38 protein-coding genes and 1 tRNA gene are annotated in these 51,086 nt (G+C 69.3%); 9 read left to right on the top strand and 30 right to left on the bottom strand.

What is annotated here, in order from left to right; translation table 11 throughout:
• From JWP60_RS16485 to JWP60_RS16560, 16 genes are all read right to left on the bottom strand, one after another.
• On the bottom strand, positions 1-431 hold a 431-nt coding region (locus tag JWP60_RS16485), incomplete at its 3' end, for a 2-oxoacid:acceptor oxidoreductase family protein (RefSeq protein WP_299793624.1).
• Positions 428-2,257, bottom strand: a complete 1,830-nt coding sequence (locus JWP60_RS16490) for an FAD-dependent oxidoreductase (RefSeq protein ID WP_299793627.1) — start codon at positions 2,255-2,257, stop codon at positions 428-430. The genes JWP60_RS16485 and JWP60_RS16490, both read right to left, overlap by 4 nt.
• A 124-nt stretch (positions 2,258-2,381) precedes the next feature.
• Entirely contained in the window at positions 2,382-4,256 is a 1,875-nt protein-coding gene (locus JWP60_RS16495) for an EAL domain-containing protein (protein WP_299793631.1), read from the bottom strand.
• Positions 4,257-4,320: 64 nt separating this feature from the next.
• Positions 4,321-6,792, bottom strand: coding sequence for a PAS domain-containing hybrid sensor histidine kinase/response regulator (locus tag JWP60_RS16500; protein ID WP_299793634.1), 2,472 nt, complete (start codon positions 6,790-6,792; stop codon positions 4,321-4,323).
• Complete coding sequence (locus tag JWP60_RS16505; RefSeq protein WP_299793637.1) at positions 6,789-12,824, bottom strand: Ig-like domain-containing protein; 6,036 nt, start codon at positions 12,822-12,824, stop codon at positions 6,789-6,791. The genes JWP60_RS16500 and JWP60_RS16505 overlap by 4 nt, the downstream gene beginning before the upstream one ends.
• A 6-nt stretch (positions 12,825-12,830) precedes the next feature.
• A complete protein-coding gene (locus JWP60_RS16510; RefSeq protein WP_299793640.1) occupies positions 12,831-13,742 on the bottom strand; it encodes an efflux RND transporter periplasmic adaptor subunit in 912 nt (303 codons plus the stop codon).
• Positions 13,739-15,655 carry a hypothetical protein gene (locus JWP60_RS16515; RefSeq protein ID WP_299793643.1) on the bottom strand — a complete coding sequence of 639 codons (1,917 nt, stop codon included), beginning with the start codon at positions 15,653-15,655 and terminating at the stop codon, positions 13,739-13,741. The genes JWP60_RS16510 and JWP60_RS16515 overlap by 4 nt, the downstream gene beginning before the upstream one ends.
• Before the next feature lie 55 nt (positions 15,656-15,710).
• Entirely contained in the window at positions 15,711-17,876 is a 2,166-nt protein-coding gene (locus tag JWP60_RS16520; RefSeq protein WP_299793646.1) for a PqqD family peptide modification chaperone, read from the bottom strand.
• The gene (locus JWP60_RS16525) at positions 17,855-19,243 is read right to left on the bottom strand and encodes an HlyD family efflux transporter periplasmic adaptor subunit (protein ID WP_299793649.1); all 1,389 of its coding nucleotides are present in this window, start codon (positions 19,241-19,243) and stop codon (positions 17,855-17,857) included. The genes JWP60_RS16520 and JWP60_RS16525 overlap by 22 nt, the downstream gene beginning before the upstream one ends.
• Positions 19,244-19,344: 101 nt before the next feature.
• Entirely contained in the window at positions 19,345-19,824 is a 480-nt protein-coding gene (locus tag JWP60_RS16530) for a VOC family protein (RefSeq protein ID WP_299793652.1), read from the bottom strand.
• Between the two features lie 151 nt (positions 19,825-19,975).
• On the bottom strand, positions 19,976-22,024 hold the full coding sequence (locus tag JWP60_RS16535) for an acetyl/propionyl/methylcrotonyl-CoA carboxylase subunit alpha (RefSeq protein WP_299793654.1): 2,049 nt from the start codon (positions 22,022-22,024) through the stop codon (positions 19,976-19,978).
• Between the two features lie 2 nt (positions 22,025-22,026).
• On the bottom strand, positions 22,027-22,869 hold the full coding sequence (locus JWP60_RS16540) for a hypothetical protein (protein ID WP_299793657.1): 843 nt from the start codon (positions 22,867-22,869) through the stop codon (positions 22,027-22,029).
• 8 nt (positions 22,870-22,877) lie between these two features.
• Positions 22,878-24,410, bottom strand: coding sequence for an acyl-CoA carboxylase subunit beta (locus tag JWP60_RS16545; protein ID WP_299793660.1), 1,533 nt, complete (start codon positions 24,408-24,410; stop codon positions 22,878-22,880).
• A gap of 60 nt (positions 24,411-24,470) precedes the next feature.
• On the bottom strand, positions 24,471-25,580 hold the full coding sequence (gene meaB / locus JWP60_RS16550) for a methylmalonyl Co-A mutase-associated GTPase MeaB (protein ID WP_299793663.1): 1,110 nt from the start codon (positions 25,578-25,580) through the stop codon (positions 24,471-24,473).
• Between the two features lie 133 nt (positions 25,581-25,713).
• Positions 25,714-27,876, bottom strand: coding sequence for a methylmalonyl-CoA mutase (scpA, locus tag JWP60_RS16555; RefSeq protein ID WP_299793665.1), 2,163 nt, complete (start codon positions 27,874-27,876; stop codon positions 25,714-25,716).
• 70 nt (positions 27,877-27,946) lie between these two features.
• Positions 27,947-28,489: a 2,4'-dihydroxyacetophenone dioxygenase family protein gene (locus JWP60_RS16560; protein ID WP_299793668.1), complete on the bottom strand. Its 543-nt coding sequence runs from the start codon at positions 28,487-28,489 to the stop codon at positions 27,947-27,949.
• Positions 28,490-28,575: 86 nt separating this feature from the next.
• On the opposite strand from JWP60_RS16560, the gene JWP60_RS16565 reads away from it, so the two are divergent.
• Positions 28,576-29,544 carry a tripartite tricarboxylate transporter substrate binding protein gene (locus tag JWP60_RS16565; protein ID WP_299793671.1) on the top strand — a complete coding sequence of 323 codons (969 nt, stop codon included), beginning with the start codon at positions 28,576-28,578 and terminating at the stop codon, positions 29,542-29,544.
• 22 nt (positions 29,545-29,566) lie between these two features.
• Complete coding sequence (locus JWP60_RS16570) at positions 29,567-30,445, top strand: TauD/TfdA family dioxygenase (RefSeq protein ID WP_299793674.1); 879 nt, start codon at positions 29,567-29,569, stop codon at positions 30,443-30,445.
• 9 nt (positions 30,446-30,454) lie between these two features.
• Here JWP60_RS16570 and JWP60_RS16575 read toward each other — a convergent pair whose 3' ends face one another.
• The 3 genes from JWP60_RS16575 to dusA all read right to left on the bottom strand — a co-directional run bounded on the left by JWP60_RS16575 (position 30,455) and on the right by dusA (position 35,010).
• On the bottom strand, positions 30,455-32,542 hold the full coding sequence (locus JWP60_RS16575; protein WP_299793677.1) for a response regulator: 2,088 nt from the start codon (positions 32,540-32,542) through the stop codon (positions 30,455-30,457).
• Between the two features lie 138 nt (positions 32,543-32,680).
• Complete coding sequence (locus tag JWP60_RS16580; RefSeq protein ID WP_299793680.1) at positions 32,681-33,862, bottom strand: acyl-CoA dehydrogenase; 1,182 nt, start codon at positions 33,860-33,862, stop codon at positions 32,681-32,683.
• A gap of 155 nt (positions 33,863-34,017) precedes the next feature.
• Complete coding sequence (gene dusA / locus JWP60_RS16585; RefSeq protein ID WP_299793683.1) at positions 34,018-35,010, bottom strand: tRNA dihydrouridine(20/20a) synthase DusA; 993 nt, start codon at positions 35,008-35,010, stop codon at positions 34,018-34,020.
• A gap of 146 nt (positions 35,011-35,156) precedes the next feature.
• Here dusA and JWP60_RS16590 point away from each other — a divergent pair, with 146 nt between their 5' ends.
• Positions 35,157-35,579, top strand: coding sequence for an RNA-binding protein (locus JWP60_RS16590; RefSeq protein WP_299793686.1), 423 nt, complete (start codon positions 35,157-35,159; stop codon positions 35,577-35,579).
• A gap of 173 nt (positions 35,580-35,752) precedes the next feature.
• Here the strand turns inward: JWP60_RS16590 and phbB are convergent, their stop codons facing one another.
• From phbB to phaC, 3 genes are all read right to left on the bottom strand, one after another.
• A complete protein-coding gene (gene phbB, locus JWP60_RS16595; protein ID WP_299793689.1) occupies positions 35,753-36,490 on the bottom strand; it encodes an acetoacetyl-CoA reductase in 738 nt (245 codons plus the stop codon).
• Positions 36,491-36,533: 43 nt separating this feature from the next.
• A complete protein-coding gene (locus JWP60_RS16600; protein WP_299793692.1) occupies positions 36,534-37,715 on the bottom strand; it encodes an acetyl-CoA C-acetyltransferase in 1,182 nt (393 codons plus the stop codon).
• Between the two features lie 86 nt (positions 37,716-37,801).
• A complete protein-coding gene (gene phaC, locus JWP60_RS16605) occupies positions 37,802-39,484 on the bottom strand; it encodes a class I poly(R)-hydroxyalkanoic acid synthase (protein ID WP_299793695.1) in 1,683 nt (560 codons plus the stop codon).
• 76 nt (positions 39,485-39,560) lie between these two features.
• Between phaC and JWP60_RS16610 the strand changes: the two genes are divergently transcribed.
• Positions 39,561-39,827 (top strand): hypothetical protein, encoded by a 267-nt coding sequence (locus JWP60_RS16610; protein WP_299793698.1) that lies wholly within the window; start codon positions 39,561-39,563, stop codon positions 39,825-39,827.
• Here the strand turns inward: JWP60_RS16610 and pgeF are convergent.
• Together pgeF and maiA are read right to left on the bottom strand one after the other, a co-directional pair.
• Positions 39,756-40,508: a peptidoglycan editing factor PgeF gene (gene pgeF / locus JWP60_RS16615; RefSeq protein WP_299793700.1), complete on the bottom strand. Its 753-nt coding sequence runs from the start codon at positions 40,506-40,508 to the stop codon at positions 39,756-39,758. The two genes, JWP60_RS16610 and pgeF, sit on opposite strands and share 72 nt — an antisense overlap.
• A gap of 4 nt (positions 40,509-40,512) precedes the next feature.
• Positions 40,513-41,154 (bottom strand): maleylacetoacetate isomerase, encoded by a 642-nt coding sequence (maiA, locus tag JWP60_RS16620; RefSeq protein WP_299793703.1) that lies wholly within the window; start codon positions 41,152-41,154, stop codon positions 40,513-40,515.
• Positions 41,155-41,219: 65 nt separating this feature from the next.
• Here maiA and JWP60_RS16625 point away from each other — a divergent pair, with 65 nt between their 5' ends.
• On the top strand, positions 41,220-41,522 hold the full coding sequence (locus tag JWP60_RS16625; protein ID WP_299793706.1) for an antibiotic biosynthesis monooxygenase: 303 nt from the start codon (positions 41,220-41,222) through the stop codon (positions 41,520-41,522).
• A gap of 139 nt (positions 41,523-41,661) precedes the next feature.
• On the opposite strand, the gene JWP60_RS16630 is transcribed toward JWP60_RS16625, so the two are convergent.
• Positions 41,662-42,333 (bottom strand): OmpA family protein, encoded by a 672-nt coding sequence (locus tag JWP60_RS16630; RefSeq protein ID WP_299793709.1) that lies wholly within the window; start codon positions 42,331-42,333, stop codon positions 41,662-41,664.
• A gap of 167 nt (positions 42,334-42,500) precedes the next feature.
• On the opposite strand from JWP60_RS16630, the gene JWP60_RS16635 reads away from it, so the two are divergent.
• From JWP60_RS16635 to JWP60_RS16650, 4 genes are read left to right on the top strand one after another with little or no spacing between them, the layout of a single operon-like run.
• Positions 42,501-43,847: an FAD-dependent oxidoreductase gene (locus tag JWP60_RS16635; protein WP_299793712.1), complete on the top strand. Its 1,347-nt coding sequence runs from the start codon at positions 42,501-42,503 to the stop codon at positions 43,845-43,847.
• Between the two features lie 10 nt (positions 43,848-43,857).
• Positions 43,858-44,913 (top strand): gentisate 1,2-dioxygenase, encoded by a 1,056-nt coding sequence (gene gtdA / locus JWP60_RS16640; protein ID WP_299793715.1) that lies wholly within the window; start codon positions 43,858-43,860, stop codon positions 44,911-44,913.
• Positions 44,910-45,605, top strand: coding sequence for a fumarylacetoacetate hydrolase family protein (locus JWP60_RS16645; protein ID WP_299793717.1), 696 nt, complete (start codon positions 44,910-44,912; stop codon positions 45,603-45,605). Before gtdA ends, JWP60_RS16645 begins: the two co-directional genes overlap by 4 nt.
• Positions 45,606-45,613: 8 nt before the next feature.
• Positions 45,614-46,165, top strand: a complete 552-nt coding sequence (locus tag JWP60_RS16650) for an NUDIX hydrolase (RefSeq protein ID WP_299793720.1) — start codon at positions 45,614-45,616, stop codon at positions 46,163-46,165.
• Between the two features lie 43 nt (positions 46,166-46,208).
• On the opposite strand, the gene JWP60_RS16655 is transcribed toward JWP60_RS16650, so the two are convergent.
• The 5 genes from JWP60_RS16655 to JWP60_RS16675 all read right to left on the bottom strand — a co-directional run.
• Entirely contained in the window at positions 46,209-48,326 is a 2,118-nt protein-coding gene (locus JWP60_RS16655; RefSeq protein ID WP_299793723.1) for a serine/threonine-protein kinase, read from the bottom strand.
• A 96-nt stretch (positions 48,327-48,422) separates the two neighbouring features.
• Positions 48,423-49,523, bottom strand: a complete 1,101-nt coding sequence (locus JWP60_RS16660) for a type VI secretion system-associated FHA domain protein (protein WP_299793726.1) — start codon at positions 49,521-49,523, stop codon at positions 48,423-48,425.
• Between the two features lies 1 nt (position 49,524).
• Positions 49,525-50,415, bottom strand: coding sequence for an adenylate/guanylate cyclase domain-containing protein (locus JWP60_RS16665; RefSeq protein WP_299793729.1), 891 nt, complete (start codon positions 50,413-50,415; stop codon positions 49,525-49,527).
• Between the two features lie 124 nt (positions 50,416-50,539).
• A tRNA-Pro gene (locus JWP60_RS16670) sits at positions 50,540-50,616 on the bottom strand.
• A 41-nt stretch (positions 50,617-50,657) separates the two neighbouring features.
• A partial coding sequence (locus JWP60_RS16675; protein ID WP_299793732.1) for a MerR family transcriptional regulator occupies positions 50,658-51,086 on the bottom strand: 429 nt, incomplete at its 5' end.

Here is a 51,086-nt window from a genome sequence, read left to right on the forward strand (position 1 = left end):
ACGTAGACGATGTTCTTGAACAGCTGGCGCTGGCGCGGATCGGCATAGACCGCGTTGCAGATCTCGGTGAGCGGCATGCCGATCACGTGCACGTCGTCGCGGAAGGCCGCGGGAGGCAAAGGCCGCGTGTTGTCGTAGAAGAGATAGCCGCCGGGCGACAGCTCGGCGACGTCCGCGTCCCAGGTCTGCGGATTCATGGCCACCATCAGGTCGACGCCGCCGCGCCGCCCGAGCCAGCCCGCCTCGTTCACGCGCACCTCGTACCAGGTGGGAAGGCCCTGGATGTTGCTTGGAAAGATATTGCGCGGGCTCACCGGCACGCCCATGCGCAGGATGGACTTGGCGAACAGCTCGTTGGCCGAGGCCGAGCCCGAGCCGTTGACGTTGGCGAACTTGACGACGAAGTCGTTGACGGCTTCGATCCTGTTCATGCCGCCACCTGCTGCACCGCCCGGCGGGCCGCGGCGTCGCGGCTCCCCGCCATCGCGCTCTGGAACAGGAACTTCTGCATGTCCCAGGCGCCGGTGGGACAACGTTCGGCGCACAGCCCGCAGTGCAGGCACACGTCCTCGTCCTTCACCATCACGCGGCCGGTCTTGAGGCCGCCGGACACATAGAGGTCTTGCACGAGGTTGAGCGCGGGTGCTTTCAGCCGCTGGCGCAGATCGGGCTCGTCGGCATCCGCGGTGAAGCTGATGCAATCCATCGGGCAGATGTCGACGCAGGCATCGCACTCGATGCAGGTCTCCTGGTTGAACACGGTCTGCACGTCGCAGTTCAGGCAGCGCTGCGCCTCGCGCAATGCGGTGGCGGGATCGAAGCCCAGCTCCACCTCCACGCGGATGCTGGCCAGCGCCTGTTCGGCCTGCGCCCACGGCACCTGGTAGCGCTCGTCCAGCGAGGTGGCGTTGTCGTAGCTCCACTCGTGGATGCCCATCTTTTGCGACATCAGGTTGACGGTCGGCGCGGGCCGCATGCGCGGGTCCTCGCCGTGCAGCAGCCGGTCGATCGAGATCGCCGCCTCGTGCCCGTGCGCCACCGCGGTGATGATGTTCTTCGGCCCCAGCGCCGCATCGCCGCCGAAGAACACGTGCGGCACGGTGGACTGGAAAGTCGTCTTGTGCAGCCGCGGCAGGCCCGCATCGTCGAATGCGATGCCGCTATCGCGCTCGATCCACGGAAAGGCGTTCTCCTGCCCCACGGCGATCAGCACCTCGTCGCACGGGAAGAAGGGATCCGGCTCGCCGGTGGGCACGAGCCGGCGGCGACCTTGCGCGTCGTACTCCGCGCGCACCAGCTCGAAGGTCATCCCGGCAAGCCGGCCGCCTTCGTGCACGAAGGCCTTGGGCACGTGGAAGTCGACGATGGGGATGCCCTCGTGCATGGCATCCTCCTTCTCCCAGGGCGAGGCTTTCATTTCCGCGAAACCGCTGCGCACGACGACCTTGACGTCCTCGCCACCGAGGCGGCGCGCGGAGCGGCAGCAGTCCATCGCCGTGTTGCCGCCGCCCAGGACGATCACGCGTTTACCGATCTGCGTCACGTGCCCGAACGACACCGAGGCCAGCCAGTCGATGCCGATGTGGATGCTGGCCGCCGCCTCCTGCCGCCCCGGCAGGTCGAGGTCGCGCCCGCGCGGCGCGCCGCAGCCGACGAAGATCGCGTCGAAGCCCTGCCCCAGCAGCGCCAGCATCGAGGCGATGCGCTGGCCGGCCGCGAACTCCACGCCCAGGTCCAGCACGTAGCCGGTCTCCTCGTCGATGACTTCCTCGGGCAGGCGAAAGCGCGGAATCTGCGTGCGGATGAAGCCGCCGGCGCGCGCCTCGCCGTCGAAGACGGTGACTTCGTAACCCAGGGGTGCGAGATCGCGCGCGACGGTCAGCGAGGCCGGCCCGGCGCCGACGCAGGCAATGCGCTTGCCATTGCCTGGCACCCGTGACGGCATGCGCTCGCGCACGTCGCCTTTCAGGTCGGCGGCCACGCGCTTCAAGCGGCAGATCGCCACCGGCTCCGGATCGCCCGTGTTGTTCTGCTCCACGCGCCCGCGCCGGCACGCTGGCTCGCACGGCCGGTCGCAGGTGCGCCCGAGGATGCCCGGAAAGACGTTGGACACCCAGTTGACCATGTAGGCATCCCCGTAGCGGCGCTGCGCGATCAGCCGGATGTATTCGGGAACGGGGGTGTGCGCGGGACAGGCCCACTGGCAGTCCACCACCTTGTGAAAGTACGCCGGATCGGCGATGTTCGTCGGCTGCAAGAAGCCCTCCTGAACGGGGTGCCCCTGAGCGGGGCGGCCCAGTCTACGTCCGGGTTGCCGCTGCCGGCTCTCGGTGGATTCCCTGTTCAGTGACGGAATGCTGGTTCTTTACCCGCTGGCCGGATCAGGGAATCTCCACCCGTTGCGGCTTGCCGCTGCGGGTGAGCCACTTGGCCGCGAAGTTCAGGCCGGTGAGCGGTTCGCCCAGCAAGCGGCCCTGCGCCTGGTCCCAGCCCTGCTTCTTGAGAAAGCTCGCCTGCGCCGCTGTGTCGACACCGCAGGCTACGCAGGTCAGGCGCAGCCGGCGCGCGAGGTCGCCGATGCCCAGCAGCATGGCCTGCACCGTGGCGTCCTTTTCCAGGTCGTGCATGAAGGACGCATCGACCTTCACCTCGTCGCAGGCCAGCTTGCGCAGGTGGCCCACCGAGGCGGTGGTGCCGAAGCGGTCCAGCGACAGGCGCACGCCCTTGCGGCGCAGCGTGGCCATGGCCGCCGCTTCGCGTGCGTGCAGGTTGTCGATCGCACCCACCTGCTGCAATTCCAGGCTCAGGGTCCGCGGATCCATGCCGCCGGCGACTATGGCCGCGTCGACCAGGTGGCCCAGGTCGCTCGGGCGCAGGTTGGCCATGGAGATCTTGATGCCGGTGGGCACCGGCTGCAGGCCCGCGCCGCGCCAGGTGCGCACATGGGCGCGCATCTGGTCGAACAGCCAGTCGGTGAGCGCCACGTCCATCTCGGAGCTGCCGGCCAGGTCCATCAGCTCGTCGCCCTCGATGATCCGGCCCGAGGCATGCTTCCAGCGCAGCACGGTGCCGGCGGCGACGACCCGGCCGGTGGCAAGCTCCACCCGCGGCTCGTACAGCAGCGAGATCTCGTCGCGGCCGATCGCGTGGCGCAGTTCGGCGCTCAGGTCGAGACGGCTTTGCGCCATCTCGTTGAAGCGCGGCGAGAAGAACTCGTAGCGGTGCGGACCCGCCTGCTTGGCATGGCGCAGCGCGAGGCCCGCGTTGCGCATCAACAGGTCCGGCTCGAGGCCGTCGGCGGGGAACACCGAAACGCCGATGCTGCAGGTGACGAACAGCTCGGGCGAGCGCTGGCGCTGGAAGCTCACCGTGGTGTCCTCCAGCAGCTTGTTGATGAAGGCGGCGGCACTGGTCACGCCGTCCATGTAGGGCACGATCACCGCGAACTCGTCGCCGTCGAACCGGTACAGCGTGGGGTTGTGGCGCTCGGAGGCCAGCTCGCCGCCCCATTCGGTCTGCACGCAGCTGGCCAGGCGCTTGGCAACGCGCTGCAGCAGCTGGTCGCCCACGGTGCGCCCGAGCGCGTCGTTGATGCGCCCGAGGGCGTCGACGCCCACGTGCAGCAACGCACCCGCGCTGCCCAGGCTCTTGGCCGCGCTGAGCACCGCCGCCACTTCGCTGCGATAGCGCTGCTTGTTCGGCAGGCCGGTCAGCACGTCGTGGTGGCTCAGGTACTCGCGATAGGCGCTGGCAGCCAGCGTGTTGCGGATGCGCAGGCCCAGTTCGCTCGGGTCCACCGGCTTGGAGAGAAAGTCCATCGCCCCCATGGCCAGCGCGCGCAGCTTGACCTGCGGATCGGTGCTGCTGGTGAGCACGATCACCGGCAGGTGGCGCAGCACCGAGTCGTCCCGCAGCGTTGCGAGGATGTCGAGGCCGCTCACCCTGGGCATGCTCAGGTCCAGCAGCAGCACGCCGGGCATGTGCTGGCGCATCATGGCCACGGCCTGCTCGGGCCGGTCGGTCTGCACGAAATGCTTGTAGCCGGCCTCGACCAGGAAGGCCTGCGTCATCTCGATGTTCAGCATCTCGTCGTCGACCATCATGATCAACGCCTCCGAGAGGCCGGACACCGAGCCGTGGCGCCAGAGCATGTCCTGCGGCGAGAGCGCGCGCAGCGCCTGTTCGGACAGCTTGTCTTCGCCCGGTGCAAACACCGTGGGCTGGGTCATGAGCGCATCGCGCTCGGAGTCGCTCATCCCCCGGAGCATCGCACCCCCCGAACCGAAGTCTTTTTCATTCATTTCTCATTGTGCCGTGGGTTCAGCCGATGGCGACCTCGGGCACCTCCAGTTGATCGGCCATTCGGGCCAGGCGTTGCAGGACGGCTGCGGCCAGCGTGCCGTCGCCCGCCTTGGCCGCGGCTTCGAGCTCGCGCGCCGGCTCGGTGAAGGCGTCGTAGCCCACGGTGCCGGCGGCGCCCGCCAGCCAGTGGGCGAGGCGTTCCACCTCCGCCAGGTCGGCGCCGTCGGCCGCGACGCGCGCGTGCCCGAGTTGTTCGTGCAGCCGGCCCGCGAACTTGCGCACGATCGGCACCAGCCTGGCGTTGGCGGCAAAGCGCGAGCGGATCGGCCCGGCGTGCACCATCGTCTGCCCGCCCAGGTCGACGAACACCGAGCTCGCGACGGCATCGGCATCTTCCGCCGAGCCCCCGAGCAGACGCGCCACCTGCTGCAGCAGCGCGTCGATGTCCACCGGCTTGGTGAGGTAGGCCGTGCAGCCGGCCTGCAGCACCTCCTCCTCGTAGCCCTTCATCGCGTTGGCGGTGAGCGCCACCACCGGCACCTGCACGCCGCGGCGGCGCAACTCGCGCGTCGCGGCATAACCATCGAGCACCGGCATCTGCATGTCCATCAGCACCAGGTCGAAACGGCCGGCTGCCATCTTGTCGACGGCGACCTGGCCGTTCTCGGCCTCCTCCACCCACAGGCCATGTTCGGCCAGCACCAGCGACAGCAGTTCGCGGTTCTCGGGGCCGTCGTCCACCACCAGCACGCGCGCCGACGGAATGCGCCAGCGGGTGCGCAACTGCGCCGCTGCCGGTGCGGTCGCCGCCGCCAGTTCGGCCGCGTCGAGCAGGTGCACGCCAGCGAGCGCACCGGGGTCGAAGCTGAAGATCATCGTCGTGCCGACGCCCGGCTGGCTGGTGGCCGTGAGGTCGCCCCCGAGTGCACGCGCCAGCCGCCGACTGATCGCCAGGCCGAGGCCGGTGCCGCCGAAGCGCCGCGTGATCGACGCATCGGCCTGCGTGAAGGGATCGAACATCGTTTCGATCTTTTCCGGCGCGATGCCGATGCCGCTGTCGCTGACCTCCACGGTGTACGCGCTGCCATGGCAGGCGAGCACCACCTCCACCGCCCCCTGCTCCGTGAATTTCACGGCGTTGGACAGCAGGTTGAGCACCACCTGGCGGATGCGCGCCGGATCCGACTGCACGCGCTCGGGAACGGGCGTGAGCAGGCGCAGCGACACGCGCAGGCCCTTCTCCTGCGCCTTCAGAGCGAGTTCGGCCAGCGCCGACTGGATCACCTGGTGCGGGGTGCAGGCGATCTTCTCCACCGTCATCTGTCCCGCCTCCACCTTGGAGAGATCGAGGATGTCGTTGATCAGGCCCAGGAGGTGGCGCCCGCTGTGGTGAATCGTGTCGAGGTAACGCGAGGACTCGCGCTCGTTCTTGCCGAAGCCGCGCCGCAGCAGCTCGGTGAAGCCCAGGATCGCATTCATCGGGGTGCGGATCTCGTGGCTCATGTTGGCCAGGAATTCGCTCTTGGCGCGGTTGGCGGCCTCCGCCTCGTCGCGCGCCGAGCGCAATTCGATGCGGCTTTGTTCCAGCAGCGTGATGTCCTCGAGGCTGATCAAGACGCCGCTGGCCTTGCCGGCGCCGGACAGCACCGGCGAGCAGTTGACGACGAAGCTGCGCAGGCGGCCCTCGGCATCGCGCAGCTTCAGCTGCAGGTTGCGCTGCACGATGCCGCTGGCCAGCGCCGCGCTCCACGGGAAGGAGGCGGGGGCGAGCGCCTCGCCCTGTTCATCGAGCCAGCCGATCTGGCCGACCGGGCGGCCCATCATCTGCTCGTTGCTGCGCGCCAGCAGGCGCGTGAGCGCCTCGTTGGCCAGCACGATCTCCTGCTTCTGGTCGACCACCAGCAGCCCCTCGGTGAGCGCATCGAGCGCCGAGCGCACCCGCGCGGGAATGGCCTGCGCCGGGTCCAGGTGGCGCAGCACGCGATGCAGGTAGAGGTAGAACGAGACCAGGCACACCGTGCCGCAGAACGCGAGCAGCAACACCAGCGGGGCATGGACGATGCCGGCGAGGCCCGCAGGCTGCACGGGATCGAAGCGCATCTCGAGCTGGCCCCAGCTCTGGTCGCCGGCGAACAGCATCACCTCCACCTGGCCCTCGGTGGCGCGGCTGCCATCCACGGCTTGCCAGTTGCGGGCATGCTCGCCCACCGCCAGCACCAGCCGCCCCTCGCGCGTGCGCAGGCCAATCGAGCGCAGGTCAGGGTTGCGCTTCTGGATGAAGCGCAGCACCTCCTCCAGCCGCGTCGGATCGGAGCTGCTCAGGAAGGCGGCGCTGCTGGCGGCCACCGCTTCGGCCAGGGCCAGGCGGCCGGCACGCACGGCGCCATCGCGGTCCGGCACCAGTCCGAGCAGGGATGCCGCCAGCAGCGCCGTGCCGACGATGGACGCCAGCCCGAGGGCGATGTAGGTGCGCGTGTTGAAGATCTTCAAGAGAAGCCTCGCAGGGGGTCGGGGCCGCGGTCGGCGGCGGGCTCGAAGGCTTCGTCGTCCTCGTCCTCATCGTCGCCGGTGCGCGCCAGCACGGGCAAGGGATCCAGCAGCCGCCACGCGGGCAGCGCCGACAGGTAGCTTCCGAGCAGCACGCCACCGCGCACCAGCCACAACACGTACACCACCGAGACGCCCAGCGACAGGCCGGCGACCGTGATGCTGGTGGTCCGGTCGATGTCGAACTCCTCGTGCATCTGCTTGCGCAGCCGGTTCAGTTCGTCGATGAAGGCCCCCGAGCGCAGGGACTGCTGCAACTGGTCGAGCGTGATGCGCTTGAGCGAAGGGTCGACGCGCGCGAAACCGGTGACGGCGAATTCGCCGGCCGCCTGGGGATTGAAGCTCACCAGCTGCAGCTCGCGCGCCGCGTGGCGCGTGAGGTTCAGGCTCTCGGAGTTCTGCACCACCTGCGGCCCCTGGGCGGCAAAGCCATTGCCGGCCGGCAGCAAGGCGGCGGCGACCGGGGCATCGATGCGGGCCTGGTCGGCCACGGCCGGGGCGGCGGCTGCTGGTGCGCCACGCGCTGCAGCGGGCAGCGGCGCAGCGGGGATCGGAGCGCCCGGTGCGAGGGGGCTCGCGGCCGCGGCAGGGGGTTCCGCTTGCGAGCTGGGAGCGGGAGCCGGTTCGGGCAGCGGCGTCGCGGCCGGGGTTGCTGCAGGTGCAGGTGCAGGTGCAGGTGCAGGTGCGGGTGCGGGTGCAGGGGCAGGTGCGGCCGCTGGTGGCGAGACCGTTTGCGCGGGCGGCGCGGCGGCGGCATTCACCGCAATCGTGGCCTCGGCCAGGTCGCTGCTGAAGGCACTGCTGCCGCCGTTGCTTGTGGTGTCCGCGCGCTGCTGGCCGGCATCGTCGCTGCGGTCCCAGGCGCGAAAGGCCAGGCCGGTGGCCTCGCCGCTCCAGCCGGCCGCCGGCAGGAAGCGGATGCGGGTCTGCCCGTCGGCGGCCAGCAATTCGGCGTTGCTCGCGCTCACGTTGTCGAAGCCGTACCAGCTGCCGCCGCCGTCACGGCTGTATTCCCATTCGCCGCCCTGGGTGCCGGCGGAAACCACGGCGATGCCATAGCGTCCCGCCGGGTCGCTCGAATGGCCGGCGATCAGGTCGGCCACCAGCATGCCGTTGCTGCCGGTGCTGTTCTCGTTCACCGCCGGAAGTTCGTTGGCGCCAGCGAGCGTGGGCGCCTCGTTGACGACGCCGATGCGGATGCGCTCGGCCAGCGTCGCGCCGCCGTCGTCGCTGACCGTGAACGCGAACGAGCCGCTGCCGCTGCTCAGGCCGGGTGCCGCGATGAACTCCATCCCGCGCAGTTGCGCCAGCGTGTAGCTGCCACCCAGGACCACGTCGGCGCGGCCGTCCGCCAGCACGATGCGCCCTGCTCCCTGCGGCAACACGCCGACCGTGACCGACAGCGACTGGCCCGCCTCGTCGCTGCCGCCGCCCGGAGCGTACTGGACGGAGCCGAGGCCGAGTGGCGTGGCGCCGCTGCCTTCGCTGACCGTCAGGTCCGCGGCCGCCGGGGTGGTGCGCACCGGCGCGTCGTTGACCGCCGAGACCGCGATATCGAGCGTACTTTCCGCGCCGGTGGAGAGGGTGTAAGTCACCTGCGGCACCGATCCATTCCAGTCCGCCGAGGGCGCATAGGCGTAGTCGCCGTTCGCCGACAGCTTGAAGCTGCCGATGCCGGCGACCGTCACCGTGCTGCCCGCGCCGTACCCGGTGGGATCGCCCGCGAGGCGGAAGCCGGCGACGGTGAGGACGCTGTCGACGTCGCTGTCGTTGGCCAGCACGTTGCCTGTGACGGGGGTGTCTTCCGCAGTGGCGGCGGTGTCCGGGCGCGCGGTCGTGGGATCGTCGACCGGCGTCACCGCGATGGTGATCCGTGCCTGGCTGCTCGCGCCGGCGGCATCCGTCACCTGGAAGACGAAGCCGTCCGAGGAGCCCTCGCTGCCGTCATGCGTGTAGCTGTAGCTGCCGTCGGCGCCGAATACCAGCGTGCCGTGCGCCGGACCACTCAGCACCCTGTAGGTCAGCGTTTCCAAGGGCAGGTCCGCGTCGGTGGCGGTGACGGCACCCCTGATGCTGCCGCCTTCCGCCACCGTGACGGAACCGGCCTGCGCAAGGGGCGCGTCGTTCACCGGCGTGACGGTGATGCCCAGGCTTTGCGCCAGCGTGTCGCTGCCGCCGCCGTTGTCGCGCACCGAGAAGGAGAAGGTGCCGCTGCCGTCGGCGTCGGCGGCGGTCACGAAGCGCATGCCCTGCACGTCTGCCAGCGTATAGCTCCCGGCCCCGGCCGCGGTGCCATCGGCCAGCACGATCCGGCCCAGGCTCGCCGGCGGCAGCGCGGTGATCGTGTAGCCCAGGACTTGTCCGGCCTCATCGCTGCCCCCGCCCGGCGCGTAAGCGAGGCCCGCCAATCCCAGGCTCGTGCTGCCGCTGTCTTCGGCGACGGTGAGGCTGGCGACCGCACCGGCCGTGCGCACCGGCGGATCGTTGACGGCCGCAACGATCAGGGTTGCGGTCGCACTGGCCGAACTGAACGCACTCGTGCCGCCGCCCACGCTCGCGTTGGCGGTGCCGCCGGCGCTGCCGCTGCTGAGGTCCCAGGCGACCAGGCTGATGCCGGTGCTGCCGTTCCAGTCGCCGGCCGGCACGAAGCGCACGCGCGTCAGCGCGTCGGCATCCAGCAAGCGCGCGCTGGTCGCCGACGGCGCGCCGAAGGCGAGCCAGCTGGTGCCGCCGTCGGTGCTGTATTCCCACACGCCATGGCTGTTGTCCACGCCGGTGACGGCGATGCCGTAGGACAGGCCAGCGTCGCTGACATGACCCGCGACCAGGTCGCTGACCAGCGTGCCGTTGCCTCCCACCGTGTCCTCCGCGATCCCCGGCAGCGCATTGGCGCCGGTGAGCACCGGCGCCTGGTTGACGACGCGCAGGCCGACGGACTGCGCCAGGGTGTCGCTGCCGCCATTGGCGCTGCCGCCGCTGTCGATCACGTCGAAGGCGAAGCTGGCGTTGCCTGCGGTCGCGCCGGCCGCCGCGCGGAACTGCATGCCCTGCAACTGCGCCAGGCTGTAGCTCGCGCCCACCGTCACGGCGCTGCCGTCCGCCAGCAGGATGCTGCCGAAGGCCGCTGAGGGCACGGCGGAGATCCTGAACGTCAGCGTCTGCGTCAGTTCGTCGCTGCCGCCGCCCGGGCCCCAGTTCGCGGCGGCCAGGCCAAGGGAGACCGCGGGCGCGCCCTCATTGGCCGTAACCGTTGCCAGCGGGCCTGTGAGCAGCACCGGTGGGTCGTTGACGGCCGTGACGGTGAGCGACGCGGTCGCCGATGCCGCGCTCAGCGCAGACGTTCCCCCGGTGACGCTGGTGTCCATGCCGCCACCCGCGAAGCCGGCCGTGCCGTCCCAGGCACGGAAGCTGATGTCCGCATTGCCGTTCCAGTCGGCGGCCGGGATGAAGCGCAGGCGCGCCTGCGCGTCGGCCGGCAGCAGCAGTGCGTTGCCGGCGCTGGCCGTGAAGTCCGTCCAGGTACGGCCATCCAGCGTGTACTGCCAGGTGCCGTTGCCGCTGGTGGCCGTGATGGCCATGCCCGATGGCGCGCCGGCGACCGAGTCCGTCACCTGGCCGAGGAGCACGTCGGACACCAGGGTGCCGAGGCGCTGCCCGGCGGCGGACCAGGGCGGCGGATTGCCCTGTGGCGTGGGCCCGGAAAAGTCGTAGTCCTCGTACACCGGGTTCAGGGCATTCGCGCCCGCGAGCACGGGCGCCGTGTTGTTGAAGCCGGAGAACACGGCCACCAGGCCATCGCGCCCGCCGGTATAGCCGGGGCGGTAGGCGTCCGGCGTGGTCAGTCCCGCACTGGTCGTCGTGGAGCCGACGAGATAGATGTTGTTGCCGGACCAGGCGACCGCGCCGGTCGTGAGGCCGGAGCCGTAATAGCTGCCGTAGACCAGGTCGCTGCTGCCGCCGGCCTGCGGATCCAGCACGATCAGGAAGCCGCTGCTGCTGCCGGCCGTGCTGGCGATCGCATCGGCGGTCGTCGGGAAATTCGACGTGTCCGTCGTGCCGACGATCGCCACCTTGCCGCCGGACACGGCCACGCCGGTGGGGCTGTCGGTCAGCGTCCCCGAGAGGTTGCCGCCGGCGTCGCGCGAGCCGCCGATGAAGCTGGAGTAGTCCAGCGAGGCCGCGCCCGACACGCTGGTGTCGTAGATGCGCAGGAAGCCGGTCTCGTGCGTATACGCGGTGGTGGCGAACGCGCCCGCGGTGGTCGCGAAGCCGGAACTCGAAGGGTCGGCGGTCCGGCCGATGACGTAGGCGCGGCCGCTGCCGTCCACCGCCACGCCGGTGATGCTGTCCGTGCCGCTGTCGCCGACGTAGGTCGAGTACTGGACGGCGCCCGTGCTGTCGTACCGGACCAGGAAGCCGTCGTCGGCGCCGGGCCGCGTGACCTGGGCGCCGCGCACCATCGAGATGCCGTTGGACGTCGTCTCGCCCACCAGGTAGATGTTGCCGCTGCCGTCCAGCGCGAGCCCGGTGACACCATCGACGCCACTGCCCCCGTATTGCACCTGGAACCCCGCCACGCCACTCGCGCTGTACTTGTTCAGGAAGGCGTTGTCGGTGCCTCCCAGCAGCGGATAGAGCAGCGGGTCGAGGAGGGTGTTGGCCGACACGGTGCCGGCGGCGTAGATGTTGCCGCCGCCATCGACCGCGACGGCCGTGCCGGTGTCGCTGGCGCCGCCGGCTCCGAAGTAGGTGGAGAACACCAGCCCGTTGCCAGCGGCATTGAGCTTGAACAGCACGGCGTCCTGCGAGCCGCTGCGCGTTGCCTGCTCGCCGCTGGCCGCGCCGAAGAAATCGCCCGACTGCGTCCAGCCCGTGACCACGGCATTGCCGCCCGCATCCACCGCGATCGCATTGCCTTCCTCGCTGCCGCTGCCGCCCACCCGGGTGGCATAGAGCAGGCTCGTGAGGTCCGCGTTGAACTTGGCGACGTAGATCTCGCTGTTGTCCGAGCCGCTGGCCAGGCGCGTCGCAAAGGCACCGGAGGTCGATGCGGTCTGGCCGGTGACGTATACCGCGCCGTCGCTGCCCACCGCCACGCCCAGCGCCGTCTCGGCGCCGCCCTCGCCGAAGTAGCTGGCGTGCGACAGCACCGGGTCGACCACCAGCGCGCGGCTGGTGTCGTAGGCGCCGACCACCAGTCGCACCGTGCCGTCGGCCTGCAGCGCGTAGTGGCTCGCCACCGCCTCGTGGCCGCCGGCGCCGTCCTGGTAGCTCACGGGCGCCTGGAAGCGCACCTCGCGGTCGCTGCCCGCGAGCGTCAGGACGAGGTCACCGTTGTCGGCTATGCGCGTGGCGTCGACCCCGTGGAAGCGCAATTGCAGTTGCGAGGCATCGGCGCCCGCCGCCAGCACGAAGTCGTATTCGAGCTGGCTCTGGTTGCCGTGGTAGCGCACGTCGATGCCGTCGTAGACGTTGTGATAGACGACGCTGCCGTAGTTCGCGATGTCGGTGGCCCAGTGCGATGCGTCCGGCCCCACCAGCGAGTTGCTGCGCGTGGCCAGCAGGCCCTCGCCTTGCGCGGTCCCGGCGTTCGCGCCGACCAGTTCCAGCCGCAACGGATCGCTGGCGCCGGCAAACAGCAGTTCGGCCTGGCCGCCGCCACCGAGGCGCACACCGTAGCCCAGGCCGGAAGCCGCGAAGTCGACGCCCTCTCCCAGCTGGCCCTGATCGGGCTCGAACTGCAGCGGTGCGAGGGCGTAGGCGGCACGCACCTGGTCGCTGGTCGGCGCCGCATCGCTGGCCGTGTATTCGAGGTTGGCGGACAACACGCGCGTGTCCGCCACCGGCGCATCCACCACGGCATGCAACAGCGCGCCGGCATCGGCCGAATACAGCAGCCGCGGCTCCAGCCATTCGGCATGCGGCGCGCTGCGGCGCGCCGGCCCTGGTTGCTTGCGTCGCAGCCAGTTGCGCATGGTCGCCTACAGCCGCGGCTGGCTGGGCAAGCGGGGGCTGACCTGCAGGTGGATGTCGGCGGCGCCCGGCTGCTCGCGCTTGATCGCGCGCGGCGGCGTTGCCGGCGTGTCCTGCGTCGCCAGGTCCGCCTTGCAGCGCAGGCCCGCCGGCAGCGCGTTGTTGGCGTTCGGCAGCGACAGGCGCGCGCGGAAGGTGTTGCTGGCGCCTTCGATCACCTGGTCCACCACGGCGACGGTGACGATGCGTGGCAGCGCGCCGGGGAAATCCGGCGTGATCTTCATGGGCACGCCGGCGCGCACGGCGGGATACAGCGCCGCCGGCAGCACCACCTCGACCCGCAGCGGATCGACCACGGCGATGCGGAAGATCGGCTTTTCCTCCACGCGCTCGCCCACCGACATGTAGCGGTCGGCGACCACGCCGTTGCTCGGGCTGCGGATGGTGCGCAGGTTCAATTGCGCGCGCGCCAGTTCCTGCTCGCGGGCGTAGATGTCCCTCTGTTCGCGCGCCTGCATCAGGCGGTTCTCGGCAACCAGTGCTTCGGCGCGCGCCTGCTCCAGCGCCTGCGCGCTGATGAAGCTCTGCCCCGCGAGATCCAGCGCGCGTGCCAGTTTCTGGCGCCCCAGTTCGGCATTGGCCTCGGCCGCCTTGAGTTCGCCCAGCCCCTGCGCCCGGCCCTCGGCCACGTGCATGGACATCCGTTCGACGTCGTTGCGCAGCGTGGCCAGCGGCTGGCCGGCGCGCACCCGGTCGCCCCGCTCCACGTGCATCTGCTCGATCACGCCCACGACGGGGCTGCCAAGGTCCGAGACGCTGAAGGGCTCGATCAGGCATCCCAATGGCTGCAGCGAGGCCGCGTGTAAGGCAGGCGCAAGCACCAGGACAAGGGGCAGCAGCCCGGTACGAATCCAGTTCATCCCAACCCCCAACGGCTGAAATTCAGCTCGCGTTCTTCGTTCTCTGAGTAGCGCGCCAGTGTTACACGTTGTTTCGCCCGCGTCCACGCCTCCAGCGCCTGCGCCAAGCGCAGGCTGCCTGCAACCAACAGTCCCGGAAATGCGAGCTGACGCACCAGCGCCTGCCAGCCTGCGGGCAGCCAGCGTTGCAGCAGCGCGAAGTCCTGCGCCACCATCACCTGGCAGCTGCCTGGCTGGCCTTGGCGACCGGCGCGGCCCAGGAACTGGCGGTCAATGCGGGGCGAGGCATTCAGCTGGCACAGGATCACGTGCAGGCCCCCGGCGGCCAGCACCTGCGGATGCAGCGTGATGTGGGCGCCGCGGCCCGCCATGCTGGTCGCCACGGTCAGGCGCCCCGGCTGGCCGGCGGCCGCGATGATCTCGTTCTCCTCGCGGTCCTGCCGCGCGTTCAGCACCAGGGGCTCCAGTCCGCGGGCCCGCAGCACCGCGGCCAGCGCTTCGGATTGCTGCACGGTCTCGGTCCCGACCAGCACGGCGCGGCCTTGCTGCGCCAGCTGCGCGGCGTTCTCCGCCACGGCCCGCCACAGCGTGGCGCTGTCGGCGAACAGGCGCGCGGGCGCATGCTGCACGCGGCGCGGCGTGCGTGGCGGCACGCGCAGCGTCGCCAGTCCGTACACGGTGCGCAGTTCGCCCCCGGAGCCGCGCAAGGTGCCGCTGATGCCGGCCAGCCGCAGGTAGCGCACGAAAAAGCGCTGGAAGGTGATCTGCGTCACGGTGACGTTGCGCGCCGTGGTCGGCACGCCCTCCTTCAGCTCGACCAACTGATGCAAGCCGCGGCTCCAGGCGCGGCCGGGCGAAGTGCGGCCGGTGTTCTCGTCGACCAGTTGCACCTCGCCCTCGCGCACCACGTAGTCGCGATCGCGCTTGAGCACACGCAGGGCGTTGACTGCCAGCTCCAGCGTTGCCACGCGGTGCTGCGGATGCCCGAGCAGCGGATGCGGATCGGCCGGCCACGCCTGCAGCTGCGCCAGGCCCGCTTCGGTCAGTCGCACGGCGCTGGCGTGCAAGGTGTAGTCGCGTCCCTGCTGCAGGCCTTGCGCGAAGGCGAGTGCGCGCCGCAGGAAGGTCGTCTCTGCCAGCGGTGCCGCCGCCTGCGAGAGCACCAGCGGCACCCGTGCTTCGTCGATCAGGAGAGTGTCGGCCTCGTCGAGCAGGGCCATGCACAGGCCGCGCAGCACCGGCGCGGGCTGGGCCCGGGCGCCGCCCTCGCGCAGGCGCCGCTCCAGCGGCGAGAGGTCGGCCGGCTGCTGCAGGCCATCGCGCAGGTAGTCGAAGGCCAGCTCCTTGGCGGTGCAGTAAGCGACATCGCAGGCGTACGCCGCGCGCCGCTGTTCGATGTCCATCGACTGCGCGACGGCGCCGACGGTGAGCCCCAGGCGGGCATAGAACGCGCGCAGGTCCCCGGCGTCGCGCCCGGCCAGGTAGTCATTGGCCGTGACCACGTGGACGGGCGTGCCGGCGAGCGCCGCGGTCGCAGCGGCCAGTGCGATCGCGACCGTCTTGCCTTCCCCCGTGTCCATCTCCACCAGGCGTTGATCGAGCAGCGCGCGCGCCGCCATCAACTGCTGCCAATAGGCACGCACGCCCCGCGTCTGCTCCATCGCCGCGGCCCCGGCCTGCAGCGCCTGGCGCAGCCAGGCTTCGTCACGGCGGGCGGAGGGCACGGCCCGCAGCGCCTGCAGCGCGGCATCGACATCGAAGTGCGCCGACAGTTGCGCGTGCGACTCACGCGCGCTGGCCACCAGAGCGGCGCGGCCCAGTTGCACGCGGCGACGCTTGTCCTCGATGGGAACGGGCGCCTGCGGATAGGGACCCCAGACCAGGCCCGGAAAAGGCCAGGCCGCTGCGCTCACCGGAGTACCTCCACGCCAAGCATCGCGGTGTTCGCTCTTGCTGGGTGCGGCGGGCTCATGCCCGCCCGGTCGGATTGAACTGCTTCAAAAACAGCTGCTGCAGCTGCGCAAGCCACTGCCAGGCCAGGGGTTGCGGCGGCAGCTGCAGCTTGACCCAGGCGCGGCCGCCGATGCGGGCGGCGTGCAGCGCCGGCACTTCGGCATCGAGCAGGAACACGGGCACGCGCGTGCGCAGGCCCGAGGTATCGGCGGGGTCGACCGGAATGGGCCCGCCGAAGCGATCGCCCAGAGCCGGCGCGGGCAGCTCCATGCTGGCGCCAGGCGCCGCTTCCGCCAGCCGGCCCGTATAGCTGCGGGCGGGCTGATCGGCCAGCCGCACCTCGAGGCCACGCACGCGGCCGCGCGTGCGCAGCCAGTCGCCTTCGAGCAGCGCGATGCGCACGTGCGCCGCGCCGCCCGTCAACACGTGTCCCAGCATCGCGCCGCGCTTGACGTAGCTGCCAGGCAGGTCCTGCGGGCGCGTCCACACGACTTCGCCCGCAAGCTGCGCCTTGACCTCGAGCTGGCCCAGTTGCTCCTCGACGCGCGCCAGTTCGGCGGCATTGCGATCCAGGTCTTCGGCCAGTTCCTGCGCGCGCACCGGATGCGTCAGCAGAGCGGCGTACTGCTGCGACAGCAGGCCGCTGCGCTCGGAGGCGATGCGCTCCTGCGAAGCCACCAGCACCGGGTCTTGCAGCAGCAGCAGCGACTGGCCGGCCTGGGCCGGCGCGCCCTGCGGCAGCGCGAGGCGATCGACAAAGCCCGCGGCACCGGCGCGCAACTGCGCCTGCTCCGGCGGCCAGACGATGCCGCGCGCCACCACCTGCTGCGGCGCCGGCACCACCAGCAGGAGCACGATCGTTGCGGCCACAACGAAGCCGGCCGCACGCAGCGAGCGCCGGCGCGCCAGCGGATCGCCGCCCGCGGCCTCGCCGCTCGCCCAGCGCCACAGCTGGCGCGCCAGCCAGCCGGCCAGCAGGAGCGCGGCCAGCCATCCGAGCAGCCACGATTGGCTGCCGATCCAGAACACCATGGCCAGCAACAGCACCACGCGGTAGATCGCCGCGGCGGGCGCATAAAGGGCCAACCACTTCGCTTCGCCCTGTGCCAGGATGGGCGGCGGACCGCCTTGCGGAGCCCCGATGCGGGAGCGCCACCAGCGCGCCCACCAGGCCTGGCTGCGCTGCGCGAGGTTCGGCAGTTGCAGCGCATCGGACAGCGCGTAGTAGCCGTCGAAGCGCATCAGCGGATTGGCGTTGAACACCACCGTGGAGAGCGAGCAGATCAGCGTTATGACCAGGGCGATGTCTCGCACCAGGCCCGGACTCACCGTCAGCCACACGGCCAGCGCAAGGCAGGCCAGCGCCACCTCCACCAGGATGCCGGCGGCGCTGACCACCAGCCGCTGGCGCGCCTGCGGAAAAGCGTTGGCGGCGCTTGCATCGACATAGGGCGCGGGCGTCAGCAGCATCAGCGAGACGCCGCATTCGTGCACCTGCCCGCCATGGCGGCGCACGGCCAGGCCGTGCCCGAGTTCATGCAGCAGCTTCAGCAGCGGGTAGCACAACCAGGCGATCAGAAAGCTCGATGGCGCGGCGAACAGGCGACTGGCATCGGCCTGCAGCTCGCCGAAGTGCGTGCCGGCGGCGAGCAGCGCGAGCAACACCGCCACGGTCCACGCCACCAGGGTGCCGCGCCGGAACAGCGCTGATCCCAGTGGCGCGAGACGATCGAGCAGCCCTGTCGGGTCGGCCAGCGGCAGGCGCATCATCAGCGGATTCATCATGCCGCGCCGGCGCTGCTGGCCCTCCTGCTCGCGCCGCGCGAACAGCATCGACAGGTGCGGCGCCGCGTCGAAACGCACCATGCCGCCGCCAAACAACTGCGCGAGCAGGCGCAGCACTTCGTCTTGCGTGGCGGCGTCCTCGCGCTGCTGCAGCAGCTGGCGCTGCCAGATCTGCTCCACCGAGGCCTCGCCGTCGAAGCGCGCCACCAGCGCATAGGCCGCGGGATTCAGGCGCAGCTGCCGGCCCGATGCGGGCTCCACCAGCACGTGCCAGACTTGCTCGCGCACCGGCTGGCGCACCAGGCGCAGCCCCGGCACCAGGCTGGGACGCAAGCCGGCCACGCGATGCCACGAGCCGCTGACCAGCGGCTCGCTCACCACGGCGTGATCTTCCACCAGGCCAGGCGCAGCCAGTCGAGGCCGCGATGCGCCAGCAGCCAGCCCAGCGGCCGCCACCCGGCCTGCACCTTGGCCACACCGGAGAGGCCGGGCCGCAATTGCGGCAGGCCCTGCTCCAGCGACGCCTCGACCTCGAAGAAATTGCGGCCGTCGCCGGTGGCGGCGACCGGCACGATGCGGCGGGTGACGAAGGCCAGCGTGCGATCGGGCTGCGCCGCGAGGGCAAGCTCGCCGTGCTGGCCCGCGCGGATCGCGGCGATGTCGGTCTCGTCGACTTCCAGGATCAGGCGGAAGCTGTCGTTGGGCGCCAGCACCATCAGCACCTCGCCGCGCTGCACCGGCGCGCCCAGGTTCTGGCTGGCGTCGCCCTTGATCACGATGCCGTCGAAGGGCGCCTCGATCCGCGCGCGTTCCAGCTGCGCCTCCACCAGCGAAAGCATGGCCTGCGCCTCGGCCGCCTTGGCCTGCAGCGTGACCATCTGCGCGCGATCGGCATGGGCCTGGGCGGCGCGGTAGGCGTTCTCCTGCTGGCGCAGTTCGGACTCGCGGCGGCGGCGCTCCAGTTCCAGGTCCTGCGACGCCAGTTCGGCGAGGATCTGGCCGGCCTTCACGCGGTCGCCCGGGCGCACGTTCGCCTGCTGCAGGAAACCATCGGTGGCCGCGACCACCGCGCGCTGCACCGAACCTTCGAGCCGCGCCGGCGCACTGACCCGCCAGGGCACGGGCACGGCGAGCGCCAGCAGCACCGCGAGCACGGCAGCAGCGACGGCCAGCGCGCGGCGCGAGGGCGTGGCCAGGCGCAAGCGAATCGCCTGCACGAGCCGCCGGCGCCAGGGCTGCGCCAGCTGGCGCTTCAATTCGAAGACGGGACCGGCCAGCCGCGAGAGGTCAGCGAGCAGCGCCAGCTCGCCGGCAGAGAAGGCGGGGGCGGCGCGCTCCAGCGTGAGGGCGCCGACGACTTGCGTTCCGTCCACGAGCGGCACCGAACAGGCAGCCCCCGAAGCGGCCAGCTGGCGTTGCGCGAGGGTGATGCAGTCCTGCTCGTGGGCTGCCGGCCAGGCGATGGTGCGGTGCTGGTCCAGCGCCTCCTGCATCGCATCGAGCAGGCCGGTCGCGGCCGGCTGGCCGGACTCGAGCTCGGTCGGATGGGAGCTGCCGGCCAGGCGCAGTGCGCCCTCTTCCAGCACGCCGACCGAGGCCCGCGCGCAATGCAGAAGTTCGCACAACTCCGCCGCGAAAGCGGCCGCGGCCTCGCCGAGACGCGCCCGCGCCAACGCCGCGGCCAGGGGTCGCAACAGCAAGGCGGGCGTGGTGGGCTCCGGCCGGTTGAACGCCGGGAGAGCGGGGGGGCTGGAAAGGTCCATCGGTTACAGATGAGCACAATTGTCGCTGTCGCCGCTCCCGCAAGCGAGGACAAATTACCGGCCCGTCGCCTCGTGGCGACGCCCTGCCGCCACGCGGTCGCTTACCGGGCGCCGTTGGCGACGGCCGTGAAGGCCTGCACGACCTCGGGCGGCGCCTGCACCAGTTCGATCAGCACGCCCTCGCCGCCGACGGGAAATTCCTCGCTGGCTTTCGGATGCACGAAGCAGATGTCGAAGCCGGCACCGCCGCGGCGGATGCCGCCCGGGGCGAAGCGCACGCCCTGCCCGGTGAGCCACTGCACGGCGGCGGGCAGGTCGTCGATCCAGAGGCCGACGTGGTTCAAGGGCGTCGCATGGACGGCGGGCTTCTGGTCGGGATCGAGCGGCTGCATCAGGTCCACTTCGACCTTCAGCGGGCCCTGGCCGAGCGCGCAGATGTCCTCGTCGACGTTCTCGCGCTCGCTCTTGAAGGTGCCGGTCACCTCGAGACCGAACAGGTCGACCCACAGTTTGCGCAGGCGCAGCTTGTCGGTGCTGCCGATGGCGATCTGCTGGATGCCCAGAATCTTGAATGGCCTCATGATTCGATCTCCTTCCTCACGATCTCATTCGTCCCATGTCATTGCGGGCTTGACCCGCAATCCACTGCGGCGCATGTGCGGGCGCTGCATGGATCCCGGGTCGAGCCCGGGGCGACATCCTTCTCAGCCGCGGCGGCCTCCGCCGAATCCCTCACTCGAACTCGATGATCGGCTGGTCCACCGCCAGCGACTCGCCCTTGCCGGCCAGCACCTTGCCCACCACGCCGTCGGCGGCAGCGAACAGCACGTTCTCCATCTTCATGGCTTCGATCACGGCCAGGCGCTCGCCCGCCTGCACCTTCTGCCCGGGCTGCACGGCAACTTCGACCAGCAGGCCGGGCATGGGCGACAGCAGGAAGCGGCTCATGTCCGGCGGGGCCTTGAAGGGCATCAGCGCATGCAGTTCCGCCGTGCGCGGCGTCAGCACCAGGGCATCCAGGCGGGTGCCGTCGTGCGCGATGCGCAGCGCCAGCGGATTGCCGCCCGCGCCGCGCTCCACCTGCGCGGTGAACGCCTTGCCGTCGACCGTGCCACGGATGCGCGCCGCGCCCAGGTGCCAGTTGCTGGCGATCGTGTACTTCCGTCCGTGGGTCTCCACCACGCTCGCGCCGGCAGCGTCCTCGCCCTCATGCACCTTGGCGGCCTGCTGCCGGTGCCGGCCCGCGGGGTCGAGCTTGACCACGACAAAGTCCTCGCCCACCTTGAACTCGTGCCCGCGCAACTGGCCGCTGATGCCGGCCGAACGTTGCAGCGCCCGGCGATTGGCCCAGGCGGCCAGCGCCACCAGGAAGTCCGGATCGTCGTGCGGCACGTCCTCGGCACGGAAGCCGCCGGCATAGTGCTCGGCGATGAAGCCGGTATTGAAGTTGCCCGCCGCGAAGTCCGGGTGCGCCAGCAGCGCCGCCTGGAACGGGATGTTGCTGGAGACGCCACGGATCACGAAGCCGTTGAGCGCTTCGCGCATCTTGGCAATGGCATCGCGCCGATCGGTGCCGTGCACGATCAGCTTGGCGATCATCGAGTCGTAGTACATGGGGATCTCGCCGCCGTCGTCGACGCCCGTGTCCACCCGCACGCCCTGCAGGTGTTCGGTGTCGCCGGCCCACATGCTGGGCTGCGGCGGCTGGAAGCGAACCAGCCGACCGGTCGACGGCAGGAAATTGCGGAACGGGTCTTCCGCATTGATGCGGCACTCGATGGCCCAGCCACGCCGCTGCACGTCGGCCTGCCGCAAGGGCAGCGGCTCGCCGGCGGCGACGCGGATCATCAGCTCCACCAGGTCCAGGCCGGTGATGCACTCGGTCACCGGGTGCTCCACCTGCAGACGCGTGTTCATCTCCAGGAAGTAGAACGACTGGTCCTTGCCGACCACGAATTCGACGGTGCCGGCGCTCTGGTACTGCACCGCCTGCGCGAGCGCCACGGCCTGCTCGCCCATCGCCTTGCGGGTGGCATCGCTGATGAAGGGCGACGGCGCCTCCTCGATCACCTTCTGGTGGCGCCGCTGGATGGAGCATTCGCGCTCGTTCAGGTAGATCACGTTGCCGTGGGCGTCGCCCAGCACCTGGATCTCGATGTGGCGCGGCTCCTCGACGAACTTCTCGATGAACACGCGGTCGTCGCCGAAGCTGTTGCGCGCCTCGTTGCGGCAGGAGGTGAAGCCCTCGAAGGCCTCCTTGTCGTTGCCGGCCACGCGCAGGCCCTTGCCGCCGCCGCCGGCACTGGCCTTGATCATTACCGGGTAACCGATCTCGCGAGCGATGCCCACCGCCTGTTCCGCGGTGGCGATGGCCTCGTTGTAGCCGGGGATGGTGTTGACCCGGGCCTCTTTGGCCAGCTTCTTCGATGCGATCTTGTCGCCCATCGCCGCGATGGAATGGTGCCTGGGCCCGATGAAGACCAGGCCCTCTTCCTCCACCCGGCGCGCGAACGCCTCGTTCTCGGAGAGGAAGCCGTAGCCGGGGTGGATGGCTTGCGCGCCCGTCTGCTTGCAGGCGGCGATGATCTTGTCGACGGCGAGGTAGCTCTCGCGGGAGGGCGGCGCGCCGATGTGCACCGCTTCGTCGGCGAGCGCCACGTGGCGCGCGTCGCGGTCCGCATCCGAATACACGGCCACGGTCTTGATGCCCATCTTGCGCGCCGTCGCGATCACCCTGCAGGCAATTTCACCTCGATTGGCGATCAGGATCTTGTCGAACATGCTCACTTTCCCGACGAGGCTGCTGCCGAGGCCGGCCTGGCCGCAGTGAGCACGGTGAAGGAGGACATGTTCCCCACGAAACGGTCCGACGCCTGGAGCGCGGCATCCTTGCACTCGGGTGCGGCCAGCGGGCCGCAGGGGAACACCTGGGAGAACTCCAGCAGCGCGCGCTCGCCGGAAACCAGGTAGCGGGTCACGCCCACCGACTGCAGTTTGGCGCCTTCCACCGTGTGCGTCAGGTAGGGGAAGTTGGCGTCGACCATGCGATTGGGGACGATGCGTTCCAGCCCCTCGCCGGCTCCCGTCTTGATGCGATGGAACTCGATGCCGCGCGCCTCCATCTGCTTGCGCTGCTCGGGGCTGCGCGGCTCCCAGGAGCGCAGCACCGTTTCGCGGTCGGTCGGGCGCCCGTTGCCAAGCCGGGTGACGACCACCGCGGAGACCGGCCCCAGGCGTTCGACGCTGGTGCCCTCGGCACCCGGGACAAACATGACATGCGAGGTCTCGACCTCGCCGTTGGCCCGCATGAGCACCACGGCCTCGCGCACCGACACGACCTTTTCGTCGCGCACCTGCGGCAGCTTCATCGTCACACCCGACACCGCCGAGTGGTACCTGCCCTGCTCCCAGTCATACGCCCGGGGCGGCAAGGGCTTGAAGCTGTGGATGGGCTCGCCGGAGGCCTGGCCGGGCGCGCGCGTCACCGCCTCCTGCAGGACGGCACCGAGGGTCGGCTCGGCGGCAGCCTTGGCGGCGGGGGCAGTCGCCGCGGCGGGCGCGGTGGGCGCCGCCGCGACAGTGGCAGCGATCAGCGACAGGGCCAGGCCGGCGAAGAGATGGTGCATGGGGGTCCTCACAGGGGAATGTTGCCGTGCTTGCGCCACGGATTCTCCAGCTTCTTGTCGCGCAGCATCACCAGCGAGCGGCAGATGCGCTTGCGCGTCTCGTGCGGCAGGATGACGTCGTCGATGAAGCCGCGGGCCCCGGCGACGAAGGGATTGGCGAAGCGCGCCTTGTATTCGGACTCGCGCGCGGCCAGCTTCGCGGGGTCGCCCTTGTCTTCCCGGAAGATGATCTCCACCGCACCCTTGGCGCCCATCACCGCGATCTCGGCGTTCGGCCAGGCGAAGTTGACGTCACCGCGCAGGTGCTTGGAACTCATCACGTCATAGGCGCCGCCATAGGCCTTGCGCGTGATCACGGTCACCTTGGGCACCGTGCATTCGGCGTACGCATACAGCAGCTTGGCGCCATGCTTGATGATGCCGCCGTACTCCTGCGCCGTACCGGGCATGAAGCCGGGCACGTCGACGAAGGTGACCACCGGGATGTTGAAGGCGTCGCAAAAGCGCACGAAGCGCGCTGCCTTGATCGCGCTCTTGATGTCGAGGCAGCCCGCCAGCACCAGCGGGTTGTTGGCGACGATCCCCACCGTCTGGCCTTCCATGCGCGCGAAGCCGATGACGATGTTCTTCGCGTAATCGGGCTGCAGCTCGAAGAAGTCACCGTCGTCCACCGTCTTGGCGATCAGCTCCTTCATGTCGTAGGGCTTGTTGGCGTTGTCGGGAATCAGCGTGTCGAGCGAGAAGTCCATGCGGTCGGCCGGATCGTTGCTCGGTCGCACCGGCGGCTTCTCGCGGTTGTTCAGCGGCAGGTAGTTGTACAGGCGTCGCAGCATGATCAGCGCCTCGACGTCGTTGGCGAATGCGAGGTCGGCGACACCGCTGCGCGTCGTGTGGGTGCCGGCGCCACCGAGCTCCTCGGCGCTCACCTCTTCGTGGGTCACCGTCTTCACCACCTCGGGGCCGGTCACGAACATGTAGGAGCTGTCCCTGACCATGAAGATGAAGTCGGTCATGGCCGGCGAATACACGGCGCCGCCGGCGCACGGGCCCATGATCATCGAGATCTGCGGCACCACGCCCGAAGCCATCACGTTGCGCTGGAACACATCGGCGTAGCCACCGAGCGATGCCACGCCTTCCTGGATGCGGGCACCGCCCGAATCGTTCAGGCCGATCACCGGCGCGCCGACCTTCATCGCCTGGTCCATCACCTTGCAGATCTTCTCGGCATGCGCTTCCGAGAGCGCACCGCCGAAGACGGTGAAGTCCTGGCTGAAGACGAACACCAGCCGGCCGTTGATCATGCCGTAGCCGGTGACCACGCCGTCGCCCGGCACCTTGTTGTTCTCCATGCCGAAGTCCGTGCAGCGATGCTCCACGAACATGTCCCATTCCTCGAAGGTGCCCTCGTCCAGCAGCAGCTCGAGGCGCTCGCGCGCGGTGAGCTTGCCCTTCTTGTGCTGGGCCGCGATGCGCCGCTCGCCACCGCCGAGGCGGGCGGCGTCGCGCTTTTGTTCCAGTTGGTCCAGGATGTCGTGCACTTGTTCTGCTCCTCGTTGGTCATCGCGCGCGTGGCCCGCGATGACTTTGGTGTTTGGATGTCATCCCGGGCTCGACCCGGGATCCATGTCTTCGGATGTCTTCGTGGATCCCGGCTCAAGGCCGGGATGACAAGGGGCGGAGGCCGCAGTGGATCCCGGCTCAAGCCCGGGATGACATGCCGACACCGACAGCAGTTGCCGCGCCGCCGTCGACGCCGCCACCCTGCCCTGCTCCACCTCCCGCGTCAGTTGCGGCAGCAACGATCGCACGCCGGGGTGCTCGCGGAAGGCCTGGCGCAAGCCGGACTCGATGCGCTCCCACATCCAGGCCAGCGCCTGGTGGCGACGCCGCGCTGCCAGCCGGCCGCTGGCCTGCTGCAGTTCGCGAAACCGCGTGACGGCCTGCCAGAAGGCCGCCACGCCGTCGCCCGTCAACGCGCTCAGGGCAAGCACCTGCGGATGCCACAGGCTCTCGTCGTGATGCGCATGATCGGGCCGGCCGTGCTGGCCGAGGATGCGTAGCGCGCTGGTAATCTGCGCCTCGGCCCGCATGGCCGCATCGCGGTCGATGTCCACCTTGTTGATCGCCACCAGGTCGGCCAGCTCCATCACGCCTTTCTTGATCGCCTGCAGGTCGTCGCCGGCATTGGGCAGTTGCAGCAGCACGAACATGTCGGTCATCCCCGCGACCGCAATCTCACTCTGGCCCACGCCCACGGTTTCGACGATCACGATGTCGTAGCCGGCCGCCTCGCACACCAGCATGGCCTCGCGCGTGCGGGCCGCGACGCCTCCGAGCGTGCCGCTGGCCGGGCTCGGGCGGATGTAGGCCTGCGGGTGCACCGACAGGTGTTCCATGCGCGTCTTGTCGCCGAGGATGGAGCCGCCCGACAGGGAAGAAGACGGATCGATCGCCAGCACGGCGACGCGATGCCCTTGCGCGATCAGCTTCAGCCCCAGCGCCTCGATGAAGGTGCTCTTGCCGACCCCGGGCACCCCGGAGATGCCGAGCCGAAAGGAGTTGCCGGTGTGGGGCAGCAGCGCGGTCAGGAGATCGTCGGCGCGCGTGCGGTGGTCGGGCCGCGTCGATTCAAGAAGCGTGATGGCCTTGGCGACGGCGCGGCGTTGCGCAGCACCATCGGGTCCCAGGATCGCCTCTGAAAGCTTCACCGCCGCGCGCCCCCACCCCAGCCCTCCCCCGCAGCGGGAGGGAGCAAATCCATTGGGGTCAGGTTCGGATTTTGCCGCCGCTTGCCCTCACCCCAACCCGCTCCCAGAGGGAGAGGGAGAAAAGCGGGAGACATCATTCGCGTGCCATCGCTTGCCGGATCTGCTCCAGCACGTCTTTTGCGCTGGCAGGGATCGGCGTGCCGGGCCCGTAGATGCCCTTCACGCCGGCGTTGTACAGGAACTCGTAGTCCTGCTGCGGAATGACGCCACCCACGAACACGATGATGTCGTCCGCTCCCTGCTTCTCCAGCTCCGCGATGATCGCCGGCACCAGCGTCTTGTGACCCGCCGCCAGCGTGCTGATGCCCACCGCGTGCACGTCGTTCTCGATCGCCTGCCGCGCGCATTCCTCGGGGGTCTGGAACAGCGGTCCCATGTCGACATCGAAGCCGAGATCGGCATACGCCGTGGCCACCACCTTGGCGCCACGGTCGTGGCCGTCCTGCCCCAGCTTGGCGACCATCACGCGCGGCCGGCGGCCGTGCTCCTCGGCGAAGGCCGCGATTTCCTTCTTCAGGTTGTCCCAGCCCTCGGCCGAGTCGTAGGCGGCTGCATACACACCGGTCACCTTCTGCGTGTCGGCGCGATGGCGCCCGTAAATCTTTTCCAGCGCCTCGCTCACCTCGCCCACCGTCGCGCGCAGGCGGCTGGCCTGGATCGCCAGCTCCAGCAGGTTGCCCTTGCCGGTGCGCGCCGCCGTCGTCAGCGCCTCCAGCGCGGCGTGCACTGCCGCGCCGTCGCGCGTCGCGCGGATCTGCTGCAGCCGCACGATCTGCTGCTCGCGCACGCGGACGTTGTCCACCTCCAGGATGTCCAGTGGGTCGTCCTTGCCCGCCTTGTACTTGTTGACGCCGACGATCACATCGCGGCCGGAGTCGATGCGCGCCTGCTTCTGCGCCGCCGCCGCCTCGATCTTCAGCTTGGCCCAGCCCGAGTCCACCGCGCGCGTCATGCCGCCCAGGGCCTCGACCTCCTCGATGATCTTCCAGGCCGCATCGGCCATGTCCTGCGTCAGCTTCTCCATCATGTAGCTGCCGGCCCAGGGGTCGATCACGTTCGGGATGTGCGTCTCTTCCTGCAGGATCAGCTGCGTGTTGCGGGCGACCCGCGCACTGAACTCCGTGGGCAGCGCGATCGCCTCGTCGAAGCTGTTGGTGTGCAGCGACTGCGTGCCGCCGAACACCGCCGCCATCGCCTCGATCGTCGTGCGCACGATGTTGTTGTAGGGGTCCTGCTCGGTCAGCGACCAGCCCGAGGTCTGGCAATGCGTGCGCAGCATCAGGCTCTTGGGATTGCTGGCGCCGAAGCCCTGCATGATGCGGCACCACAGCAGCCGCGCCGCGCGCATCTTGGCGATCTCGAGATAGAAGTTCATCCCGATGGCCCAGAAGAAGGACAGCCGCGGCGCGAACGCGTCCACGTCCAGTCCCTTGGCCAGCGCGGTCTTCACGTACTCCTTGCCGTCGGCCAGCGTGAAGGCCAGCTCCAGCGCCTGGTTGGCCCCCGCCTCCTGCATGTGATAGCCGGAGATCGAGATCGAGTTGAACTTCGGCATGTTCTGCGCCGTGTACTCGATGATGTCGCCCACGATCCGCATCGAAGGCTCGGGCGGATAGATGTAGGTGTTGCGGACCATGAACTCCTTGAGGATGTCGTTCTGGATCGTCCCGGAGAGCTGGTCCTGCTTCACCCCTTGTTCTTCCGCCGCGACCACGTAGCCGGCCAGCACCGGCAGCACGGCGCCGTTCATGGTCATGGACACCGAGACCTGGTCGAGGGGGATGCCGTCGAACAGGATCTTCATGTCCTCCACGGAATCGATGGCCACGCCGGCCTTGCCGACATCGCCGACCACGCGCGGGTGGTCGCTGTCGTAGCCGCGATGGGTCGCCAGGTCGAAGGCGACGCTCACGCCCTGCCCGCCCCCGGCCAGGCCCTTGCGGTAGAACGCGTTGGATTCCTCCGCCGTGGAGAAGCCCGCGTACTGGCGGATCGTCCAGGGCCGCGCCGCGTACATCGTGGCCTGCGGCCCGCGCAGGAAGGGCGCGAATCCCGGCAAGGTGTCGGCGTACGGCAGCCCCTGCAGGTCGGCGGCGGTGTAGAGCGGCTTGACGGCGATGCCGTCCGGCGTGACCCAGTTCAAGGCGTTCAGGTCGCCGCCGGGCGCCGAGCGGGCGGCGGCTTTCTTCCATTCCTCGAGCGAGGGAGGCTTGAATTCGGGCGCGTTCGAGCTCATGGCAAATCCTGTGGGGGCCACGGGTGTGCCCGCGGTCGAGGGATCTTACCGCCGCGCCCGGGGGCAAATCTCAGCGGACCAGCCGCTCCAGGTCCGCCTGCGGCAGGCGGTGTTCCTCGTAGTGTTCGCGGGCGCGCTGCAGCTTGGTGAACACGTCCTCGTAGGCGCTGATGCGGCCGTCCTCGAAGTAGACGTAGCCGGCGCTGACGTGGAACCAGGTGATCATCTCCGGCACGTCGTCGGGGACCACGAGCGTGTGCGTCTCGCCCGGGGCCTCCATCACGAAGGAGCCCTCGGTTGCCACCCAGTCGTGCTCCAGGTAGAACCAGCGGCCCTTCATCACGTGCGCATGCACGGCGCCGAAATGGCGGTGGCAGGACAGCACGCCCGACTTGCGCACGCGCAGCAGGTTGACGTAGTAGCCCTGCGTCACCCCGAAGGTGAGCGGCAGGAAGGCGACGTTCTCGGCCTGCTGCACCCAGCGCTCCTCGGGCACGTCGCCCACGTCCTGCAGGAAGATCTCCGGCCGGGCGCCGGGCGGCACCGGATCGGGCGCGGGCCGGATGGCGCGCGGATTGGCGAAGTTGCGGGTGAGGTTGCGAGCGGGGTTCATGCCGCAAGCGTACCCGCGTGCCAGCGGCTGCGGGCGCTAAGATTCCGGAACGTCGTTCCATGATTCAGAACACAGGAGACAAGACCTTGCGTTGCAGCCAACTCTGCGCCGGCCTGTTCGCGGGCGCCCTGGCGCTGGCCGCGGCCATGCCCGCCGCCGCCCAGGACTATCCCAGGGGCACCGTGAAGATCATCGTGCCCTTCCCGCCGGGCGGCCCGACCGACACGGTGGGCCGGCTGATCGGCATGAAGCTGCAGGAGATGTGGGGGCAACCGGTCATCATTGACTACAAGCCGGGCGCCGGCACGGTGATCGGCGCCGACTACGTGGCCAAGTCCGCGCCCGACGGCCTGACCATCGGCATGGTGAACTCCTCGCTGGCGGTCAACCCGACGCTGCGCAAGAAGCTGCCCTACGACACGCTCAAGGACCTCACCGGCGTCACCCAGCTGTTCAACATGCAGCTGGCCATCGTCGCCCGGCCCGATGCGCCCTTCAACAACGTGAAGGAACTGATCGCCTATGCCAAGGCGCACCCGGGCCAGCTCAATTACGGCACGCCAGGCGCCGGCAGCACCACCCACCTGGGCGCGGAGCTTCTCAAGCGCGAGGCCGGCTTCGACATGCAGCACATCGCCATGAAGGGCAGCGCCCCGGCCCACACGGAGCTGATGGGTGGCCGCCTCGACCTGGTGGTCGATCCGCTGCTGTCGGTGCTGCCCTTCGTGCAGGCCGGCAAGATGAAGCTGATCGCCACCATGGGCGACAAGCGCGTGCCGGGCGTCAACGCCCCCACCGTGGCCGAAGTCCTTCCCGGCTTCAACGTCGGCGCCTTGCTCGGCTTCGTCGTGCCCGCGGGCACGCCCCCGGCCGTGATCCACAAGCTCCAGGCCGACACCGCCAAGGTGCTGGCCATGCCCGAACTGAAGAAGCGCGCGGAGGAATACGGCATGGAGATCGTGGCCAGCAAGCCCGAGCAGTTCAATGCCTTCCTCGCCAGCGAAGTGCGCAAGTGGGCCCGCGTGGTCACCGACGCGCACATCGAAGCCGATTGATCCCCAAGGACGCACAGCCACCATGAGCCTGCATTTGAAACCCCTGCATTCCGTGTTCGTCGCCGAGGCGAGCGGCATCGACCTCACCCAGCCGCTGGCGGACCGGGACGTGCGCGCGATCAACGCCGCCATGAACGAACACGCCGTGCTCGTGTGGCGCGGCCAACCGATGACGGCGCAGCAGCAGATCGGCTTCGCCAAGTCGTTCGGCCCGCTGGACATCGGCTTGAAGCGCGTGTTCAAGCGCCCCGAGCGGCTGGAAGACGAACGCCTGATCGACATCTCCAACGTCGACGCCCAGGGCAACGTGGCCAGGCGCGACTCGCCCAGGAACCTGTCGAACTTCGCCAACCAGCTGTGGCATTCCGACAGCTCCTTCATGGATCCGCGCGCGGCCTATTCGATGCTCCATTGCGTGATCAAGCCAAGCTGGGGCGGCAACACCGAGTTCGCCGACCTGCGCGCGGCCTACGACACGCTCGACGAGCGCAGCAAGGCGCAGATCCAGGACCTGAAGGCGGAGCACTTCGCGCTGCACACGCGCATCCTGCTGGGCGACGACGCGTACACCGACGATCAGAAGAAGGAGATCCCGCCGGCCGTCTGGCCGCTGGTGCAGACGCATGCGGGGTCCGGCCGCAAGCTGCTGTTCGTCGGCGTGCACGCGCGCCAGATCCTCGGCTGGCCGACGGCGGAGAGCCGCATGTTCCTGCAGGATCTGCTGGAGCACGCGACCCAGCGGGAGCGCGTCTACGCGCACCAGTGGCAGGTGGGCGACCTGGTGATGTGGGACAACCGCAGCACCGTGCACCGCGGCCGCCGCTACGACGTGAGCGAACGGCGCGAGCTGCGCCGCACCACCGTCAACGACACGCCGCAGGCCATGCTGCTGGCGGCCTGATCCGCCCCGTCAACTTGCGACCGGCCGCGCCACCGGCTCGGCCCGCGCGAGCAGGTCGACCAGCGCCGCGCAGCGCTCGAGCAGTTCGCCAGGCTGTTCGCTGGCGGCCGCCTGTTCCAGTGCACGGCTGGCGCGGCTGGCCTCCTTGAAGCCGTACATGGCCAGGCTGCCGGCCAGCTTGTGCGCCGTGGCGCGAATGGTCTCGCGATCGCCCTGCGCCGCGGCCGCCGAGAGCTCCTCGGCGAGCTCCCGCCGCGACGACAGGAATGCCGGCATCAGCGGCATCAAGCCGGGCTCGATCCACACGCGGCGGTCACCCGGCGACCCGGCAAGCGCGGCCGGCGTTGCGGCCTGCACCGGGTCCTGCCCGCGCAACACGGCAAACACCTCCTCGCGGCTGGCGGGCTTGGCGAGGTACAGGTCGAATCCCGCCCCCAGGCATTGCCGGCGCGTGGCGTCGTCGTCGTGCGCCGAGAAGGCGGCGATCAGGCTGGGCGACTCGCCGTGTTCGCGTTGCCAGCCGCGGATCTCGTGCGCCGCCTCGATGCCGCCCATGACGGGCATCTCGATGTCCAGGAAGATCACGTCCGGCCGCTGCTCGCGCACCAGTTGCAGCGCCGCGCGCCCGTTCACGGCCGTGCGCACCACGAGCGGCGGGCTTGGCAGCAGGCTTTTCAGCACCACGATGTTGTATTCGTCGTCGTCCACCAGCAGCACGGACAGCTCCGGCAAGGCTTGCTGCTGCGCCGGCCCGATGTCGGGCACCCTGCCGGGCGCGACCTGCACCGGCGGCGCCGCATGCCACAGCGGCAGCCGCAAGGCGAGCGTCGTGCCCTCGGGCCCCGAGGTCATGCGCAGCGACCCGCGCTGCACCCGCGCCATCAGGCGCGCCGAATACGCGCCCAGGCCGGTGCCGCCCCGCTTGCCGTGGGTGGCGTATTTCTCGAAGAAGCGCTCGCGCACGGACTCGGGCATCTCGCCCGCGTTGGCTATGTCCAGGGCCACCGCATCGCCGTTGTCGTCGCTCACGCGCCGCAGCGTGACGCGCACGTCGGCATCGTCGGGCGACGCCTCGAGCGCGTTCTTCAGGAGGTTGGCGATGGTGGAATAGCAAAGCAGATCCTCGCCCTGCGCGTACACCGGCTCGGGCGGCAGGTCCGCCACCATGCGCACGTTCTTGGAACGCGCGTGCGCCTGCAGCTCGCGCACCACCGTGTTCACGTGCGCGGCCAGATCCACGGCCTGCGCGCGCAGGCGATAGCTGCCCTCCTCCATGCGGAACAGGTCGAGCGACAGGTTCACCATGCTCAGGACGCGCAGCGCGGCACGTTCGACCGTGCCCAGGAGTTCGTCCTCCACCGGATCGGGCGGATGGCGCTCGCGCAGCAGCCGCGGCACCGAGGCGATGCTGGCCAGCGGCGTCTTCAGGTCGTGGCGGGCGATGCGCTCCACTTCCTCGCGCATGCGGAAGGCTTCGCGCAGGGCCTTGTTCTGGTCTTCCAGCTGGCGCACCAGCGCGTCGAGGTGTTCGCGCTGCTCCGCCTCCTTGGCCTGCTGCGTGTCGGCAATGTGCGAGAAGATGTTGGTGAAGACCACCAGCAGCACCATCGTCACGCCGACGCGCGCGGCCATGGGCGCGCCCAGGTGCATCCAGGCCAGCGGGATCGCCAGCATCACCAGGCTGAGGTTCAGGATGTTGGCCGTGCGCCGCGGCAGCATGAAGTGGAACAGCAGCAGGCCGGGGTAGACCCACAGGATCCCGATCAGCCCGTTGTTGTACATCGCGGTGCCCAGCCCGATGGCGGAGGCCACGAAGATCGCGCCCGCCGGCACCACGGGCAAGCGCCCCAGGCCGATGGCAACCGTGTTGGCCAGCAGGCACACCAGGAAGGCGCAGGTGGCGACGCCGAGGATCAGCCGGCCCTGGAAGAAGTTGTTGACGGCAAACGGGCCGAGCAGCAAGGTGCCGGCGACCGAGAGCCCGAGGAAGATCTTCTGGCGGTGGGCTTCGATGAAGCCGGGAGCCAGGGCACGTGCAGCTTGCTCCTCGGGACCGGCGGGCGGCCCGGGGAATTGCGGTTCCTCGTACAAGGCCACTTTCGGCTTACTCCTCCGTATGGCGCGCCGATTATGGAGGCGGCAGGCGCGCCCGCCTAGCGCTGAACAGTGGAGAACCGCACAGTGTTGCAAATCGCCCCAAGGATGCATTGCGGTCAAGCCGCAATGCATCCGGGTTCAGAACGCCGCGATGCCCGTCTGCGCGCGCCCGAGAATCAGCGCGTGAATGTCGTGCGTGCCCTCGTAGGTATTCACGACCTCCAGGTTCACCAGGTGGCGCGCCACGCCGAATTCGTCGCTGATGCCGTTGCCGCCCATCATGTCGCGCGCGACGCGGGCGATGTCCAGGGCCTTGCCGCAGGAGTTGCGCTTCATGATCGAGGTGATCTCCACCGAGGCGGTGCCCTCGTCCTTCATGCGGCCCAGGCGCAGGCAGCCTTGCAGGCCCAGCGTGATCTCGGTCTGCATGTCGGCCAGCTTCTTCTGCACCAACTGGTTGGCCGCCAGCGGCTTGCCGAACTGCTTGCGATCCAGCACGTACTGGCGGGCGCGGAACCAGCAGTCCTCCGCCGCACCGAGCGCGCCCCAGGCGATGCCGTAACGCGCCGAATTGAGGCAGGTGAACGGACCCTTCAGGCCACGCACTTCGGGGAAGGCGTTTTCCTCAGGGCAGAACACGTCCTGCATCACGACCTCGCCCGTGATCGACGAACGCAGGCCCACCTTGCCATGGATGGCCGGCGCGGACAGCCCCTTGAAGCCCTTTTCCAGCACGAAGCCGCGGATGGAGCCCTCGTCGTCCTTCGCCCAGACCACGAACACGTCGGCGATCGGCGAGTTGGTGATCCACATCTTGCTGCCGGTCAGCTTGTAGCCGCCGTCCACCTTGCGGGCGCGCGTGATCATGCTGGCCGGGTCGGAGCCGTGATCGGGCTCGGTCAGGCCGAAGCAGCCGATCCACTCGCCGGTGGCGAGCTTGGGCAGGTACTTCTGCTTGGTCGCTTCATTGCCGAACTCGAAGATCGGCACCATCACCAGCGAGGACTGCACGGACATCATCGAGCGATAGCCCGAGTCGATGCGCTCCACCTCGCGGGCCACCAGGCCGTAGCAGATGTAGTTGAGGCTGGCCCCGCCGTACTGCTCGGGAATCGTCGGGCCCAGCAGGCCCAGGGCGCCCATCTCGCGGAAGATGGACGCGTCGGTCTGCTCGTGACGGAAGGCCTGCAGCACGCGCGGGGCCAGCCTCTCCTGGCAGTAGTTGTGGGCGGCGTCGCGCACGGCGCGCTCGTCGTCGCTGATCTGCGCGTCCAGCAGCAGCGGGTCGGCCCAGTTGAAAACGGCTTTGGCTCTGGCCATGAAGGAACTCCGGTCGCGGCGAGGAAGGGGACTCAGGACGGCAGCAGCGCCGTCGCTTCGGTCATGCGAACGATATTGTCGCCGCTCGCGCCGGCGCCTTCAGAACGGGCGCGACATCCGGGCAAAGCTGGGGTGCGGCTGCGCCGCAACCCAGCCTAGGAAAGTGCGTCGGCGACGGCGAATCCCTCGCGGGCCCTGCGCATCACCTCACGCGGCGTCTCGCCCTTCACGCGGTGGTCGCTCCAGACCTGGCGCCAGCGGCGCGCCCCCGGCACGCCGTTGTAGAGGCCCATCATGTGCCGTGCGATCGAATGCCAGCCCGTGCCGCGCCGGGCCTGCTCGCGCTCCATGTACGCGACCATCTTTTCCTCGACGTCGCCGCGCGTGAGCGGCTCGGCCTCCTCGCCGTAGAACTGCGTGTCCCAGCGCGCCAGCCACCAGGGATGGTGGTAGGCCTCGCGGCCGATCATCACTCCGTCGACGACGCGCAATTGCTCCTGCACCACCTCGTCCTGCGTGATGCCGCCGTTGAGGACGATCACCAACTGCGGAAAATCCCGCTTGAGCCGGTCCACCAGTTCGTAGCGCAGCGGCGGCACCTCGCGGTTCTCCTTGGGCGACAGGCCCTTGAGCCAGGCATTGCGGGCGTGGACGATGAACACGCCGCAGCCTGCCTCGGCGACCGTGCCGACGAAGTCGCGCACGAAGGCGTAACTCTCCACCTTGTCGATGCCGATGCGGTGCTTCACGGTCACCGGCAGGTCGACCGCATCGGCCATGGCCTTGACGCAGTCCGCCACCAGCGCCGGCTCGGCCATCAGGCAGGCGCCAAAGGAGCCGCGCTGCACCCGCTCGCTGGGACAGCCGCAGTTGAGATTGACCTCGTCGTAGCCCCACTGCTGCGCGAGTTGCGCGCACCGCGCCAGGTCGGCCGGCTCGCTGCCTCCCAGCTGCAGCGCGAGCGGGTGCTCCGTCTCGTCAAAATCCAGGTGGCGCGGAACATCGCCGTGCAGCAGCGCGCCCGTGGTCACCATCTCGGTATAGAGCCGCGCTCGCCGGCTCAGCAGGCGGTGGAAATAGCGACAGTGCCTATCGGTCCAGTCCATCATCGGCGCCACGCTCAGGCGCCATCCGTCTTTCTCTTGCATCACGCCGGCAAATGTACGCGCAGCCGACGCGGCACCGCGCCACCCGGGCATTGCGCGGCTGCGCCCATCGCGGCCAAAGGGTCTTCGCCTATCGCTGCCGCGGGCGCATGCCTATGCTGGGGTACCGGATTGCCAAGGAGTTGCAGATGAAGACCTTCAGTCTCGCTGCCGGCATGACCAACATGCGCGGCGTCTTCTATCCCACGGGCCACATGGTGCTGATGTTCCCGACCGAGCGGGACGCACGCTACGCCTGCGAACTGCTGCGCAAGGACGGTGTCCCGGACGACGACCTCTGCCTGTGCGGCCCCGCGGAGTTCGAGCGCCAGATCACGGGCGCGACCGACGAGGACGACGACGTGCTGCTGCCCTCGGTGGGAACCGAGTCCGACACCGCGCGGCGCTTTCGCCAACTGGCGCACCAGGGGCACCACGCCCTGATGGTGCATGCCTCGGCGGGCACGACCTCCGAACACGTCCTCGAGTTGCTGCGCGATTCGCGCATCTCGTACGGGCAGCGCTATCGGCCGCTGGTGATCGAGGATCTGGTGGACGGCAGCGCCCACTGAAGCACGCCCAAGGCTGAAAGGATGTCATCCCGGGCTTGACCCGGGAACCATGCTGCGCCGGAACATGCGCCGTGGTGGATTGCGGGTCAAGCCCGCAATGACATCCCTCGATTCCGGGTCAAGCCGCAATGCATCCCCGATTGCGGGACAGGCCCGCGACGCCATCCGAAACCTCACCCCATGTGCAAACCGCCATTGACCGAGAAGTCCGCCCCGGTCGTGTAGCCGCTCTCCTCGCCCGCGAGCCAGGCGATGATCGATGCGATCTCGCTCGGTTCGCCCAGGCGCTTGACAGGGATGGTGGCCACGATCTTGTCCAGCACGTCCGTGCGGATCGACCGGACCATGTCGGTGCCGATGTAGCCCGGGCTCACGGTGTTGACCGTCACGCCCTTGTTGGCCAGTTCCTGCGCCAGCGCCATCGAGAAGCCGTGCATGCCGGCCTTGGCGGCGGAGTAGTTGGTCTGGCCCGCCTGGCCCTTCTCGCCGTTGACCGACGAGATGTTGACGATGCGGCCCCAGCCCTTTTCCACCATGTCGCCGACGACCTGCTTGGTCACGTTGAACATCGAATTCAGGTTGGTCTCGATCACCGCGTCCCAGTCCTCGCGCGTCATCTTCAGGAACATGCGGTCGCGCGTGATGCCGGCGTTGTTCACCAGCACGTCGATGCTGCCGTGCTCCGCTTTCGCCTTGCTGAAGGCGGCGACGGTGGAATCCCAGTCGCCGACATTGCCGACCGAGGCGTGGAAGGTGTAGCCCTCTTCCTTCTGGTGTGCGAGCCACTTGCCGAAGTCGCGGGTCGGGCCGCAGCCGGCGATGACCCGGAAGCCTTCCTTGTGCAGCCGCTGGCAGATCGCCGTGCCGATGCCACCCATGCCGCCGGTCACGTACGCCACTTTCTGAGCCATGTTGTTTCCCCTTGCTGTTGCTGTTGCTGTTTGATCTGCGCGCTCAGCCGCGTTCCACGGCCAGGGACACGCCCATGCCGCCGCCGATGCACAGGGCCGCGATGCCCTTGCGCGCCTCGCGCCGCTGCATCTCGTGCAACAGCGTCACCAGGATGCGGCAGCCGGACGCGCCGATCGGATGGCCGATGGCGATCGCGCCGCCGTTCACGTTGACCTTGGCCGGATCCAGGTCCAGTTCCTTGTTGACGGCGCAGGCCTGGGCCGCGAACGCTTCGTTCAGCTCGAACAGGTTCACGTCCTGCGCGCTCCAGCCGGCGCGCTGCAGGGCCTTGCGGGTGGCCGACACCGGGCCCATGCCCATCGTGGCGGGATCGAGGCCGGTCGTGCCGAAGCCAGCGATGCGCGCCAGCGGCTTGAGGCCCAGTTGCGCGGCCTTCTTGGCACTCATCACCACCACGGCAGCGGCGCCGTCGTTCAGGCCCGAGGCATTGCCCGCGGTCACCGTGCCCGCCTTGTCGAAGGCCGGACGCAGGCCCGCCAGCGCCTCGGCGCTGGTCTTCTTGTTGATGAATTCGTCGGCGTCGAAGCGCAGCGGGTCGCCCTTGCGCTGCGGGATGCTCACGGGAACGATCTCGTCCTTGAAGCGGCCCGCTTCCTGCGCCGCGGATGCCTTCTGCTGGCTGGCCAGGGCCAGCGCGTCCTGCGCGGCGCGGTCGATCGAATAGGCCTTGGCCACGTTCTCCGCCGTGATGCCCATGTGGTACTGGTTGTAGACGTCCCACAGGCCGTCGACGATCATCGAGTCGATCATCTTCCAGTCGCCCATGCGCTGGCCGTCGCGCGAATTCAGCAGCACGTGCGGCGAGGCGCTCATGTTCTCCTGGCCGCCGGCGACCACGATCTCGCTGTCGCCCCAGGCGATGGCCTGCGCCGCCAGCATCACGGCCTTCAGGCCCGAGCCGCACACCGCGTTGATGGTCAGGCCCGGAATTTCCTTGGGCAGGCCCGCTTTCAGCAGCGCCTGGCGCGCCGGATTCTGGCCGGCGCCCGCGGCCAGCACCTGGCCCATGATCACTTCGCCCACCAGCGCGGGATCAAGCTTCGCGCGCTCCAGCACCTCCTTGATCACGATGGAGCCCAGCTCCGTGGCGGGGATCTTGGCGAGCGATCCGCCGAACTTGCCGACGGCGGTGCGGGCGGCCGAAACGATGACGATGTCTTCCATGGGGCTCCTTCAGCGGGATAGTGGGTTGGTTTCTTGTCTCTGTTTTCCTCCCCCTCTCGGGGAGGGCCGGGGCCGCGAGCGCAGGTTTATGCCCTTGCCTTCACGTACCGCCCCGGCGCGGGCTCGATGGCCTTGTACCTGGTGCCTTTGCCATAGCTCTTGGGTGCCGCAATCTGCTTGCCGGCATGCGCCTTGAGCCAGTTGGCCCAATCGGGCCACCAGCTGCCGGCGTGCTCGGTCGCGCCCTGCTGCCAAGCATCGACCGTGCCGGGCAGCTTGTCGTTGGTCCAGTAGGACCGCTTGTTCTTCGCGGGCGGGTTGATCACCCCCGCGATGTGGCCGGAGGCGCCCATCACGAAGCGCTTCTTGCCGGGCAGGTGCTGCACCGAAGCGTAGGCGCCGGCGATCGGGACGATGTGGTCCTCGCGCGAGCCGTAGATGTAGACCGGGAGATCGACCTTGCGCAAGTCGATCTGTTCGCCGCAGACCGTGACCTTGCCCGGTTTGACCAGGTTGTTTTCCAGGTAGGTGTTGCGCAGGTACCAGGCGTACATCGGCCCGGGCAGGTTGGTCGAGTCGCTGTTCCAGTACAGCAGGTCGAAGGGCGGCGGCGTCTCGCCCTTGAGATAGTTGCCCACGACGTAGTTCCAGACCAGGTCGTTGGGGCGCAGGAAGCTGAAGGTGGTGGCCAGGTCCTGCCCCTTCATCAGGCCCTTCTGCCCGAGCTGCAGCTCCCGCAGCTTCACCGCGTCCTCGTCGATGAACAGATCGAGCACGCCCGTGTCGCTGAAGTCCAGGAAGGTGGTGAGGAAGGTGGCCGACGCCACCGGCTTCTCGCCCTTGGCGGCCAGCACCGCCAGCGCGGTGCCGAGGATCGTGCCGCCAACGCAGAAGCCCAGCGCGTTGATCTGCTTGGCGCCCGAGATCTGCTGCACGACGGAGATCGCCTTCAGGGCCGCGTCCGCGATGTAGTCGTCCCAGCCCAGGTTCTCCATCGAGGGGTCCGGGTTGCGCCAGCTCACCACGAAGGTGCGATGGCCCTGCTCCACGAGGTAGCGGAGCAGCGAGTTCTCCGGCTGCAGGTCGAGGATGTAGAACTTGTTGATGCAGGGCGGCACCACCAAGAAGGGGCGCTCGTGCACCTGCCTGGTCAGCGGCTTGTATTCGATCAGCTGGAACAGGTGGTTCTCGAACACGACGGCGCCCTCGGTGGTCGCCACGTTGGTGCCCACGTCGAAGGCGCTCTCGTCGGTCATCGAGACGCGGCCCTGCTGCAGGTCGGCAAGCAGGTTCTTCAGGCCGCGGGCGATGCTCTCGCCCTTGGTCTCCAGGGCCTTCTGCTGCGCCTCGGCATTCAGGGCCAGGAAGTTGCTCGGCGCCGAAGCGGCCATCCACTGTTCGACCGCAAAGCGCAGGCGCGCCTTGGTTTTGGCGTCGGCATCGGTGGCTTCCGCGAGCCCGAGCAGGGTGCGTGCATTGAGCAGGTAGACGGCTGCGGAGAAGGCGGCGAGCGGGTTGCGCAGCCAGGCATCGTGGCCGAAGCGCTTGTCGCCGGCAGCAGGGCGTTCGCCGAGGCCCTGGTTCCAGAGTTCGCCGGCTTCGCGGACATAGGCCTCTTGCAGCGCCTGCAGTTTTTGCGCATCGAAGCCGAGCTTGCCGATGGGCCTGCCGCCACCCTGCTGCAGACCGTCCACGGCGCGCGACCACTGCTGCGCCAGATCCTGCTGCAAGCGCTGCGCGTGCGCGGACCAGTCCACGTCAGAATGCATTCTTGTCTCCTGCCTTCGTTAGCCCGAAGTATTACATCGTTATTGTTGCAGTGCAACATTGAAACCCCGACCCGCCATGCACCTCGTCGTCATCGCCTGGCTGTACGTCGCCCTGATGATGGCGGTGGCCGAAGCCAATCATCCGCTCGGCACCGTGTTCGGTGCCTGCGTCACCTTTGTACTCTATGGGCTCGCGCCTGTCGCCCTCCTGATCTACCTCATGGGGCGGCCAGCTCGCCGGGCGGCGCGGCGCAAGCGCGAGGCACCGGCGTCAGCGGTCGAGCCAGAGAGCGGCGGCAAAGCGGCCGCTGACCCGGTCGCGGCGGTGCGAGAAGAACCGTGAGGCGGCGCTGACGGTGCACCACTGCGCGCTGCCGTCATTGCCAGCGATCGCGGTGATGCCGAGGGCAGCGAGGCGACGCCGCGCCAGCGCCTGCAGATCGGCGAGGAACTTGCCCTCGCCCCGCGGACGGAAGCAGGCCTGCGCGCCCGGATCGCGCTGCACGAAAGCGGCACGCACTTCAGCGCCCACCTCGAAGGCCTCCGGCCCGATGCAGGGGCCCAGCCAGGCGAGCACCTGCGCCGCGGCGCCGGCCTGCGGCGCCATCGCCTGCCACAGGGCTTCGAGCGCGCCATGGCCGCCTTCGCCCGCGAGCCCACGCCAGCCGCAATGCGCAGCGCCGACCACGCGGCCCGCGCGATCGGCCAGCAGCACCGGCAGGCAGTCGGCCACCATGATCGTGCAGGCCACGCCCGGCTCGGTGGTCCAGCAGGCATCGGCCTCGGTGCCGTCGGGCGTGTCGCGCGTGAGTTGCACCACGCCTTGCCCATGCACCTGCTTCAGGAACACCGGCCGCGCCTGCAGGGTGGCGGCGAAGCGAGTGCGGTTCTCGGCGACCGCGGCTGCCTCGTCGCCGACGTGGTCGCCGAGATTGAGCGAGTCGTAGGGCCCGACGGAAACGCCACCGGTGCGCTCGCTGCACCACGCATGCACGCGCGCTGGCGCGCTCCATTGCGGCGTCATCGCCTCACGCCTCGTTGTCGGGGCAATGCGCGGGCTGCGCCTGCTGGAAAGCCGGGTGCTGCATGCATGCCTCGAAGGCCGCCATCGTGCGCGTGAGACCGCTGAAATCGACGTTGAAGCGCTGGCCGTTGAAGATCTGCGGCACCAGGCAGCAGTCGGCCAGGGTCGGCGTGTCGCCGTACGCGTAGCGCGCAGCGGGCAGCCGCTGCAATTCGCGCTCGACCATCTCCAGGCCGCTGCGCACCCAATGGCGATACCAGGTGTTCTTGGCTTCTTCGTCCACCTTCAGCTCGCGCACCAGGTACTTGAGCACGCGCAGGTTGTTCAGCGGATGGATCTCGCACGCAACCAGTTGCGCGAGCGCGCGCACGTGAGCGCGGCCCAGCGGGTCGGATGGCAGCAAGGGCGGATTCGGATGGGTCTCGTCCAGGTACTCGATGATCGCCATCGACTGGCCCAGAAGCTGCCCGTCGTCCAGTTCCAGCGTGGGCACCAGCTGCGAGGGCGACACGGCGGCGTACTTCTCCTGGCGGTGCTCGCCCTTCACCAGGTGCACCGGCAGGTACTCGTAGCCCAGGCCCTTCAGGGCGAGCGCGATGCGCACGCGAAACGACGCCGAGGAGCGGAAGTAGTTGTGAAGCTTCATGGGCAGGAAGCATAAACCGCTCTCCCCTACACTGCGGCCCACCAGAACACCGAGGGGACAGCATCATGATCCTGGAACACGCCGACATCCGCATCCAGCCCGGCAAGCAGGCCGAATTCGACGAGGCGATAGCCCGCGGACTGCGCACCGTCGTTGCACGCGCGCAGGGCATGCGCGGGTTCAAGGTGAACCGGGGGATCGAGTCGCCCGAGCGCTACGTGCTGCAGATCTTCTGGGACACGCTGGAGGCGCACACGGTGGGCTTTCGCGAAAGCCCGCTGTTCGCCGAATGGCGCGCGATCGTCGGCCCGTATTTCGCGCAGCCGCCGGTGGTGGAGCATTTCACGCTGGTGGTCAAGAGCGACTGAGCCTTCGCGCCGCGACCGAGCGCAGTCATGGATGCCGGGTCAAGCCCGGCATGACATCCCTTGGTGATGCGGCGTGCGGCGTGTGGCGTGCGGCGTGCAAGGATGTCATTGCGGGCTTGACCCGCAATCCACCTGCCCCTCAGCGCGAAGCGACGCTGCGTTCGCCCACGAAGATCTCCACCCGTCGGTTGCGCGCGCGGCCCGAGTCGCTGTTGTTGTCCGCCACCGGCTCGTGCTCGCCGCGCCCGGCCACCTGGATCTGGCGCGGACTCACGCCACGCTCCACCAGGTATTGCCGCGTCGACTGCGCCCGCTCCATCGAGAGCCGGTCGTTGTATTCGTCGGAGCCGACGCTGTCCGTGTGGCCGATGATGCGCAGCTCGGTGTTCGCCTGCGCTGCCAGGCCGCTCGCCAGCTGGTCCAGGATGGGACGCATGTTCGGCTTGATGTCGGCGCGCCCGGTGTCGAAGGACACGTCGCTCGGCACGCTCAGCTTCAGCTGGTTGTCGCTGGTCTGCACCACGCCGACGCCGCTGCCCATGGTGGCGTGCTCCATCGCCACGCGCTTTTGCTCCATCTGCTTCGACCAGACGTAGCCGCCGGCGCCGCCCACGCCGGCGCCGATCAGCGCACCGGTGACGTCGCCGCCGATCAGGGCACCGGCGACCGCACCCAGGCCGGCGCCGAGTGCCGTGTGGCGCTGGGTGTTGTTGTCCATGCCCGTGTCCATGCCCATGTTGGCGCAGCCGGCCAGGCCCAGGCTGAGGGCGGTGATGGCGAGCAGGCTCGCGCGGGGTCCGGTCTTGTTCATTGCAGGATCCTTTTGGAATGGGTAGTGCAACCTCGAGATTGCAGGCCCGCCCCGCCGCGCCCCCGTCGGACTGCGCCCACCTTGCGGTTTGTTACTCCGCCGGGCCTGGCGGCGGCGGTCTTCTGCGCGGGATACGCGGCAGGCCCAGCCGCTATGCTTGTCAATTCATGAACACCCGAACCCTCACCGAACCCCAGCGGCAGACGCCCGTGTGGGGCGAGTACGAAGTCGTCGTGCTGGGCGGCGGCCCCGCCGGCATGGCCGCTGCCGTCGCCGCGGCGCGCGCCGGCCGCAAGACGTTGCTGATCGAGCGCTATGGCTTCCTCGGCGGCATGGGCACCGCCGCCGGCGTCACCAACTTCTGCGGGCTGCACGCCAACGTGCACGGCGACATCCGCCAGGTGGTGCACGGCGTCGCCGACGACCTGCTGCAACGCATCGCCCGGCTGGGCGGCCTGAATGAGCCGCACGGCCTGTTCGGCAAGACGGTGGCACAGGCCTACGACACCGCGGCCTACAAGATCGCCGCCGACGACCTGCTGCTGTCCTCTGGCGTCGAGGTCCTGTTCCACGCCCTGGCTGCGGGCGTGGTGATGGACGACGCGCGCCGCGTGCAGGCGCTGCTGGTGGAAACGAAGTCGGGCCGCTTCGCCGTCGTGGGCCGCACCTTCATCGATGCGTCGGGCGACGGCGACCTGGCCGCGTGGGCGGGCGCGCCGTATGCATTGGGCGATGGCGCGGGCAACATGCTCTACCCCTCCACCATGTTCCGCCTGAACGGCATCAACCCCGAGCGCGCGGGCAAGGCCTGGGAGGTGATTCCCCGGCTGATGCTGCAGGCCGAGGCCGAGGGCCGCTACCGGTTTCCGCGCAAGACGCCGATTGTGCGGCCGCAAAAGAGCGGCATCGAATGGCGCGTCAATCTCACCCAGCTCGCCAATGCGCAAGGCAACGCCATGAACGGCACCGACGCGCGCGAGCTGAGCGAGGCCGAGATCCTGGGCCGGCGGCAGATCGCGGAAGTGGCCGGTTTCCTGCGCGAGGTGCCGGGCTTCGAGAGCGCCTACATCGTCGACATCGCGCCGCAGGTGGGCATCCGCGAAACGCGGCGCGTGCGTGGCCTCTACGAATTGAGCGAAGCCGACGTGCTGGAGTGCGCGAGCTTCGACGACACGATCGGCGTCAATGGCTGGCCGCTGGAATTGCACCTGAAAGGCGACGTCGAATTCCGCTGGCCCAGGATCCCGGAAAGCCGCGGCTTCAACCACCTGCCCTATCGCATGATCCTCCCCGAAGGCCTGGACAACGTGTGGGTGGCCGGCCGCTGCGCCTCGATGAGCCACGAGGCGCAATCGGCCGCGCGCGTGACCGGCGCCTGCTTCGTCATGGGCGAGGCGGCGGGGCTGGCCGCCAGCCTTGCCCTGAAGGGCGCAAGCACCGCAGCGGCCGTGGATGTGGTCGCGCTGCAGGCTGGCCTGGAAGACAATGGCGCCTACCTCGGCCGGACCTGGTAAAGGAAGCACCATGAACGCCCCCCTGCCCACCCGGCAGATCCGCGAGCAGCTCTATCGCGACATGGAGCCGCACAACCTCACGCCGCTGTGGGAAGTGCTGCATGCGCTGGTGCCGCCCAGGCCGAACACACCGTGCGTGCCGGCGCTGTGGCGCTACGAGGAGGTGCGTCCCTTCCTGATGCGCGCCGGCGAGGCGATCACCGCCGAAGAAGCGGTGCGGCGCGTGCTGATCCTCGAGAACCCGAAGCTGCGCGGGCAATCGGCGATCACGCAGTCGCTCTATGCCGGCCTGCAATTGATCCTGCCCGGCGAAGTGGCGCCCAGCCACCGCCACACGCAAGGCGCGCTGCGCTTCATCGTCGAAGGTTCGGGCGCCTACACCGCCGTCGACGGCGAGCGCACCACCATGCGGCCGGGTGACTTCATCATCACCCCGAGCTGGACCTGGCACGACCACGGCCACGAGGCCGAAGAGCCGGTGGTGTGGCTCGATGGCCTGGACATTCCGATGATCCGCTTCTTCGACGCCGGCTTCGCGCAGAACGATGCCGCACGCTCGCAGCAAGTGACGCGGCCCGAAGGCACCAGCTTTGCCCGCTACGGCCACAACATGGTGCCGGTGCGCCACGACCCGCCCTTCGGCCAGACCTCGCCGATCTTCAGCTATCCCTACGAGCGCAGCCGCGAGGCGCTGCACGAACTGGAGCGCCATGCGCCCGTGGACGCCTGGGACGGCTGCAAGCTGCGCTACGTGAATCCGCTCACCGGCGGCTGGCCTATGCCCACGATAGCCACCTTCATGCAGCGCCTGCCCGCCGGCTTCGCGGGCCAGCCGTGGCGGCAGACCGATGGCGCCGTCTACAGCGTGGCGGAGGGGGAAGGCGAAGTGGAGATATCCGCCGGCGAGCAGACCTGGCACCTGCGCTTCAGGCCGCGCGATCACTTCGTGATTCCCTCGTGGCACACTGCGCGCCTCACGTCCGGCACGGGTTGCGTGCTGTTCAGTTTTTCCGACCGCCCGGTCCACCAGGCCCTGGGCATCCATACCGAAGAAAGGTTGTCATGAGCTACGTCATCCCCGCAGTCCCCGTCGTCAGCGTGCCGGTGGTCGGCCGCAGCGAGCGCTTCCCGGTGCGCCGCATCTACTGCGTGGGGCGCAACTACGTGGAGCATGCCAAGGAGATGGGATTCACCGGCCGCGAGGCGCCCTTCTTCTTCTTCAAGCCCGCCGACGCCGCCGTGGTGGTGCCCGAGGGCGAGACCGGCACCATGCAGTACCCGAGCCTGACCAAGGACTTCCACCACGAGATCGAACTGGTGGCGGCAATCGGCACGGGCGGGCGCAACATCAAGGCCGCCGACGCGATGAAGCACATCTACGGCTACGCCGTGGGCCTGGACATGACCCGCCGCGACCTGCAGGGCGAGCAGAAGAAACTGGGCCGCCCCTGGGAGATCGGCAAGGCCTTCGAGCAGTCCGCGCCGATCGGCCCGATCGTGCCCGCGGCGCAGGCCGGCGACATCGAGAAGGCGGAGATCTGGGTGCAGGTGAACGGCAAGGACCGCCAGCGCAGCAGCGTCTCCAAGTTGATCTGGAACATCGCCGAGATCATCGAGCACCTCTCCTCGGCCTGGGAGCTCGCGCCCGGCGACCTGATCTACACCGGCACGCCCGAAGGCGTCGCGGCCGTGGTGCAGGGCGACACGCTGGTCGGCGGCGTCACCGGCCTGCCCGAACTGCGCGTGCGCGTGGGCTGATCCCGGGCGTGTCGACCGTCCGCAGTCCCATCAAGCATTGCCGCAACTGCGGCGTTGCCGTCGTCTACCGCGTTCCGGACGACGGCGATACGCACCAGCGCGCGGTCTGCCCGGCCTGCGACACCATCCATTACGAGAACCCGCTCAACGTGGTGGGCACGGTGCCGCATCTCGGTGACCGCGTGCTCCTGTGCAAGCGCAACATCGAGCCGCGCTGGGGCAAGTGGACGCTGCCGGCCGGCTTCATGGAGCTGGGCGAGACCACCGCCGAAGGCGCAGCCCGCGAGACCCACGAGGAAGCCGGCGCGCAGATCGAGATGGAGGGCTTGTTCAGCGTCCTGAGCGTGCCGCGTGTCGGGCAGGTGCACATGTTCTACCGCGCCCGCCTGCTCAGCGACGTGTTCGACCCGGGTTTCGAGACGATCGAGGCCCGGCTCTTCACGCAGGCCGAGATCCCCTGGGACGAGATCGCCTTCCGCACGGTGCGGGAGACGCTGGAGCGCTTCTTCGCCGACCGCGAACGCGGGCAGTTCGGCGTGCACACGGTGGACGTGCTTTGAATGACTCCCTCTCCCTTCCGGGGAGAGAGAGCAATACAGGAATTCAGCGCGCCTGCTTGCTTTCCTCGCGCAGCCGCACTTCCTCGCGGTGCCTCACGCACAGCGGGTGGTTGCGGACACCGGGCTTGGCGCAGTTTTCACTGAGGCACAGCTCGCGTGAGATGAACATCTTGTCGCGGCACTGGTCGACCGCCTGGTAGTTCGCGCCGTTGCCGGCGACCTGCGCGTTCGACGAGCGCGCCACCGGCGGCTCCGGATCGATGCGCGGCGGCGCCGTCGCCACGACGGCGCGAGACGGCGGCGGCTCGAGCGGCGGCGGCACCGCCGTGGCCCTGGCCAGCCTGGCCTCGCGCGCGGCGCGCTCCTTCTCCTTGCGCGCGGCGGCGGCTTCGGCCTTGAGCTGCGCCTTGCTCGATGCCGCGGCGGTCACCGCCGGTTCGGGCACCGGCGCGGCGGCAGGCGGCGTTGTTTCGGCAGGCGCGGCTGCGACCGGCGCGGCGGCTGGAGCAGCGGGTGCAGCGGCTGGCGCCGGTGCTGGAGCCGGCGTCGGCGCTGCCACGGTCGCGGTCGGCACCGCAGCTACGGTGGAGCCAGCGTTGGGCGCCTTGCCGCGGCCCATCACCAGCGCAAGCACGCCACCCGCGGCCAGCACGGCGATGCCGGCGAGCACGGCAACCGGCAGCTTCTTCTTCGTGGTCACCCCCGGCGTGCTGTCATCGCGGACCTTGACCGGCACCAGCGACGCAGACACCGGCTTCGGCTTGGGCGCCTCGCCTTCCACAACCGGCGTGACCGCGAGCGGCTTCGCAGGCGTGGCCGGCACGGCAGGCGCGGCGATCGTTGCGGCCGCAACGGCTGGCGCCGGCGTGAGCGCGCTGCGCGATTGCGTCAGCGTCTTGGTGTATTCCTCGTCGATCCACTGCGTCGGCCGCAGGTCCGAGGCTTCCGCGGGGGTTGCGGGGCGGGAGGCATCGGTGCGCAGGCGGGTCGCCTCGCTGTCGGGGAACTGGGTCGCGGCGAAGGTGCCGCCGGTGCTGGTGCCGCCGGTGCCGATGGGGATGCCGGGCTGGCTCAGGACGGTCTGCTCGCCGCCGGACATCCGGCGCAGGCGGCGCCGGGCCAGGTCGGCATAGATGCCGGCCGGGAATCTCTCGAGGAAGCCTTGCAGCTCCTCCGGGTCGGGCGAGTCCTTGACGTCCTTCCAGTACACCAGCTCGAGTTCCTGCGTGACCGAGGTCACCGTGCCGGTCGAGGGCGTGGTGGCGCTGCCGGGCGGCAAGGTGCCGGGCCGGGTCAGCGGGCGCGAGGCCGCGTATTCCACCTTCTTGTTCGGATTGACCGGCGGCACCACCGTCTGGTCTTCGGCGCGCCGGGTCGCCGCCTGCAGGGCCACCGCGAAGTCGCGTGCAGTGGCAAAGCGCTCGTCGCGTTCCTTGGCCAGCGCGCGCGCCACCACGGCGTCAATCGCGGTCGGCAACTTGGCGTTCACCGAGCTGGGCGGCGGCGGCTGGTGGCCGATGATCTGGTGGATGATCGAGAAGTCGTTGTCGCCGTCGAACGGACGCTTGTCGGTCAGCAGCTGGTACAGCACCACGCCCACCGAGAACAGGTCGGCGCGGGAGTCGATCTTCTGCCCCTGCACCTGCTCGGGCGCCATGTACTTCAGCGTGCCGACCATGCTGCCCTGCGTGCGGGTCGCCTCGCCCGAATCCTGGATGCGCGCCACGCCGAAGTCGGTGAGCTTCACCCGGCCACCGGGCTCGATCAGCAGGTTGGCCGGCTTGACGTCGCGGTGCACGATCCCCTGCTTGTGCGCGTAGTCGAGCGCGCTGAGCAGGTCGCGGATGATCTTGAGCGACTGCTCCAGCGAATAGCGCACCCCGCGATCGAGGTGGTGCTTGAGGTCGTCGCCCTGGATGTACTCCATCACCAGGAAGGCGACCTCGCCCTCGCGGTCGGAGTCGTACACGCTGACGATGTTGGGATGCTGCAGCCGGGCCGCGGAGCGCGCCTCGGTGCGGAAGCGGTGCTCGTATTCGGCGGCCGCCTCTTCGGACAGGTTCTCGACCTTGACGGTCTTGATGGCGACCCGGCGGTCGAGATTGGGATCGCGCCCCTCGTACACCACGCCCATGGCACCCTTGCCCAGGACCCGGAGCACTTCGTACCGTCCCAACTTTTTCAGAGTCACATCAGCGCCGCGGACAAACAAGTGGCTTGCATTCTAGTCCCCGCATGCCGAGCAAGGCCGGGGTGCTCAGCCTTGCGGCCGCCCGGATGTGTTGCGTTTGGCACGAACGATGGCCCGCGCATACGCCCGCGAAAAGTGCCGCTCCAGCAGCGATTGCACCCAGCCGGCCTCGGCGCCGTTTCGCTCGGCATAGTCGCGTACGAAGGCATCCCAGGCGCGGGCGGACTCGAAGATGCGCGCGCCACCGCCGAGCAGGCGCTTCTTCAGCACCTCGGGGTCGAACTCCTCGACCACCTTCTGCAGCGTCTCGGGCACGGCCTCGGCCATGGCCTGCTGGTGCGCGGCCAGTTCGGCGGCGATCTGCGCCACAGCGCGATCGGGCGGCAGGAAGCCGGCTGCCGCCAGCTGGCCGCCGAACAGGTAGGCCAGCTTGCCCTCGATGGGCGTGTCCAGCCGCAGCGGATTCAATTCGCGCGGCTGCGGCGTGGCGGGCTCGCCGGCCAGCACCTGCTGGCGCGTGGTGGCCGCGACCTGCGCCGCCTGCAGCAGGCCGTGCAGGGCAAAGCGCGTCAGCCGCCCGAGCGTCTCCAGTTCCGCCCGCGTCAGCGCGCCGCCGCCCGCGGGCTGCACCGCGAGGCCGGCGAAGAAGGGTTGCAGGTCGGTCGCGGGGGCCAGTGCGTCGACCCGCAATGCGCCCGATGGCGAGCCGGGGCCAAAGGTGCTCTGGAAGCCCCATTCGCCAAAGGGATCTTCTTCGGTGCCGCCCGGCTCCGGTACCGCCGGCGTCAGTTGCTCCGCCTGGCGCGCGAACTCCGCCCACGGGTCGGCGACGTCGAGCGGCTCCTCGGCAAAGCCGATGGCCGAGGGCGCGACCATGATCCGGAACGCGGAGAGCCCCAGCACCTCACCCGGCGCCAGCACGCCCCGGGCCCCCGGTGGCAGTTCGCCGGCCGCGGTCTCCACGCCGTTGACGACCGACAGCACGTGGAAGTGCAGCTCGTCGCCTTCGTTCCACACGCTCAGGTGCCGGCGCGAGATCTCGCGTTCGGGGTCGGGCAGGCAGACGGCGCAGTCGCTGTCGCGGCCGAGGATCAGCGCGGGCTCGCCCGGAGCGAGGCGCCGGTGCACGTCGAGGCCCGGCCCGGAGATATGCAGGTCCAGCGCCACGTCAGGTGACGACCGCGAAGCTCGCCATGGGCGCGGCTTCCGAATTGCGGTCGCAGCCCAGTGCGATCTGCCCCTGGCCGACCAGGTAGCACTCGGTGCGCCGCAGCACCACGGGCTCGGTCTGGTTGCCAAAATAGACCCAGGTGCCGAAGCTGGAGCCGTCGCTCAGCACGTAGTTGCCGCCGCGCCATTCGATGGTGGCGTGCAGGCGCGACACCCGCACGTCGTTGATGGTGAGGTCGGCGGTCGCAGAGCGGCCCAGCGTGATCGGCTCGCCCCGCGGCCGCAGCGTGAGCATGCTGCCGCCCACGTTGACCTGCAGGTGCGCCTCGGGCGCTGTGTCGAGCATCGACATGCCCATCACCGTCGCCTCGGCGTCGCGCTCGGGCTGCCATTCGACGCGGAAGACCTCGGCCGCCTCCGCCTTGCCGCGCAGGTACATGGGGCCGAGACTGCGCAGCTGGCCCTGCCGGGTGGGCGGCAAGGCTTCGCGCACGCGCTGCGTGGTGAGGATCTGGTCGGCGCCCGCGAGATCGGCCAGCCGGGCGGCGGTGTTGACGGCGTCGCCGTAGCAGTCGCCCTGGATCTCCACCACCTCGCCCGACTCGATGCCCATCTGCATCTGGACCGGCCGGCCGGTGCCGCCCGGGCGCACCGGCTTCTGGTTCAGGCGTTCCTGGATCGCGATGCAGGCCGTGAGCGCCTGCACTTCCTGGGGGAAGACGACAAACAGGCCATCGCCCAGCATCTTGACCACGCGGCCGTTGTGCTGTTCGAAGATCTTGGCGAGAGCCGTTGTCAGCTGGGTGACAAAGTGCCCGGCGGTCTCGTCTCCGAGCCGCTCGAAGATGCCAGTGCTACCAACGAGATCAGCGAATACGACGGACGCCATGCGCGACGATTATGCCCGGGGACACGAAGCCCGACGACCCGGGCGACAAGATGGCAAAAAGCAAAAAGCAAGAAGCTGAAGCAAAAAGCCCGGCACCTTTTCAGGTACCGGGCTTTCGCGGTTTTGGTCGGCGTGGCGGGATTCGAACTCGCGACCCCTTGCACCCCATGCAAGTGCGCTACCAGGCTGCGCTACACGCCGAAGGCCGCGATTATAGCCCGGCTTTCGGGCGGGTCTCGCAGTCAGTGGATGGAAGTCAGGAGATCGCGGATTTCGAACAGTTCGCGGCGCAGCAGTTGCAGCTTCTGGGTGAAAGAGTTGAGCTCTTCCGGCGGCGCGTCCTCGAACTGGCTCTCGCCGAAGGATGAATCCTCGACCTCGATCAGCTCGACGCCATCGAGCATCACCTCGCCGGCGCGGCGCTTGTCGCGCTCGACCTGCACGATCTCCTGCAGCTTGTTGCGCGCGCCGCTGATCGTGAAGCCCTGGTCGTAGAGCAGGTCGCGGATGCGGCGGATCATCAGCACCTCGTGGTGCTGGTAGTAGCGCCGGTTGCCGCGCCGCTTCATGGGCCGCAGCTGGGTGAACTCCTGCTCCCAATACCGTAGCACGTGAGGCTTGACGCCGCACAGCTCGCTGACCTCACCGATGGTGAAGTAGCGCTTGGCGGG

Source organism: Ramlibacter sp., assembly GCF_028291745.1.
In the GTDB taxonomy this organism is placed as follows: Bacteria; Pseudomonadota; Gammaproteobacteria; order Burkholderiales; family Burkholderiaceae_C; genus Ramlibacter.

Excerpts from the sequence above, each read along its gene's own strand:
- dusA (WP_299793683.1), bottom strand. The coding sequence starts at position 35,010 with ATGCAAGAGAAAGACGGATGGCGCCTGAGCGTGGCGCCGATGATGGAC.
- JWP60_RS16645 (WP_299793717.1), top strand. The coding sequence starts at position 44,910 with ATGAGCTACGTCATCCCCGCAGTCCCCGTCGTCAGCGTGCCGGTGGTC.
- JWP60_RS16540 (WP_299793657.1), bottom strand. The coding sequence starts at position 22,869 with ATGCACCATCTCTTCGCCGGCCTGGCCCTGTCGCTGATCGCTGCCACT.
- JWP60_RS16495 (WP_299793631.1), bottom strand. The coding sequence starts at position 4,256 with ATGAGCGACTCCGAGCGCGATGCGCTCATGACCCAGCCCACGGTGTTT.
- phbB (WP_299793689.1), bottom strand. The coding sequence starts at position 36,490 with ATGGCTCAGAAAGTGGCGTACGTGACCGGCGGCATGGGTGGCATCGGC.
- maiA (WP_299793703.1), bottom strand. The coding sequence starts at position 41,154 with ATGAAGCTTCACAACTACTTCCGCTCCTCGGCGTCGTTTCGCGTGCGC.
- JWP60_RS16505 (WP_299793637.1), bottom strand. The coding sequence starts at position 12,824 with ATGCGCAACTGGCTGCGACGCAAGCAACCAGGGCCGGCGCGCCGCAGC.
- pgeF (WP_299793700.1), bottom strand. The coding sequence starts at position 40,508 with ATGACGCCGCAATGGAGCGCGCCAGCGCGCGTGCATGCGTGGTGCAGC.
- JWP60_RS16570 (WP_299793674.1), top strand. The coding sequence starts at position 29,567 with ATGAGCCTGCATTTGAAACCCCTGCATTCCGTGTTCGTCGCCGAGGCG.
- JWP60_RS16665 (WP_299793729.1), bottom strand. The coding sequence starts at position 50,415 with ATGGCGTCCGTCGTATTCGCTGATCTCGTTGGTAGCACTGGCATCTTC.
- JWP60_RS16635 (WP_299793712.1), top strand. The coding sequence starts at position 42,501 with ATGAACACCCGAACCCTCACCGAACCCCAGCGGCAGACGCCCGTGTGG.
- JWP60_RS16590 (WP_299793686.1), top strand. The coding sequence starts at position 35,157 with ATGAAGACCTTCAGTCTCGCTGCCGGCATGACCAACATGCGCGGCGTC.
- JWP60_RS16580 (WP_299793680.1), bottom strand. The coding sequence starts at position 33,862 with ATGGCCAGAGCCAAAGCCGTTTTCAACTGGGCCGACCCGCTGCTGCTG.
- JWP60_RS16625 (WP_299793706.1), top strand. The coding sequence starts at position 41,220 with ATGATCCTGGAACACGCCGACATCCGCATCCAGCCCGGCAAGCAGGCC.
- JWP60_RS16610 (WP_299793698.1), top strand. The coding sequence starts at position 39,561 with ATGCACCTCGTCGTCATCGCCTGGCTGTACGTCGCCCTGATGATGGCG.
- phaC (WP_299793695.1), bottom strand. The coding sequence starts at position 39,484 with ATGCATTCTGACGTGGACTGGTCCGCGCACGCGCAGCGCTTGCAGCAG.
- scpA (WP_299793665.1), bottom strand. The coding sequence starts at position 27,876 with ATGAGCTCGAACGCGCCCGAATTCAAGCCTCCCTCGCTCGAGGAATGG.
- JWP60_RS16630 (WP_299793709.1), bottom strand. The coding sequence starts at position 42,333 with ATGAACAAGACCGGACCCCGCGCGAGCCTGCTCGCCATCACCGCCCTC.
- JWP60_RS16510 (WP_299793640.1), bottom strand. The coding sequence starts at position 13,742 with ATGAACTGGATTCGTACCGGGCTGCTGCCCCTTGTCCTGGTGCTTGCG.
- JWP60_RS16530 (WP_299793652.1), bottom strand. The coding sequence starts at position 19,824 with ATGAGGCCATTCAAGATTCTGGGCATCCAGCAGATCGCCATCGGCAGC.
- JWP60_RS16600 (WP_299793692.1), bottom strand. The coding sequence starts at position 37,715 with ATGGAAGACATCGTCATCGTTTCGGCCGCCCGCACCGCCGTCGGCAAG.
- JWP60_RS16525 (WP_299793649.1), bottom strand. The coding sequence starts at position 19,243 with ATGGACCTTTCCAGCCCCCCCGCTCTCCCGGCGTTCAACCGGCCGGAG.
- JWP60_RS16535 (WP_299793654.1), bottom strand. The coding sequence starts at position 22,024 with ATGTTCGACAAGATCCTGATCGCCAATCGAGGTGAAATTGCCTGCAGG.
- gtdA (WP_299793715.1), top strand. The coding sequence starts at position 43,858 with ATGAACGCCCCCCTGCCCACCCGGCAGATCCGCGAGCAGCTCTATCGC.
- JWP60_RS16560 (WP_299793668.1), bottom strand. The coding sequence starts at position 28,489 with ATGAACCCCGCTCGCAACCTCACCCGCAACTTCGCCAATCCGCGCGCC.